Source organism: Microcoleus sp. PH2017_09_SFU_O_A (genome assembly GCF_020738625.1).
Classification (GTDB): Bacteria; Cyanobacteriota; Cyanobacteriia; order Cyanobacteriales; family Microcoleaceae; genus Microcoleus.
Window position 1 is genome coordinate 1 of record NZ_JAEQCF010000005.1, and the last position, 56,511, is coordinate 56,511.

Sequence of the window (56,511 nt, forward strand, 5' to 3'; positions counted from 1 at the left end):
ATGGGATTTTGCTAGATAGATTTCTTAAAGGTACGTTGTTGCGCTTGAGCGCTCTTTGCTATAAATAGTAGTTCCGAATTAATTGTATGGGATTTTGCTTGAAATGCTTACAAGCGTAAAGAGTATTTCTGAATTTTGCCTGGTTACTTATGAAAGAGCGCTGAAGCGCAACTACGTACCTTAAGAGCGCTGAAGCGCAACTACGTACCTTAAGAGCGCTGAAGCGCAACTACGTACCTTAAGAGCGCTGAAGCGCAACTACGTACCTGTAGCTTTACTTCTTCTTATTTAACGCCTGCTTGCCAAACCCAAGACAAAGCAATCGATCGCCCTCAGCGACATTTGGGTCATTCTGTAAATAATCCCCCAACCACTCGCAACTCCGAGCAATAATATTATTTAGCTCCAAATTCTCCACAGGTAACAGAATTACAGTCCGATCCCTGCTAGCAAAACCCAGAGTTTTGCTGTCAGAACTAAAAGTAACGCTCAACACCCGATCGCTCGATTCCAAAGTCTTCGATAGCAGCGCCTTCTTGCCGTCAAAATTCCACAGCTTAACAGTATTTCCCGCACTCGCTGCCGCAATCAATTTGCCGTCTGCGCTGAAACTCACGCTTTCCACAGTATCGCTGTGGTTCAGTTTTTCAGTTAAATTAGCTGTCTTACCATCAAAAGCCCACAAGTAAACTTTTTTGTCAGCACAACCAGCAGCAATAGTCTTACCATCTGGACTGAAACTGACATTTCTTACACTGTCTGCGTGATCGAGAGATTTCAGCATCTTCGCCGATGTACCGTTAAATTGCCAGAGGTAAACTCTCTTTTCTCCAGCCATTTCAGCATCATTTTGTGTTTCACTTGCTTTATTCTCAGCAGCGGTAGCAGTAGCAATTGTTTTGCCGTCAGGGCTGAAACTAACGCTAATTACTGGATTGCTGTGATCGAGTTTTGCAAGCATTGTTGCTTTAGTACCGTTCCAGCGCCAGAGATACAATTTGCGATCGGCACTGGCGGCGGCAATTATCTTGCCATCTGGACTAAAACTCACGCTTCTCACAAGGCCACTATGACGCAGGGTATCTAACAGTTTCCCGTTTAAACTCCAGACTTTCACGGTTTTGTCATCGCTGGCAGAAGCCACAGTTTTATTGTCTGGCGAAAAGCTCGTCCAGGTAACAGAATCCTTGTGGTCTGTTAAGGTTTTGATTAAACTCCCATCAGGGCGCCAAAGTCTTACCGTATTATCGCCACTAGCAGATGCAATTGTTTTGCCGTCCCCACTAAAACTGACTTTATAAACCCAATCTCCATGCCCGGATAAAATCTTATTCAACGGAGTGCTGTTTGGTTGCCAAAGTTTCACCATCTTGTCCTTGCTGGCGGAAGCAATCGTGCCGTCGCTGCTGAAAGTTACGGCCCTCACGTCGTCTTGATGTCCTCGAAAAGTGTTGAGCAAATTGCCGCTGCGACTCCAAATTTTTACGGTATCGTCGGCGCTGCCTGTAACTATCTTTTCGCCGTCGCGACTGAAACTCGCGCTGACAACTCCGTCGTTGTGTCCTTTGAGAGTTTTGATTTCCTCACCCTTTCGATTCCAAATTTTGGCTGTGGTGTCGGCACTGGCTGAGACGATTTGTTGGCTGTCGGGACTGAACTTCACGCTGTAAACAATGTCAGAATGTTTGGTTAATGTTTTGGGATTAATTTGAAATTTCTGGGTTTTACCTTTGCGATTCCAAAGTTTGATAGTTTTGTCAACACTTGCGGTCGCAATTGTTTTGCCGTCGGGGCTGAAACTGACGCCGAGCACCCAGTCTTTGTGTTTGGTTAAGGTTTGCAGCAATTTTTTTGTTTCCAGGTTCCAGATTTTGACGGTGTTGTCGTGACTCCCGGAAGCTAGGGTTTTGCCGTCGGGGCTGAAACTGACGCTGGTAACAATTTTGGTGTGGCCGGATAAAGTTACGATCGCACTTTTGTCGTTATCCACTTGCCAAATTTTAATTGTGCGATCGGCGCCACCAGTTGCGATCGTTTTCCCATCCGGGCTAAAACTAACACTCGTCACGCTATCGCCGTGCTTGAAAGTCTTTAATAACTTACCTTCTTTGCTCCACAATTTAACCGTTTTGTCAGCACTTGCCGAAGCAACTGAATTGCCATCTGGACTCACACTCACATCCAAAACAAACTTGCTGTGCTGCTCAAAACGGTTGCGTTCTTGCACCCCCGAAACTGCTTGTCTGAGCCTCTCAGCAATCTTATTTTTAGTATCCACAGGCAGCGCCGTACTTTTCAGAGAATCGCGACCGATTTTGATACTATTTTCCAACACTCCTAATTGATTTTTTTCATTAGAAAGCACCAAAGCCTCCGATGCGGAATTTAGGGCATCAGTCCGACTTGTTTCTGCTTCTTGCCGCGCGCTTTCTGCTAATTTTGCTTGCTCGAATCCTATCCAAGAAACACCTCCGAGTACCAGCACTCCTAGAATCGCCGCCCGCAATTGCCATCTCCGAGTTTGATAAAGTTGAGCTTCCGCTTGGTGCTGTTTGTCTCTAGCTAAGCGCTGGTTGTCTCTAGCTTCCGACAGCAAAGCATCTCGCTCTCTGTCTTTACGAATTTGTTCAATTTCATCTCGGTTAATTTGGTTTTGCTTGCGTAGTTCCTCAAATTCTGCTTTTTTATCTAATTCCTGCTGCTGGCGGATGAAGCTAACTAGATAGTCGTGAACGAGCTGATAAAGCTCTGCCGGCAGTTCAGTCCACCGAAAAACTAAACCGGATTTGACTAACAGTTCTAAGACTAAATCTAATTTATCAGTGGCTGCAAATATCGCTAGATCGGAGGCTAATTCGGCGCGGGTTTTCAGGGGTCGAATCTCATCTTCATCTGTGAGAAAATACAATATTCGGCGAGCAGCCCCTTCATTTTCTGGCCCGCAATCTTTGATGACTTCTTCGAGAAATCTTTCGACTAATTTTTGTTGGGGACTGTTGCCCAGTTCCTGATATTGAGTTAAAGTTCTAATGTCCTCTTGTTGGAGTTGAGCGCCCACAAGTTGCAGTTCGATCGGGCGGACTTCTCCCAATTCTCCAGCTAAATCTTTGACTAATTCTTCGATCAGCTCCGGTTCTAAGTAAAACTGCGATCGTTCAGTTAAAGTGCGAATTACCGCTCGCGCATCGCCCTGGGAAAAATTACCCAAATAAAACAGAATATCTTTGCTGAGAACGTCCGCCAAAATATCATTGTTGATAAATTTTGTTGGGTTTTTGGGTCGGGAAAATTCCAGCAAATAGTGCAGGTAATCTTCCCGCAAAGACAGGACGACTTTTAAATACTTGATTGTCAAGCATTCCCGCAAAAAATCAAAGAATATCTGTCTTTCCGCAGGCTCTTTCCACACGAAAAAGAATTCTTCAAATTGGTCAAATATCAGAACAGTTACTAGATGTTCTGAGTTTGTTTGCAACTCTTTGATGATTTTCTCATATTCGATCGCCTGTTTTTCGACAATTACTTCTACAGGCTGTGACTGCTCAATCCGATCCTGATTTACTCCAACCGAGCCGCCGTTAAATTCCTGCCGCAGATTGCCGTTGGCTGCGCCTGCTGCGCTCAAATCTCCCGAAGCCGATCCCGGTACTGCATCGAAAATGTCGCGATCGAATATTTCAGCTTTCCCGGCAGATAACTGTCTGGTCAATTCCCGCGGCCAGTTGTTGTAAACTTGCAGCACTACAGGCAAAACAGTCCGCATTTCGATCTTTTTTTGCTTGAGAGCCGGCACTAATCCCCCGGTGACAATTGAACTTTTGCCAACTCCAGACTGACCGTAAATTACTGTCAGTTTGTCCGGGGTATTGTTCATCCTATATATCAAGCGATTGAGGTCTGCTTCTCTACCGGAAGCGGTAATTTCGTCAGCAATAGTAGGAGCGGCGGCAACTGTTTCGGCGGGATTAATCGCTTCTCTGTGTGGCTGCAATTTTCCGGCTCCAATAAAAGCTCGGAAGCGATACGTATGTTCTACCGCTCGATAATCTTGCTTAAGCTGAAATGCTTTGAGATATTCTCCCCGCTGAAAATAGAATCCTCGCAGCATTTCTAAAACCCGCAAATACAGTTGCGGGTTGTAGCAAGGTTCGGTTTGCGATCGAGCTAGCTCTAAATGTGCGATCGCCTCCTCAATCTCGCCCAACTCGCTCTGAGCCTCTGCTAAAATTAACAGATATAAGCCTAGATGCTGCGATGTTAGAGGCGTTGCGTGTCCCGTCGCTTCAAATTTTGAGTTGAGAGCTTGTAGGGCGACTAAAGCCCATTCTTTCGCCCCTTGCCAATTCTTTTGCTCTAAGGCTACTCTAGCCAAAAAGCCGTAATCTTGAGCCAAATTAACTGTTGAGTTTTCCATATTTTCATGTAACCTCCGAGCTTTGATAGCTAAATTCCAGAGTGCATCCCAATCTTCTAAATGCTGCAATACTTCGCCGAGTTGATTGATGAATATACCGACGGCATCCGGCTGTCCCGCACGTTCTATAACATCAATACATTGCTGAAAATAATTTTTAGCTTCCGTCCAGTAAGGACGGTTGCCACTGCGGTGTTTTTCTGCTTGAAAACGGTAGCAAAGACCGATGTGAAATACTAGAATTCCCTCTAATACTGGTGCAGGGTGAACGGTAAATAATAAATCGCTAAATTCTGTTTTTGGGCCGATAAATGCTACTTGATACTTCCAAAAACTGAGACTTTTTTGATACAATTCAAGAGCTGCATGGATGCGATGACCAGCATATTCGTCTCGACCGCGAATAAATTGCAAGCTTGCTTCAATAGCTGGTTCTAACCTGATGTTGCAAGTTTGCAAGTCTTGTCTCGCCGACTCTAATTCAGCTAAAGAATTGGCTCCGAGAATGGCAGAGTTACTTAAACGCCATTTGCCGCTTTCTAAAATCTTAGCAAAAATGCGATCGCAACTTTTGCCCAAAAAATCCACCAACTCGTCTGGGCCCAGCACAAATTCAACACTTGTCGTCCAAGTCTCGATATCTGTGACTAACCGAATCAGTTTTTTTAAGATTTTGTCTGTCACCCACAGCACCACTGGGAAGGGAAAATTATTGCGAAATTCTTCCCTGACGTAGTTGGTAGATGTCAGTACGCGATCGATCGCACTTACCGATTCCAATCCAAACACCATTAAAGCTTGAGGCTGGCTGCCTTCAAGTTCGGTTTCTATCGTCGTGTACAGAGTTTTAACAGATTTCGGGAGGACAATTTCTCGAATCTCGACACCAGACTGCTGCCGCAATTGCCGTACAGTTTGTTCTCGCATCGCACTGTAATTGCACCGCACCAAAATCAGCGAAAATTGCCCCTGAGACATTGAAAGAGTCCGGGAGAGAGTTTGCAGCGCACTTTTATTTTGCTCTGCTGCGGTGTCTTGGTGGCAGTGCGAATTAACCATAATATTTGAAAATCCTGATAGATATAGATGCTTTCAGTTGACAGTTGATAGTTGACAGTTGACAGTTGACAGTTGACAGTTGACTGTTGATACCAATTTAATGTGAAGTTGCATATATCTCGATCCCCCTAAATCCCCCTTAAGAAGGGGGACTTTGAGGATATTTCTTGTCCCCCCCCCTTATTAAGGGGGGTTAGGGGGGATCGGATTCGGGAGTAGCCTCTAACATCACAATTATTCAGAGTTCTATTCTCTCTCTGTGTCCTCTGTGTTCTCTGCGGTTAAATCATTCCTATGCAACGGTCAACGATATAATAAATATAGCCTTTCTCAAAAAGATGAGGTATGCCTGACAGCTTATATAACCAATTAAACTCTTAGGGCTAAAGCCCAACAACGTACCTTGTTTTTAGCTGCCCGTACCTCAGCTCTGAAACTGTCCGATTATATTAGCCGATCGCCCTTAAAACATACCCGAAGAAATACATACTCTGTTATTATCATAATCTCAGGAAAATCAACCGGATTTTACTGATTTTTTTTACCCTCGGTGGCTCACATTCTCCCGAGCAAAAAAGTCGTGAAGCGTAGCTATCCCGTAGGGAATCGCCAAAAATCCCACAAATCTGATGCAGTTATTCGCAAACGGCTGAAATCTTGCATTCCCTGCTTTGCTGGCCCCTCGCCGCACTGAGATAAACTACGGGCGGCGGTTCCTCAATGACAACTTGCACATTTTCGATCGCATTTTCGATCAGAATTTTATCAATCTCCATATCTAAATTAGTAGCTGAAAAATCAGGTCGATCCCAATCTTCGCTTTCTTCAATGAGGATTGTTGTGGTTGGTGCCGCCATCTCTAAATCAAGCTCATCACCTAAATTAGAAACTTGCTTGTTTGGCTCGATTTTCTGACCGGTATCAGTAGCTAAAACTTGAGTGTTATTGGCAATTAGTACGATCGGCAGTGCTACCATTGCACTTATCGTTTGTCGCGCCGTGCTTTTCCTCATAATCTCCTCCTAGTATCAACTAAATTTTGGTGCTGCTATAAATTTAAACATCGGCCGCTACTTGACTGCGCTGCTATTATTTAATCGTCGCTTATTTTCGAGAAAATATACCCCGATCTGTGACACTTCGGGGCAAGTTTGCCTGACGGAGGGTATCCGGCTAACTCTTCCCGTTTCTATTGATTACTTGAAAACTCTTAAACAATCAGGTTTTCCTGTAAGTAATTTTGGAAAGGAGGGTAAATAGGTACGTAGTTGGGCTTTAGCCCTCTTGGGACATATAGCCTTTCTCTAAAAGGTTCGCGGAGCAATTTTGTGAGAAAAAGCTTGACATCGTAAGGGTTGCAGCATACATCGGCATACCTCATCTTTCGCTCGAAAGGCTATATATCTAAAGAGGGCTGAAGCCCAACTACGTACCTTGATTGATTGGACAGAATTCTCGTTACCAGGAAGAGTCTGGTAATGCAGAGTGGCGAGGAAGAGCCACCAGCAAAATCGAGACGGTTGCTACTTAGTCAAACCGTGTTCGAGAGCGTAGCGAACCAACTCAGTACGGCTGTTAGTACCAGTTTTGCTAAACAAACGGCTGACGTACTTTTCCACATTCCGCACGCTAGTTTCCAAGCGGCGGGCAATTTCCTTATTCATCAAACCTTGAGCAACCAAATCCAAAACACTTTGCTCTCGCGGAGTCAAATCAATTTTAACCGACGAACTACTTTGGACGATCGCACTCCGCCCGCTTAGCAAAGACTCAATTCTCGCCATTTGGCTGGCCAAAGCAGCAATATCAGGACTTTCAGCATTGCCACCCGTCTCCTTAGCCGCCGCGCGGCGGGCGAGCAAATTCGTGACAATTGCCACTAACTCGTCGGGATCGAAGGGTTTAGAAAGATAAGCATCGCAGCCTGCTTGATAGCCTTGAATGCGATCGCCCGTCATCCCCTTAGCCGTCAAAAACACCACCGGCAAAGCCTTATAGCGAGGATCTTCCCGCACTTGCTTGAGAAACTGATAGCCGTCCACCTGCGGCATCATAATATCTGAAATCACCAAATCCGGATTCATCTGCTGCAAGAGTTCCCAGCCATCCCGAGCATTACTGGCAACCTCAACCGAAAAATCGCTATCTTCCAAATAAGCTTGTACTGCTTCCCGCAAGCCCGGTTCATCATCTACCAATAATAGTCTTGCTGACATATCCCTTACCCTTACGTTTTACCACTATTATCTTTTAATTTAGCCGAATTCAACTATTTTTTCACTCCATCTATAGAAGCAACTCCAAAAATTGCGATTAAACTCAAAAGTTTTGAGTTGGGTTTCGATCCAACAGACAAGATTACAAAAATAGTTAGGACTGGCTTTCCGGCCCATCCCACAACAATCATTTTTTCTGGGGCGATTCTCCAGATCGTCGTCCCACAAAAATGATTGTTGTGGGACGATGCTCAGATCGTCGCCCGAAAAATTGATCAAAAAGACTTTTACCAGAAAGAATTGGTTGAAAGCCCGATCGGGAGGAATTAAAATCAGACTATTGATTATTCCAATCCTCGGACTTAAAGGTAGAGGTCGTTCTTCAACTGTCAACTGTCAACTGTTGAAAATCTTGTCTATTCTTAAAGCCTTCCCAATTAAACTTTTGATCGATCGGTCAAAATTTCATAACCGGTATCCGTCACCAACACAGTATGCTCGAACTGAGCAGACATAGCATTGTCAACCGTTACAGCAGTCCACTTGTCAGCAAGCGTCCGAGTGTACTTAGAACCTGCATTCAAAATCGGTTCGATCGCCAATGTCATACCCGATCGCAATTTCACGTTAGGCATTTCGCGGGTGCGGAAATTGAAAACCGACGGTTCCTCGTGCAAATTGCGCCCGACACCGTGGCCTGTAAACTCCTCAACAATGCTAAAACCGTTGCTTTTGACATGATCTTCGATCGCACCAGCGAGATCGAGCAAATAAGCACCAGCCTTGACTTGTTCGATACCTTTATAGAGAGCTTCTTCTGCAACTCTAATTAATTTTGCCGATTCCGGTGTCACTTCCACAACTGCGATCGTGATGCAAGAATCGCCGTGAAAACCTTGATAATATGCTCCCGTATCTACTTTGAGAACATCTCCGGATCGAATTACTTTTTTAGGGCTGGGGATGCCGTGAACAACTTCGTTATTAATGCTAGAACAAATTGAACCAGTAAAACCGTGATAACCTTTAAAACTCGGAGTTGCACCCATTTCACGGATGCGTCTTTCGGCATAAACATCCAAATCAGCAGTAGTCATTCCCGGTTTTACAAGTTGAGAAATTTCTTTCAGAACCGTGGCGACAATTTTCGCTGCTTGCCGCATTATTTCGATTTCGCGTTCAGACTTAATTTCAATGCCTCGACGCTGTTTTGTGACTTGGGGTTCTTTAGTTGGGCCAGAAAGCAGACTGCTAAAAATATTCATGTATTGAATGTCAGGTAATTTTGTGATTTGAGGGCGGGTATAGCAGTGGACAGTTGACAGTGGACAGTTGACAGTTGCACAGTCAGGAAATCAAACCGTTGATGCTATGGGTTAGGAGGCTCTATTCATGAGGTTATTTATGTCCTCATCGCTGGGGCGATTGCTATAAAAGCAAAAAACGGCAAATATTGGGTTTTTTGGGGAAAAACGGGTTTGTTGTTCCGAGCTGTCGATCGCTTGTCCTTTAGCTAGCTTAATATTTTTCTGGGTAATCTGCACGGGAGAGGGGGAGAGGGGGAGAGGGGGAGAGGGGGGACAGGGGGGACAGGGGGAGAATGGGAACAATCCTCTTTTTTCCTTCTTCCCTCTTCCTTCTGACTAATGACAACTGACTAATGACTTCTTATTTATTTCCAGTTTTGCCACGAACTATTGAAGATAGAAGTACCCGGAAATGCGATCGGATTCTTATTTTGCTGCAACCGCAACTGCAACGCCTCCAAATTTGGCTCGCGGGAGGGCAATTCGTCCACCAATTCATAGGGTAAAATCCCCTTTTCTAGGGAAAAAGCAGCCGTAACTCCCGCAGCAGCCCCAGCAGACCATTCAAAGGAATGCACTCGATAAGCAGCCGCTGCCGTGTGGCTGACAGCAATACTTTTACCCGCCACTAACATATTGTCAATCTTCTGAGGAATCATTGCCCGCAGGGGAATTTGGAACGGATAAGCCGATCCTTGACCTTTGCGAGTGCCTTCGCGTTCGGTGTTTCCCGGTGCTTCTGGCGGGCTGTTGGTCATGCAGGGGTGAAAGTCGATCGCATAATGACCGATACCTACACTATCAGGATAAATCGTGGCGCGCGATCGCGATTTTGTCTCCTCAACAGACTGAATTCCCACAGCCAAAGCCGGCGCATTCAAGCCTCCCAAAGCCAGCCACAAATTGCGATACTCTTGTTCCGACAAATTCTGGCGGTAAAAATCCGTCTTAAAATCATTGCGAGACATATCAACTTCCCACACCGTAAAACCTTGAGGTTGAGTAAAAGTCGGCCGCCCAATAATCCGCCGCCCCTCCCGCATATAAGGATACTTAGAAAGTCCGTGAACCGTCCCCATGGGCGAATCCAAGCCGCTCAAAAAGCGATTGTTAGGATAAGGCTTTTTCACTCCATTACCTAATTGCGAGTCAGTGGTTCCTGCTACCAGCCAGTAGAAATATCCTTTCGCATTCTCTTCACCGCGGCGCAAAGTTTCCGCGCGCAAACCGCCCATCCAGCCACCCGGTTGCAGTTGACCGTTTGCTGCCAATTGCGATCGAGAATAAATTAAATTATCCTCGGCAGAACCGGGACGGTAATCATTCCCCCACGTCCAGTTTTGCATGGAAATATCCCCAGGATAAATCGGGAATTGCTTCGGGTCGGCAGGGCGCGGCTCATCCGGTCTCATGCTCCTAATTTGGCGGTAGCTAAAAACTAGCGGAAAACTAGCTAATCTCGCTAATTCATAACTGTAGTAAGGAGCGTATTGTTGATAGAAAGACGGCTGTTGGTGCTGCTGCGGTTCCTTCGTTGCCTCCATGGCAAAAGTGTAGGTAAAACCTTGGGTGCAGTAAGTGTCGCCGTTGGGGCTGGCGGAGGAAGGTTCCAGAGGAGAACGCGGGTCAATTCCCAGGCGGTAGGGAACATCGGCAAGTCCGATTAATTCGCCTGTTTCAGTCGCATCTACCACGAACCAATCTGCACCTCTCGGTTGGGATTTTGACTGGTTTGGTGGTTTGGAAGTAAACCGAATAATAGTTTTGTTAAATCGCGCCGAGTTTTCGTAGCGATAGGCATCTTCGATGGTTTGAGACAGAGTTTCGGTGTTGATTGGCGGGGTGTTGGCGGCTGGTTTGTGTTGAATGCCGATCGCACTTTTAATCTGTTGGCCCCCAACCGCATTCCCCGCCGAGGCCGGAGTAACTGCTAGTTCTTTAATCACCGTATTGGGAAACCATTTCAGCTTCCCTTTGCCTTTTTCTGCGGCATCTTGCAAAATGTCAGATAGAATTTTGTGGCCGTTGTAGGGCATAAAACAGGAATAGCTAACCCAACAGCCGCCGGGATTTAGTCTCCCGTAATGTTCCTTGATGCGCTGCCGCAGTTCTAGGTAGCCGCGCGGGTAAAATAAGAGCGATCGCTGAGTGTCTCTTTCATCTAGTGCGGAGGTTCCCTGGGAGGAAATTTGACCGCCCAGCCAGTCAGTAATTTCGGTGATGCAAACGGTGCGCCCCGCCAGCAAACCTTCGTAGGCGGTAGCAGCACCTGCTAGCCCGCCACCGGCTACGAGAATGTCGCAAGTTTCCTCTTTGTCGGGATTGCGAGGAAGCGCAGCCAAGGCTGGGGTAATAGCCGAGAGGGAGGTAATCAGGCTGAGGGTGAAGGTGACGAGCGATCGACCTTTGAGCGAAGAAAATAGATACCGTCGCAGTTTAATCGGAGATTGTGGAATCAATTTAGACATAAGTGAACAACACTCATCGCATCCAAATGTTTATTTTGCAGTATACTGGTATTTCGCCGTGTTGTCAGGGCAAACTTTTTTATACAAGAGGCATAAATACCATCAACAACTATATAAAAGCAGGATAAACCTTATGCTTAAAATCGTCAAATTTTTTAGATCTTTGATTCCTTTTGAGAGTTTAACAATTACGACAAGTTTAACTTTTTCGGAAGTTTTGCACAGGTTGGACGAAGTTGTCACTCCTCCCAAACTTTTTAGAGTAACTCTACCCTTCGGCCCGCCACCTGCAAAACCTTACGAAGGAACAATTTCTGGCAATACCTTCAAAATCAGTCGCATCATCACGGGCCGCAATTCATTTTTGCCAATTATCGAAGGAGATATCCATTCTCAACCGTTTGGTTGTTCCATCAAAATTAGGCTGACTTTACATAAAATAGTCCTAGCATTTATGATTCTTTGGCTGTGGACAACGGGCAGTATTGGAATGTTTGCTTTATTTGCTTGGTTAGTAGAACCCTCTGTGGGCCCAATATTTTTACCGATATTAGGAATGTTTATTTTTGCATGGCTTTTGTGTTTGATTCCTTTTAAAATAGAAGCAAAATCAGCTATAAAATTTATGTCAATTCTCTTAACATAAAGTAACTTGTTGCGGGATTTTGTGAGCTATAAGGCAATACCGTTTACTGATATAGCGCCCTGGGGGTAAAATCCGATGAGAAATAGATACGGAGATTGCTTCGTTCCTCTCTTCGGACTATCTTAAGTAAACCGTATTGAGCTATAAGGCGTGCATCTGGTTGTTGAAGCCTGAAGAAGCATGACCGCATATAAGTTATTAGTTATAATTTTATATTTACTGCGGTCATGCTTCGCCCCTACGGATATATTTGCTAAAACCAGATGCACCCGTTATAAGATTTAAAATAATCCGCGTCAATCGCCGTTCATCTGCGGTTAAAAATTCCAAACTTATGCGTCAAAACGAACTCAAACAAAAAATCAAACAAGGCGAAACAGTCCTCGGCTTATTTATGAACTGCGCCTATCCCGCATTCATGGAAATCTGCGGTCATGCTGGATTTGATTTCGCCGTCATCGACATGGAACACGGCCCCCTGCACCCGCTAGCGGCTGAAGATTTGTGCCGCGCCGCCGACTGCGTCGGAATTGCACCCATCGTCCGCGTCCGCAAAAACGACGGCCCACAAATTCAACGAGCTCTCGACATCGGCAGCGCAGGGGTTCAAATACCTCAAATTGAAAGCAAAATCGATGCCGAAATCGCTGTCAAAAGCGCTAAATACAGTCCTCTGGGCGCGCGCGGCCTTTCTTTCGCTACGCGGGCGGGACGTTATACTGCTGCGGGCGTTGATATCACGGACAAACTCAATGAAGAATCCTTGGTGGTGATTCACATCGAAGGTAAAGGTGGCATCGAGAACCTGGCAGAAATTGTGACAGTCCCTCATATTGATGTGATTTTTTTGGGGCCTTACGATCTGTCACAGTCGATCGGCATTCCGGGCCAAGTTCGCGATCGGCGAGTCATCGACATGATGCAGGAAGCAGTGCAAACCATCCGCAAAGCAGGTAAAGCGGCGGGTACTTTTGCCGACAACCCCGAAATCGCCAAGCAGTGGATTGATGCTGGCGTTCAGTACGTTGCAGTTGGGGTCGATGTTGCCGTCTTCCTGCGGGCTTGTCAGTCGCTAGTCAAAGCAGTGCGGAATTAAGTTGCTAAGTAAATCCACTTAATTAAATGTGAAATAGCGATCGCTAAAAAGCTTGCTGTGTATGTCTTTTTACCTCTTCCCTCTTCCTTCTTCCCTCTTCCCTCTTCCCTCTTCCTTCTTCCTTCTTTACGATATCTTTGCAAATTTTGTAGTATTTTTTACGACTCATTCAAAAAACCTGAGCTAGAGTAGAAGTATAAACCTTCTTAAGGCAAAACTTAGGAGGGGAGCAAGGCTTAAAGGAGAATAATCCATGAAAACCGTATTAGAATCCATTCATTTGGACTATGCTTTCATGTTTACTTTTAAGAAGGTAAACTCGATTAAGCTAGAAGGTTTCAAGCCATTTTTTAACGATATGCCTGTAGATCCTTATATTAAAGGCAAGTATCGTTCGAGAAGATTGTCGCGGTTTGTCGTGAACGGGAATGAGTTAGTTAAGTTACCTCACGGCTATTTGTTTCAAAGCAAAGAGTACAATCCGGTGGTGGGCGACATCCGGCGGGAATTTGCTGAATTGGACGATCGGCTAATTGCGCTCGATAACTTCAAACAACTGATTTTTGCTTTCTTCGATTCATGCAAAATTCACCCGGAAGCTGAAATCGGAGTGCATCAAATCAGGACGAGTTGTTCGCCGAAAAATTTCGGCAACCCCGCACCGGAAGGCATTCACCAAGACGGTACTGATTTTATCGCGATTTTCTCGGTCGATCGCACTAATATTGTGGGCGGGGAAACGCATTTGTATTTGGCGAAGAAAGAGAAGCCTGTTTTTAATAAAATTCTGCATCCGGGAGAATTGCTGTTAGTTAACGATCACGAGTTTTTTCACTTTACTACGCCGATTAAACCGGAAGTGGAAGGAGTCGGAACTAGGGATGTCTTTGTGATCACTTCTCCGAGTTTGCTTACTGATTGAGGATGAGGTATGTTGTTGCGCTTTAGCGCTAAAGCGCAACTATAGCGGTTCTCAGAAAGGTGAGGTACGTTGTTGGGCTTCAGCCCTCTTAGCGGGACTGGTTACATAACGTATCAGTCATACCTCACTTTTTGAAAAAGGCTATACCTTTGGAGCGCTGAAGCGCAACTACGTACCTTTGGAGCGCTGAAGCGCAACTACGTACCTTTGGAGCGCTGAAGCGCAACTACGTACCTTTGGAGCGAGCGCTGAAGCGCAACTACGTACCTAAGAGCGCTGAAGCGCAACTACGTACCTAAGAGCGCTGAAGCGCAACTACGTACCTTTGGAGCGCTGAAGCGCAACTACGTACCTTTAGATAGGTTTAGGAGTTATCGAAATTTGCGTTCAGACTCTAGAATTGGAACATCATTAATGCTGGCTTCACGTCTTCGCATTAACCCATTTTCGGCAAATTCCCACTGTTCGTTTCCATAGGCGCGATACCAGTAGCCTGAATCATCGTGCCATTCATACTCGAAGCGGACAGAAATCCGATTATCTGTAAAACTCCACAGTTCTTTCTTTAAACGGTAATCTAATTCTTTTGCCCATTTTCGTGTTAAAAAAGCTTTGATTTGTTCCCGTCCGCTGAAGAATTCCGCGCGGTTTCTCCACTCAGAATCTTCTGTATAAGCTAGGGCTACTCGTTCGGGATCGCGGGTATTCCAGGCATCTTCGGCAGCTTGAACTTTGGCTTTTGCTGTTTCTAGCGTAAAGGGCGGTAGAGGTGGTTTGGTTTCCATAAGCTTTGTGGTTTGTGACTGGAAGGAAGTCCGCTAGACTTACGATTTGTGCGAAATAATTGGGATTGCCCTAGTATAGAACTCGAATTGCGATCGTTCCCAATCCCAAATCTAAAATCGTACTAAGTTCCTACTTTTAATTTCTGCATAGTTTTCTGAAATCTCCTCAGCAGAAATGCTAGAAACAGCCATTGAGCAAGAATTCCCAATCCCACAAAAGGTATTGCTGTTGGTTTGTAGAACTGCCAAAACCCATAGCCGAATAGCGTCCAAAGTGCGGCGGTTGCAGGAATGCGATCGGGGATGAGTTCCCAATATAGGAGCATTCCGGGAGCAAGGAGCAACCAAATGCTGAATCCACAGCTCGCCCATCCCATTGGATTGCGAACTTTCGTCGCACAAACTTGTTGCACGAAGGTGGCGGATATTAAGATCGTATTTGTCGTACACAGAACTAAAAGACCTGTTTCTACAAGTTTTTTAGTGCCGATACCTATCCAAAATAGCCAAGGTACTAACAGCGCACTTGCTACGATTAGATGGATAATAACAGCCACTAACAGAGGGCTTCGATCCGACCAAATTAAGCTTTGCCAGCCGGGAGAATCATAGCGTACCCACTCTAATAAAGCTTGGCGTTGAGGGCAGATAGCAAGCATTAAAACCAGCAGCAGCATAACGGTCAAAACGTACATCGAGATAGCTGCCAAGGTGGCGTTCTGCTCATCCACCACGCTTGTGGGTAGGAAAAAGCCTAGAGCGAGAACTTCTACACCAGCTAAAATGGCATAACTTTGCCGTTTGCCGATCGCAGTCGATCGAGGTTTGTTGAAATTCCGCAACAATATTCGCCACAGCAAAAACGCAGTAGTGCCTAACACCACTAAACTAAAAGTATGAGACACCACACCTATGTTGTTAATCGGGAGCAAAAACCACGAAACAACAGGATGTGGGTATCCGAATATTTCTGAATTCGCCAACAGCGGCCGCCATGTGATGGCGGTGTTCCAGCTCATGTACAATGGGGCGATCGCGCAACAGGCGATCGCCCCAACTCCAAAGGCTGTTGCCTGTGGTGGGTTCCCTGTTCTCTGTGTTTCACTTACCAGCCCGCAGAGCATCACTACGCTGTAGCATATAGCGCATCCAAGTGCGAGCATCAGATAGACGCTGGCAATCAGGGGCAGCGAAATCCCCGCTTGCAAGCCGGCCAAGCAGTGCAGGGGAACCATCAGCCCTAGGAAAATATACAGCAGTACGGGAACGCCCAGCATTTTACCCAGCAGAATCTGCCACGCCGGACACGGACTCAGCCGAATAAAATTCAGAGTTCCCCGTTTCTGTTCCTGTCCGATGTCGTTGACTATCCAATAACTTCCGAGGGTAAATGTTACATAGGGCAGCATCCAAGTGATGATTTGCCACAAGTCCAGCCAGCCGTCTGAAAAGAGGCGGGAATTTGGCGAGGCAATCAGCAGTAAAATAATTTGGAAGATGACCGAAAATGAGACCGCTGCAATGACTGTGTGGGGTTTGAGTCTACCGCGAAGTTCCCGCAGCAGTTGCGGGTTCCAGTTACCTAAACGATCGATCAAAACTGAGTTTGTCATCGGGGAATAGATAGATAGGATTGTTGGCTGTTTCTGTTCGCTTTGCTGTCTGTTCCTCAGTCCCGGTAAAACCAATTCAAATTTTTTCGGTACTGGAAGCGGGCGATCGCACGCTCAGTATAACTCCGAGGCCATCAGATTCGATCTCAATCCTCAGCATCCGGATCGATGCCCATTGCTCGCAGTCGATCGGCTAACTGGGCGGCTTTTCGCTCCGCTTGTTCGGCTTTTCGCTCTGCTTGCTCGGCTTTTCGCTCTGCTTGCTCGACTCTAGCCCGCTCAATTTCAACTTGTTCGGAGCCAATTAACAGCAAATTACCCTGGGAATCCCACCACCGCAGCCAAAGCATTTCTTGATTTTGATAACTTCCCTGCCAAAGTCCCAATTCTACATCTAATACAGGAATGGGATAGTGACCGCGTTCGTTTGGCTCGATCCTGCGATAGACAAAATCTATCAGGTGATAGACTTCTAAATTGCCCGTTTTAATTTCATAAATGCCGTAGTAAGGAATGCGGATAATTCTTTCGTAAACCCAAAACTTACCCGGTTTAGTTGTAGTACCGTCAGCGGCTACAGCTAGCGGAGTGCGATCGCGCTCTTCATCTCCATTCCCGCTAGCAAACTCTAAAGCAATGAACGGAGCCATGTGTTCCCGCCAAAGTACATAAGAACGGCGATAACCGTCGATTGTTGGCGGTACGTTGGGCACATAAAACCAATCCGGTGCTTCTGCGCCTCGCTCTGGCGGGTCAGTTTCTCGCCAGTAAATGCCGCAATCTTGCCCGATCGCATATTGTCCGTCTGGATGCAGCCGCTCTACCACCGACGCGATCGAATCTGTCAGAATGATACTCTGCGGATGCTCCTGAAAATTCTTCACAAATGTACCGTCTTCCTCTGGCAGTTGGGTATGATCGGGGAATGCAGGAGGCAAACCTGTAGCAGTTATTGTCTCGTTCATCGTCGTTTCCCGTGCATTTATTGTCAATTGTAATCCGAAATTTTAGAGTCATCTAATTTGACAATTCAGCTAATATTAGCAACCGCCAGCTATTGTCATGGTAAAATTGCACGCTGCACACCCTACAGACAGATTATGTGCATCAAGGACTATTTTTCCTTCTTCCCTCTTCCTTCGAGCAACAGTCAACAGTCAACAGTCAACAGCCAACTCAGTTAATATCAAATAAAGCAAGCCAACCACAGCGGAAGCATCAACAGCAAACCGACAGAAGTGAGGGCGATACTGCTAGCTAACAAATCGCGATCGAGTTCATATATTTCTGCTAAAATCAGCACCGAAAGAGCCGTGGGCGTTCCCGACATCAACACCAAAACCAACCTCGGATCGCCGCTCAATCCGAAAAAACTAGCACCCAATCCGATCAGCACCGGCACAATTACCACTTTTAACAGCGACGGGATTAACGCTAGTTCAAAACTTTGCCATGTTTTAATAGCTCTCAGCCGGATACCAACCAACACCAAAGCACTAGCAATTACCCCTAAAACTGCCGTCTGCAATCCCGATTCTACAGTCTCAGGCAGGGGGACACTTCTGGTAAAAAAACCAATGATAAATGCCCACAGGGCGGGAACTGTTAGCACGTCCCGAAGCTGAATCCACCAGTGATTTTTTCCATCGGAATGCCCGAAATAGCTAGCAAGAAATACACCAAATCCGTAGCTTCCCATCACGTTGTTGGTGACGCTGTACAAGACGGCCCAGTTGTTGTTATCGCTGCTGATGATCGCGGGGGTGATTGCTAATCCGACAAAGCCGGTATTCCCTAACATCGCAGCTAGGATAAAACTGCCTTGGCTCGATCGCGTCAGGGAATTTATATTTAATAGAAATAAATTAACTACAGAATGTTTGCCGTCAAAATATGGCTTTTTGACGTGGCGGGTGCTCAGCCGCCGTAATAATACCCAAGTCAACCAAGCTAAACTCGTACTGACAAATAATACGAATATGGCGATCGCCGGTGTGAATCCGACAGCACCGGAAAAATCGCTCTGACGGGCTAAAACTGCAATTTGCAGGGGTATCCCAATCCAGAACAGAAAGCGGCTCAGCAGCTTAGGAAAATCAACTGGGATGTACCGAAATACCAGCAGTCCCAACCCAGTCCAGATCACTAGAGGCGTATAAGCGTGAAATAATGTCTCAATCATAAAAACTTAACTTGACAATTTGAAATGCCTCTATTGACTAATAGTAAGGCTAAAACCAGTTTGAAAAATGCGATTTGTCGTTAGCGGAACTTGCAGCTATGGGATCGCAGGATGCAGGCTGTTTCACCCTCCCGCCGGGGAACTGCGCCCCCGCAATTTCCCGCCCAAATTCCCGCAGCCAGGAGGACACAATTTTGAGAGTATCAGACATCAACGATTGCAGCATTGTACTTTCAGATACACTTTCACCAGATTTGTTTGAATTTTACAAAAGTGCGATCGTCTTAGAAGGCTCTGCTAACGAGTTATCTGGCATTTTCCGAAATTATATGCTGTGTTTTCCGGCAGTTGCGATCGCACCTCAATACAGCGAGACTAAATCTGCTGATAAGTCAACCAAAAACGCATATTAAGCGCCAACACGACGGAGGGTATCGATCAAAATTTTAGACGAAAGTTCAAACTCCCAAATTGCATCTGTGGAGTCAATCTAAAATCTAAAATCTAAAATCTAAAATCGACTAACTTGCCCTCATCAATTCAATTTCAAAGAATTAACAGGCACCTCATCCCAAGAAGTAACTGTTCGCAATGTAGCAACCCAGCCCTGCTGTTTTTGCTCTGCCGTCAAATTCTGCTCAAAAGATTCGTGGCATTGCTTGGCTTGAGTCTCATCGCCACAAGCAATGCAAGCATAAAGAATACCCGACGGATCGATTTGCTCGTTTACCCAAATAATCACGATCTACTCTCTCAGTCAAAATCTACTGTCACTTAAATTTTCCTATATTTTTGCCAATTATTTACTAGGATTTACCCAACCCAAAATTGACCCACGAGGTGCCCAGAAACCGGGTTTTTCGGGAAAAGACGGGTTACAGACGGCAGATTCAGCAAAAAGCCCGGTTTCTGAGAGTCGTTTTTGAGAGTCGTAGTGCGATCGCCAACTGATAAAATCACTTCGAGGCCAAACTCGCCAAAGACTCCCCCGCCACCCGGCAAATCCGCCAGTCGGGCATCACATCAGCACCTATACCCTTGTAAAATCCGATCGCCAATTCATTCCAATCAAGCACACTCCACTCCAAGCGCCCGCAGCCCCTTTCCACCGTCAACCGCGCCAAATAAACAATCAAAGACTTGCCAATTCCCCGCCCGCGAAACTCAGGGAGCACAAACAAATCCTCCAAATAAATCCCCGGCTGAGTCAAAAAAGTAGAATAATTGTAAAAAAATAGCGCCCAGCCGACAATCCGATCTTCGCATTCTGCTAGAATCGCTTCAGCAAAAGGGCGATCGGCAAACAAATGATTTTCCAAATCTACCGCATTACCTGTTACCGCATCAGATAACTTTTCGTACTCAGCTAAAGCCTTAATCAAATCAAACAGCACCGGCACATCGGCGCGGGTAGCTGGACGCAAAATCACCTCATCAGACATAAATCAATCAGTAGTAAGCGACAATCAACAATTTAAAATACCACATCAAGATATTTTTAATTCTACTCGTTACCAGGCTCCTGCCTAGTAACGCAGATCTGGAGGCTCTGCCTCCTTTTTTCCCAGCCGAGGCAGAGCCTCTGAATATCTGTTCCAAGGCTCTGCCTTGGGGGAGGATCTCAGTTTTGCATTTAATAGTGCGAGCGGGGGCGATCGCGTATTATACGATACGCGAGCGGGGGCGATCGCGTATTATACGATACGCGAGCGGGGGCGATCGCGTATTATACGATACGCGAGCGGGGACGCTCGCACTATAAGAAAAAAATGCTTTTTACAAAAATAAGATGCTCCCCTGCCTTGGAACCAGTTAAACCAATTAAACCCGCCTCCGCGGGTTTTGTTTGTATAGACGCGAATTTCATTCGCCGTCCAATATTTAAGACTTTTCACAATGCAAACTCAATGTTTTGAAGCTTATTTCAACCAGCCCTTCAATCGTTCCGTCACTTGAGGGCGGCGCAGCTTTCGCATTGCCTTATTTTGAATTTGACGGACTCGTTCGCGGGACAGATTGAACAAACTACTGACTTCTTCTAAAGTGTAAGGTTCGCCAGTTATCAAACCGTAACGCATAGCAACAATCTCTTTTTCCCGCTCAGTCAAAATATTATCCAACACCTCCAAAATATCTTGGCGCATCATCATCTCATTCATCTGAGCTTCGGGAGATTGCGTTGCATTATCTTCAATAACATCCAAAAGTTCCGAACTTTCTTCCGTGCCGATGCGGTGGTTGAGAGATAAAGATTGGCGGCGCACTTGCTGGAGGTAACGAAGCTGTTCGGAAGTAACTTCCATTTCTTTAGCAAGTTCAAGTTCAGTGGGATTGCGTTGAAGAGAACGCCTCAAATCCCGATAAACTCTTTTGAGTTTATTTAACTGTTCGACAATGTGAACCGGCAACCGAATTGTCCGCCCTTGATTGGCAATTGTGCGGGTAATTCCTTGGCGAATCCACCAATAGGCATAGGTAGAAAATTTATAACCCTTCTCAGGATCGAACTTTTCGGCGGCTCGGTTCAAACCCAAAGATCCTTCCTGAATTAAATCAAGAAAAGGCACGCCCCGGTTGAGATAGCGTTTGGCAATCGAAACCACCAAGCGCAAATTAGAGCTGATCATTTTCCGTTTCGCCGACTGACACTGGTAGCGGATCTGTTGCAGTTGAGTTTCGCTCACCCCCAAAGCCGTGGCTAGTTCAGCTTTTGTGGGCACTCTGTCCAATTCCTGCTTTAAACGCTCTTCTAGTTCCTGAAGGGCTACCAATTCTTGAACGCGGCGCGCCAACTCTACCTCTTCGGTGGCAGTCAGTAGGGGATAGCGAGCCATTTCTTTGAACAAAGCTCCCACGGGATCGTCGGCAGACCAACTGTTGTATGCTGACGATCTACTTACCGTCGGACGATCGATCTCGGTGTCCTCATCCTCTGCGATTTCGAGTGAGGCTTCGGATGCCACCGCAAAACTGCCTAAGTCAGATTTTGCCATATTTGCTTGGTGTCCGTGGGATGATTTGAAAAGTATCCCTTCACTGTAACGAATTTAATCAGAAATTTCCGAAATCCATATAGAAGTTGCTGACTAATATCTGATTGCGCTAATTTTATACATTTTTATTGAGTTCGAGCCAGTAAAGGAGCAGCCTGCAATAACTCCTGAGTATAAGGGTGCTGCGGATTAGTAAAAATATCCCTAGTTTTCCCGATTTCCACAATTTTTCCCGAATTCATTACCGCAATGCGATCGCAAAAAAATCTCGCCACCCACAAATCGTGGGTAATAAACAGATAAGTCAAATTAAATTCCTGCTTCAACTCCAACATCAGCTCTAATACTTGAGTCTGTACGCTAGCATCCAGCATACTCACAGGTTCGTCGCAAATAATCAGTTGCGGCCGAGTAATCAAAGCTCTGGCGATGGAAACCCGCTGCTGTTGTCCCCCCGACAGTTCCCCCGGATAGCGGCGAAAGAAATCCTCCCCAGGAGTCAAACCCACCCGCTCTAACATTTGGATTACTTGTTTTTTAGCTTCCTCTCCATTAGCTAATTTGTGAATCAACAAAGGATCGGCAATACTTTGCCCGACAGTCATCATTGGATTCAAGCAAGCGTGAGGATCTTGAAATACCATTTGCATTTGGCGGCGGTGTTTCCTGACAGCATCGCGGCTCAAGGCAGTGATATCTATGCCTTGAAATTCCACTTTCCCACCTGTCGGGGGAATCAGTCGCAAAATTGTGCGCGATAACGTACTTTTGCCGCAGCCGGACTCCCCTACAAGCCCGAGGATTTCTCCCCGCTCCAGCTCTAAACTAACGCCGTCTACGGCTTTAATTACCTGGCGGTTCCTCGAAAATAACTGGTCTAATAAATTGCTTTCTAAACTGTAGTGCTGCTGTAAATTCGTCACAGTCAACAGAGGTGAATTTGTTAAGTTTGTAGTGAGGACTTCAGTCCTTCTTTCCTCCGATGTTAACCCTTTACCCGAATCAGCTTGAATGTGCAAAGCTGCTTTCAGGAGCGATCGAGTATATTCGTGTTGCGGCCGTTCAAAAACATCCAGCACTGGCCCCGTTTCCACGACTTTGCCGCCGTACATCACCGCAATGCGATCGCAATACTCAGCCACCATCGCCAAATCGTGAGAAATCAATAAAATCGCCGTTCCTCTTGAAGCGCAAAGTCGGGTTAACTCCTGCAAAATCTGAGCAGCGACAGTTACATCCAAACTCGTCGTCGGTTCATCCGCCACAATTAATTTAGGATCGAGCAAAAGAGCCAAAGCAATTGCCACTCTTTGGCGCATTCCACCGCTAAATTCGTGGGGAAATTGCGACCAGCGAGACGCCGGAATTTTCACAGCATCCAAAATCTCGATCGCCCGTTTCTTAGCTTCCTTGCGATTCAAATTCGGTCTGTGAGCCTGCAAAGTCTCAATGCAGTGTTCCCCAACAGTCATCAAAGGATCGAGACGAGTCATCGGATCTTGAAAAATCAATGCCACAGCTTCGCCCCGAAAGCGTCTGAGCCGCGAAGCATTCATCTCAAACACCGACTCTCCACCAAAACCAACCCGCCCCTCAACCAAAGTCGAATCCGGCAGCAACCGCATCGCCGCCCTACCCAAAGTTGACTTACCGCACCCAGACTCCCCAACTAATCCCAGTTTTTCCCCCGGTTCCAACGCCAGGGAAACCCCATCAACGGCCCAACCGGATTGGCCCCGCCGCTGAGGATAAGCTACTCGCAGATTTTCAACCGAAAATAGAGAAGAGTCATTAGTCATTAGTCCTTAGTCCTTAGTCCTTAGTTATTGGTTATTGGTTATTGGTTATTGGTTATTGGTTATTGGTTATTGGTTATTGGTTATTGGTTGTTAATTATTAGTTGTTAGTTATTAGTTGTTAGTTATTGGTTATTGGTCATATCATGTCCCGTCATATAATCCTAAATCGTTCGTAGTGAGGACGGCGAGTCATCAATCGGGGTGACGGGATAAATTTCATCCTTACTACAAACAATTTTATTAATGACAATCGACCAGACATGATAGCAGTTAATTATTAGTTGTCAGTTAGTTGTCAGTTGTTAGTCAGTATTTGATAACTAATGACCACAGCCAACTGCCAACTGCCAACTGCCAACTGCCAACTGCCAACTGCCAACTGCCAACTGCCAACTGCCAACTGCCAACTGCCAACTGCCAACTGCCAACTGCCAACTGCCAACTGCCAACTGCCAACTGCCAACTGCCAACTGCCAACTGCCAACTGCCAACTGCCAACTGCCAACTGCCAACTGCCAACTGACTAAATTTCCTTTCGTTTCAACTCAGCTCTCCGCAATATGTAAGTAGCCGCACAATCAGCATGGGGATGGTCTGCTAAAACTTCCGCTAGTTCCAACACATATCCGGCGATATCCGGGCCCAGCTTCTCAGTCAGCACCTGACGTTCCCGAGCAGCGAGTTCTTGCACGCGGGCCTTAGCTTGCCAGTTGGGAGAAAACATCTTGTCAATCTCGGTGTGGAATCCCAGACTTTCGAGAATATCCCACTCGCCGTTATCGCACCAAATTCCTCCGCACAGCATACAGCGCTCTATGTAAAAGGGCACTCTGCTAAACGGAACCTTTGCCCGCGACAGATAGTGACCGTCTTCGGGACACAGTGCTGCTTTGCTGTCGTAGGGAGACGGCGTGAATTCTATGCCGAGAGTGCCAGTCGGCTGAGGCTTCTCGGATTTGTTGTACCAGAGGCTGTGTTCTTTCTGCCAAGCTTCGTATTCTTTGCCCGGAATCCAGATACCGTAACAGTTGGGACACCACTGCACCGACATACTGCCGGCTAAGGTGCCACCGTCTAAGTTGGGATGCTTGCATTTTGGACATTCCACCGCTTTATTTCTCCTTGCCTTATCTATATTCCCTGTTAATTCAGATACATTTAACCCGGTAAATCTAGGAATCCACCCAAATCTACTGTGTATGGCATAATCTGGAAAGCTTGCAGCTTACCAGACATGGAGGTATCCCTCAAAGCTTTCAACAGAATATTGAAAGCGCCGTTTAAATCCCTGTCCAGAGTGTGTCCGCATTCGGGACATTTAAACGTTTTTAAGCCGCCCAACTTGCTATGGATATGACCGCATTTTGAACAAGTCTTACTGGTGTACTCTTCTGTCACGTCTACTACAACACAACCGTACTTGGATGCTTGATGCTTCAACGTTTGTTTAAAACGATAATGACTCAAAGTCACCATCGCTCTAGCTGTCTTCGTGGCAAGTTTTCGCTTACCCTTTTTTACCATTTGCTGCGTTTCAAATGTTGGCAAGAAAATTAACTTATACTTGCTAACTAGGTAATTAGCCGCCTTATTGTGCAATTCCGAAACTAAGTTCTTAATCTTAACACGAATCCTTGCTGCTACTTTTCTCAATCGATACCGCAGCCGCTTAAACTGACTACCTTTGCTTTTTCCGAGCCGAGACATTAACTTGTCTAAATGTCTGGCTAACCGATAAATGCGACCGATATCACTTTTGCCTAATTTCAGTATATTATGACCGTCAAATCCTGTCATAAATGTTCTGATTCCCGGGTCTAAGGCAATCGCTAATTCGGATTGAGTCGGAGGCGGTGCAACAGTGTCAACCGCATAGCAGATAAACCATTGATCGTTGATAATACTAAGGGTTGGTTCGTGTTGCATTACCTCCACTATTGCTTCAGACGCTTTAAAAGACAAGCCTTTGGTTTCGCGCGGATAGAATGTGTTTGATTTCCAGTTCGCTGTTTGAAACCTAATAGTTTGAGTTGGTTCTTGACAACTTCTAAACTTGGCTGTACCTTGGGATTTACAAGCTGCTTTGTGTGCTTCGCAGGCTTGAAATACTGCTAGTTGACGCGGGTTGTATGGCTGTTGAGACACCCATTCAGGTGCTGAATCCATGATGCGTTTACGCAATTCATATTTACCGATTTTTTCATTTTTGAGAATGGCAATTGCTTGATTGTAACACCATCTGCTTGCGGCTATCCATGTCCGCCATTTCTGAGCTAGTTTTGTTTCCGGGTAGACTCTGATCTTTTTGGATAGTAGATTTGTCTTGACGCTGGGAGTAGAGTCCGCAATCGTCAGCCTGGATGATTCATAGGATATCTTCAACCATTTCTGGTTGGGGAGATAAGTCTGTTCGGCACAGAACCAGGAGTTAGCAATTTTGCTGTTGACAGATCCACTTGATAATATGGATCTGTCAACTCCTGGGCGCGAGTAGATCAAAGCGATCGACGACCACAACTGTCTCGATATCTCCTGACATGACTTGTCCCAAAAAGGCAAGAATTTCTTTGCGTGTGAAGTTGAGTCCGTATCCAATGTATTGGAATTCGTCATACACGGTGGTTTTTTATTGATTACATACTATCAATGTCTACCGCTATCTTCAAGGAATTTACAAGAAATCGTTTACTATACGAAAACAGTTATTAATTTTGCATCTCGACGGGCCCGGGCGCACCAGAATTTTTTTGGAGCACCGCGCCGCAGTAGCCAATTAGCGTGTTAAGTCGCTCCGCCGTCGCAGTTTGCCTTGCGGATGCTGTTGCTGGCTGCTTCGCTACTTGCAAAAACGTGACATCTGTTCCCAATAACCGCAGTTGCTTGTGAATTTCCGTCAAATATGACTGTTCTGGGGGGGGTTCTGAGGCGTCTAACTCAGTGCTGGGGACTCTCATAATTTGGTTTCCGAAAAATTGTTGCACTTTTTTGTATTCGATCGCCAGCGCTGCCCGATCGACCTTATCCTGTGTAACAGTTCTTTGTAGCTGTTCGAGTGCTTGCTGTAATTCTTCGTAGCAATGGCGGCGGTCTTCGGACAATATCATGATTTTGTGAACAAATTTATATTTATAATCAAAGTAGATTCTTGCTTAAGGTTGGCTCAGATGAAGGAAAGCCGTGCCTTTTTGCAGCAATTCCCTGTTTTTTGAGAAAATTTCATCACTGGGGGCGTGACTCGATCGCTCTGGCTTCTGCTTTGAGTTTAGCGTTGCCTGTAAATGCCGATCGCCCGCTCCACCAAAAACAGGTACAGTGTCCTAATGCTCGCTAGAGTGGATATCTTCAAATTTTAGACCCTAGTTCCAGATTCATCTGTCGAGTCAAATCTCAAATCTCAAATCTCAAATCGACTGACCTCCACTGCTACCGCCAAAATATCCCCATTTTACCCGATCGATCGACCGCAGTGGCGGCAGTGGAGTCACTATATTTTCCTACCTGCGAGGGGGGGCGACTCGCAATTAGATAGGTATAGTTAACAGAAAAATTGACTATTTTTTTGAATTGCAAATTGTGGCATTCAATTAGTTTAGTATAACTAAACACATAATTTCGGCAATTCAACCGAAAACTGGCATTTAACCATTTGTATTTCTAATTTTTAAAGGTGTACCCCATGAACGCAAACACTCTGACTCCCTCGAATGCGATCGATCCTTGCATAGTTCCCGACTGGCTGCAAGAATGTCTGAATGCTCGATCGCAACCTGACGAAGCCCCAAATCCGAATTGTACGACGGACAACGGCTTAATTTGTCGGGCCTTTGAATTTGCCCGCGACTTGCACGAAGGACAGTACCGCAAATCGGGAGAACCTTATATTTGCCATCCCGTAGCTGTAGCTGGAATACTCCGATATATGGGCGGAAACAGCGCTATGATTGCTGCTGGTTTCCTCCATGACATTGTGGAAGATACAGATATTACTCTCGAAGAAATAGAACAGCGGTTTGGGGCAGAAGTGCGACAGTTAGTCGAAGGAGTCACCAAGCTTTCTAAGTTTAATTTTTCCAGCAAAACAGAGCGCCTTGCCGAAAATTTCCGCCGAATGTTCCTAGCAATGGCTAAAGATATTCGCGTGATTGTCGTCAAACTCGCAGATAGGCTGCACAATATGAGGACTTTGGAGCATTTGTCCGAAGAAAAGCAGCGCACCATTGCCCTAGAAACCCGAGAGATTTTTGCTCCCCTGGCGAACCGTTTGGGTATCGGGCGCTTTAAGTGGGAATTGGAAGATTTAGCCTTTAAATACCTGGAACCGGAAGCTTACCGCGAAATTCAGGACTTGGTGGCGGTGAAGCGGGGCGATCGAGAAACCCAACTTGCAGAAGTCACAGATTGTTTGCGAGAAAGGCTTGACAATTTAGGCATTAAATGCTATGAAGTCAGCGGCCGTCCCAAACATTTGTACGGGATTTATGGGAAGATGCAGCGCAGGCAAAAAGGCTTTAACCAAGTGTACGATATTGCTGCGGTGCGGATCATAGTAGAAAGCAATGATGACTGTTATCGCGCATTGGCGATCGTCCACGATTCATTCCGCCCGATTCCCGGCCGCTTCAAAGACTATATTGGTTTACCAAAAGCCAACCGCTATCAATCGTTGCACACCGGAGTCATCGGCACCAGCGGCCGCCCCATCGAAGTACAAATTCGCACCGTAGCAATGCACCACATTGCCGAATACGGCATAGCAGCCCACTGGAAATACAAAGAAACCGGCGGTTCCAATACCACAGTAACCGGCGACGACGAAAAATTTACCTGGCTGCGACAACTGCTAGAATGGCAAACCGATCTCAAAGACGATCGCGAATATTTACAAAGCATTAAAGACAACTTATTCGACGAAGATATCTACGTTTTCACTCCTAACGGAGACGTAATTGCTCTCAATAGCGGGTCAACACCCGTAGATTTTGCTTACCGCATTCACACAGAAATAGGCAATCGCTGCACCGGCGCCAGAGTCAACGGGCGGATGGTGACACTAGACAAGGTTTTAAAGAACGGTGATATTGTAGAAATCTTGAATCAAAAAAACGGCCATCCCAGCTCCGATTGGCTGAATTTTGTCAAGACAAACGGAGCAAAAAACCGAATTCGCCAGTGGTTAAAGCGATCGCACCGAGATGAAAATCTCGCTCGCGGGCGGGAATTGCTGGAAAAAGAATTAGGTAAAAACGGCTTAGAATCCTTGCTGAAATCTGAACCCATGCAATCAGTAGCTCAGCGCTGCAACTACCACAGCGTCGAAGATTTAATCGCAGGTTTGGGCTACGGCGAAGTCACCCTAAATCTCGTAGTCAACCGACTGCGAGATTTAGTCAAAGTGCAGCAAAAAATAGAAGCTGCACCCGCAGGAATCCAGGAATCGCCAGTACAAATACCTGCATCAGCCGCACCCAAACCCGTACCGAGTTCATCTCCGAGCAAATCGCCGATCGCAGGTGTAGAAGGATTGCTGTATCATTTAGCCGGCTGTTGCTGTCCGATTCCCGGCGAATCAATTATTGGAGTAGTGACTCGCCTTCGCGGAATTTCGATTCACCGCCAAGGATGTTCAAATGTTGAGAATGTACCGGGAGATAGATTAGTTCCTGTGAGTTGGAATTCCACCAACCGCAATGAATCTCGCCCCAATACTTATCCGGTGAACATTCAAGTAGAAGCCCTCGATCGAGTGGGAGTTCTCAACGATGTATTATCGCATTTGAAAGACAACAAAGTCAACGTCCGCAGCGCCCAAGTCAAAACATATCCAGGATTGCCGGCATTAATTGATTTGTGCATGGATATCCAGGATAAAGAACAGTTCGAGCGGACTTGTATGCAGATTAAAAATATGAGCGATATTTTGAATTTGCGCAGGCTGAGCGAAGCTGAGTGAAGGAACTTAAGAAAGACGGGGGTTGAAACCAGGTTTGGAAAGAAGAAAGACGGCGGTTGAAACCGCGGAGTTTACGGGCACACAAACAAAGTCCGCCTCCGCGGACTGAAGAAGATCACATAATTTTAACCGTTCCTTCTTCAACCTGCGAAGGCAGGTTTTGTCTGTATAGACGCGAATTCTATTCGCCCGGTCTTCTGAAGAAGATCACATAATTTTAACCGTTCGTTCTTCAACCTGCGGAGGCAGGTTTTGCTTGTATAGACGCGAATTCTATTCGCCCGGTCTTCTTCGAGACGCACCCGATTGTAGGTTTGTAGTGAGGACTTTAGTCCGCAAAAAGAAGGACTAAAGTTCTCACTACAAACCTATAGTTGATATTTTGCTCGACATGATATCCAACCATTTTTTGCATAATTCGTGCCTTTATTTCGCCGGAGTTGCAGGCTTGGACTCACCCAATTTTTGCTGCAAAAACTGCCGCGCTAATTGTGCGGCATCCTGCTGTTTCCCATCAACTTGATAGTTGAGTTGGCGCATATCTTCCTCGGAGATTTTGCCGCCCAACTCTGCGAGCACTGGACGCAATTCGGGATATTTTTCCAAAATTTGCGATCGCACAACCGGCACAGCTTCATAGGGCGGGAAATAGTTCTTATCATCTTTGAGCACTACCAAACCCAAACTTTGAATCAAACCATCGGTTGTGCCTCCAGCAATCACATCTACTTCTTTTTGTTGCAGTGCTTGATAAAGCAATCCTAACAGCAACTCCTTCGGTTCTTCCGCAAATCTAATCCCGTAAGTTTTAGCCAATCCGGGAAATCCATCTTCTCTATCTTTGAATTCCGGCCCGAAACCAGCGCGCAATTTTGGTGCAGCTTTACCCAATTGCGAGAGATTTTGCAAGTTAAGTTTTTTGGCATCGTCTCCCCGCACAATAATCGCAAAACCGTTATTAAATCCCAGGGGTTCAGTCCATTCGGCTTTAAACTGTTTGGGATATTCTTGTTTGAGGTAGGCGAGGACTTTTTTGGGGTCAGAAATCGGCTTTTGTTTGAGAATGTTGGTAAAACCTGTACCCGTATATTCGACGTACAAGTCAATTTTTCCTGCTGTTAGGGATTGATGGCAAAGCGAGCCTCCGAGGTTGAGTTCGCGTTCTACTTTAATATCTGTTTTGGCTTCGATGTGCTGTGCTAAAATTTCTGCAAGGATGACTTGTTCGCTAAAGTCTTTTGAGCAAATAACAACTTGTTTTTGAGAACTCGAATTGCAGCTTGTAACTGCGAACAAGCAAAGCAATGATAAACAGGAAGATAAAAAATTGATTTTTGATATTTTCATTTTTTTATTGTAACATTTATGTAGATAGATACAGGAGAAAATATGCTATTGAGTGTCAGGGATACGATCCGGGAGCAGCGACAATTTTTTGCTACTGGGAAAACTAAAGATGTGGATTTTCGGATCGAACAACTCAAAAATCTCAAAAGTGCGATCGTCTCCAATCAATCACGGATTGTGGATGCTGTCAAGGCTGATTTGAACAGGCCGGAGTATGAGGCTTATTTTGAAATTGCTGCGCTCGCAGAAGTTAATTATGCCATCAAAAACGTTGAATCGTGGGCCAAGCCCAAAAAAGTGCCAACACCGATCGATCAATTCCCCGCCTCAGCCCGGATTTACCCGGAACCTTTGGGCGTCGTTTTAATCATCGGGCCTTGGAATTACCCGTTTCAGCTCATGATATCACCTTTAGTCGGGGCGATCGCCGCCGGCAACTGCGCCATCCTCAAACCCTCAGAAATCGCCTCGCACACGTCGAAAGTTGTCGCGGATATGATTCTCACAGCCTTCGATCCCGCCTACATCGCAGCCATCGAAGGAGGAGTTGAAATCAGCCAACAATTATTAGCCGAAAAATTCGACCACATCTTCTTTACCGGAGGCACAAAAATCGGTAAAGTAGTCATGGAAGCCGCCGCCAAACACCTCACACCTGTCACATTAGAATTGGGTGGCAAAAGTCCTTGCATTGTAGACTCAGACATTCAAGTTGAATATACTGCAAGACGCATTGCGTGGGGCAAATTTATCAATGCCGGTCAAACTTGTATTGCTCCAGATTACCTGTTAGTTGACAAAAAAGTTAAACCCGCTTTGATGCAAGCAATTAAAACATCAATTCACGAATTTTACGGCGAAGATCCGCAGAAAAGTCCCGACTATTCCCGAATTATCAATCAGCATCATTTAGGACGTTTGGCAGAGTTTATCAAAGATGGTGAAATTGTCGCGGGCGGTCAAACTAACGTCGAAGACAAATATATTGCGCCGACGGTAATTGACAAGGTTTCCTGGGATTCGCCGGTGATGCAGGATGAGATTTTTGGCCCGATTTTGCCCGTTTTGGAGTATGAAGAGTTCTCAGAGGCGATCGCCCAAATCAACGCCCACCCCAAACCGCTAGCTTTGTATTTGTTCTCAAAGGATAAGGAGAAACAAGAACGAGTTTTGCGCGAAACTTCTTCCGGCGGAGTTTGCATCAACGACACGGTGATGCAAGTCGGAGTTACAACTTTACCTTTTGGCGGAGTTGGCGACAGCGGTATTGGTAGCTATCATGGGAAAGCCAGTTTTGATACTTTTTCACATCAAAAAAGCGTGCTGCAAAAGTCATTTTTACTTGACTTTAAATGGCGGTACGCTCCCTATCTAGGCAAGTTGGATTTGATTAAGAAAATTATCGGTTGAGCGAACGACTACTTGTTTCAATATCATCGGGGCGTGATTTCACCAACATCTACAATACAAATAAGATCGCGGTGTTATTCCGCCCAGATTATCCATAATCTGACAATATATAGCCTTTCTCAAAAAGATGAGGTATGACTGATAGCTTATATAACCAGTTCCACTAAGAGGGCTGAAGCCCAACAACGTACCTCATATGAGAGCTAGATCCGCTATAACTTGATAAACCAACAATATGAACGAGAATTTACCAGAAATATTAGCTGAACTGCGCCACTACTTTAATGATTTGTACGGCGACAGACTTGTACAGTTAATTCTCTACGGTTCCCAAGCCAGAGGAGATGCGAAACCAGATTCTGATATTGATATTTTGGTTGTATTGGACGAACCTGTGAGTGCTGGCAAAGAAATCGCTCGCACGAGTGAATTTGTTGCTGCTTTGTGCTTAGATCGTACTGTAGTAATTTCTAGTGCTTTCGCCTCCGCAGCACGTTTTCAGCAAGAGAAAAGTCCTTTCTTTCTAAATGTTCGCAGAGAAGGAGTATTGATTTGATACCAGAACAAATTGCTCTTTTAACCAAAGCCGTTGAAAGCTTACGAGCAGCTAAGTTGTTAGCTGGATCGAATAGGTTTGTAGTGCGGACTTTAGTCCGCAGAATTTGATGCGGACTAAAGTCCTCACTACAAACCTTTTGAATTTAACGAAATTAGATGCTGGGAAATCAGCCACCTGCTTAATATTGCTTGAGTTAAAATAAAGTCAGTTATTCCCCTAAATTCTTATGTTTCCTAAATATCCCGTGCCTCAAACAGAACCGCCCCGATCGCCAAAAGAAACACTTCCCACGATGTACGATCTACCTAGCGAAAATCCGGAGGAACCTGGTTTGCCTGATGAATTTCACGGCTTGCAACCGCAGTTGCTGAGCTACACTTTCCGCCCTTCCACCTATTCAGCTTCCCAAATATTTACCGGGAGCGACATGAATCTTTATTATGACGTGCGTCACCCGCTTTGGTACAAGCGCCCGGATTGGTTTGGAGTTGTGGGAGTTTCCCGATTGTATGATGAAGTTGATATGCGGCTGAGTTATGTCATTTGGCAAGAGGGTGTGAATCCTTTTGTGATTGTAGAATTGCTCTCGCCGGGAACAGAAAAAGAAGATTTGGGAGAAAATGAGGGGGAAAATATACCGTCTGCGCCTGAACAAATAGCAGGAAATGGTAATATTAACCACGAACCGAGTTCGGAAAAGCCGCTCAGAAAATGGGAGGTTTACGAGCAGGTTTTGCGAATTCCTTATTATGTTGTTTTCAGTCGCTACACCAATCGATTGAGGGCTTTTAAATTGGATGGCGCTCGCTATGAAGAATTGGAACTGTCTGACTCGCGCCTGTGGATGCCTGAGATTGATTTAGGCTTGGGTTTGTGGCACGGGGATTATCTGGGAGTCGATCGACTGTGGTTGCGCTGGTACGATAGTGAAGGCAATTGGATTCCGACTCCCGAGGAGCGAGCCGAGCAGGCACAAGAGCGTGCCGATGAGGCACAAGAGCGCGCCGATGAGGCACAGGAGCGTGCAGAGATTGCCGAAACTCGCTTACAATCTTTGATCGAAAGGCTGCGGGAATCTGGCATCGATCCCGATCAATTTTTGAACGGTTAATACTGAATTGGGCGGAAAAAGAGAGTGCGATCGCTCTTTGATGAATTATCCGAAAAAACGGGCGATCGAACATTTATTTACATCAGGCTGACGCACAACGATCGTGCTATAATTAAAATTGGTAAGTGTTCGATAGCGAGCCAGAGACAATGAGTAAAACTGTAGAAGTAACTGTAGTCAAGAAACCAAAGCAATTAAAAGACTATTTTGATTTTTGGGCGGCTGATGATATTCGCATTAAAGAGACCCGCATTGGGATCGAGGATATTCTCGATGAATACATTTATGGTAAGAAATCACCAGAAGTCATAGCAGAGCTGTTTCCCACAGTAACTTTAGAGCAAATTTACGCTACAATTTTTTACTATCTACAAAATCCAGAAATTGTAGAAAAGTATGTAGAAGATTGGTTAGAGTACACTCTAAAAGCACAGGCAGAACACGATAAAAATCCTCCGCCTGTTGTCTTACGGCTTCGGAAGTTAAAAGCAGAAGGCGATGCGAATCGGGCAGCAGCACAATAAATGGCAATTCAGTACCTTATAGATGAAAATATGCCGTCCTTGTATCGCGAACAGCTATTGCGTCATCTACCAAATTTAATTATCCACACGGTTGGCGATTCAGGTGTGCCACCTAGAGGTACACTAGATCCAGAAATTATAGTTTGGTGTGAAAAAAATGGTTTTTTACTCATTACTAAGAACCGCCGCTCAATGCCATTTCACTTGGCAGATCATTTAAGCACAGGTCATCATTTACCAGGAATTTTGGTACTTCGCCGTCAAGCAGATGTTGGTCAAGTGATTGCTGATTTAGTATTAATTGCAGAAGCGGCTGATGATGATGAATATCTAGATCGCATTAGTTATGTACCTTTAGCTTAATCCTAATAGAATACCCAGAAAACTATCATCGAACTAAAAAGCAATTTATGCCCACCCTATTGCAAGAAAAATGTGCCGCCTGCCTCCCAAACTCTCCCCGCGTCACAGCTTACGAAATTGTCCAACTCAAACCTCAAATTCCCGACTGGAATTTGATTGAAAAAAATGGTATTCCCCAGTTAGAGCGCACTTACAAGTTCCCGGATTTCAAAAGTGCGATCGCCTTTACTAACAGTGTAGGCGAAGCAGCAGAAACTGAAGGGCATCACCCCGCACTGTTAACCGAATGGGGAAAAGTTACCGTTACTTGGTGGACTCACTCGATTTCGGGACTGCACCGCAATGATTTTATTATGGCCGCGAGAACAGATGCGATCGCACATCAATTCTCAACCTAAAATCAGATCTATCGGCTAATGATAGTTTCAGATGTCGGAGCGCCGAATACGGGTGAATGTTGTTGATTCGTATTCAACAATTCCAGATTCAGGCGGTAGCCGACATTCCGCACAGTTTGAATTAGACTCGGCTGTCGCGGGTCGATTTCGATTTTTTTCCGCAGAGAGAGTACGTGAGTGTCGATCGTGCGCGGGTTGTCAATCGCATCCGGCCACGCCCGACGCAGCAAATCGGAGCGCGACAAAGGCACTCCTCCAGCTTGAGCCAGCACGTACAGCAGGCTGAATTCCTGGGGAGTAAGCTCGATGTGTTCCTCATGCAGCCTGACTCGGCGCTGTACCAAGTCAATTTTTAGCCGCCCGCACTCCAGCATCGCGGGCGGTACCATCGTGCGGTTGCGGCGCATCAGGGCTTCCACCCTAGCCATAAATTCTTGCATCCCAAACGGTTTAGTCAGGTAATCGTCGGCGCCCGACTTCAAACCCTCCACAATATCCGCTTCTGAATTTCGCGCTGATAGCATCAAAATCAGCGATTGCTGCTGCTGTTGGAGCCAGCGGCAAAATTCCAAACCGTCCCCATCAGGCAATTGGGCATCAAGAATCACTAGGGTTGGCTGGCGGCTGAAAAATATTTCCCTAGCATGACTGATATCCGCTGATTGGTGCACCCAGTGACCGACTTGCTGTAAATGCCAGCCCAAGAGCGATCGCAGGTGCGGATTTCCTTCAACAATTGAAATACTTGCAGATCCCACAACGGCGAGCTTCCCTTATCACTAATGGGTACCAGGTTAACAGAGCTTTTGTCAAGGTTTTGTAACCATGGCTACTCAAGCATAAGCTGCGTTTAAAGCGACGAACAAACTTCTAGTATCAATTTTAAAGATTTGGTCAAATTGCGATCGTCAGACCTGAGAAAGGTTAAATCATTCTGGCGGTGAGCTTACAATGAAAATAATATAGCTTACAGCCGATCGAGCCTATGACCTAGCCACCTGCTTTGACCGAACCCCCCGACAGGGTATCCACTCCCAGGAAGTTGACAAATCGCGTAACTGAAACTAAAATGCGTGCAACCGTTCGCTCGGTAGCCGGAACACTCACTCAGTTCGATCGCCAAATTCAGCAACATCCCGATTCTATTAAACGCACGGTGAATTATTTAGGTGCGCGCCAAAGAGTCGAGCCACTGCATAGCAGCAAGTGAAATTTTTTATGGAGGGTAGCCTGTTGAGCAGGGTAAAAGCTTTTATTTAGCAATCGCCTCTCTTCTGAGCTTGCTCAGTATGAATCCGGGCAGTTCCTAAATCCCGCCGTCATTATACACCACAAAGGATTTCAAACTCAGACCATGCTACAAGATACCCAAACAATCCGGCACTACCAAAAACTCACCGACGCTCTCGTCGAAATGTGGAATAGAGGTTATCGTTTCGATGACCTGCGGCTTTACTTAGATGGCTACCTCGCAGCCCTGCGACATTGTAACAGCCTGGAACCCTATCTGATTCACAGATTAGAGGAAGAAGCAGCGCGTTACATTCACGATACTTCCAATTTTGAAATGCCACAGACACAAACGCAAGCTGAATCAGACTATTATTAAACACCAAATTTGGTTTAATAAACCCGCTGATTATTTGGGCATCGGGCATCGGCAAAAGAGGGAATCGGGAATCGGGAATTGGTTATTTGTGATTTCCTGCTTTTTCCTTCTTCCTTCTTGCTTCTGCTATAAATGAACCTAATTCAACGTAAAACCCGGTTGCTATTAGATCCCCGGCTTCTTGAAGAAGTCGGGGCTATGTTTGTTCTGTCTGATTTTAAACAGTGGGCAATTGACAATTGTCCGCTAGCGGGTTTAACTTCCCCACTTCAGGAATGTGGCGTGGGGGAGTGGAGTTTAAATCCCCATAAAAAAACCTCACGCTTCACACTTTACTGTCAACTGTCAACTGTCAACTGTCAACTGTCAACTGTCAATTGTTTAAGAAGCCAAAGCGACTTCTACAACTTCTTGCAATTCGCCCTTTTGATACATCTCGATCAGAATATCCGAGCCGCCAAGAAACTCGCCATTGATATAAACTTGGGGAATTGTCGGCCAGTTGGAATACTCTTTAACGCCTTGACGAATTTCTTGGTCTGCCAAAACATCAACTGTTTCGTAAGGCACTCCCATCGTATTGAGAATTTGCACCACAGTATTAGAGAAACCGCACTGTGGCATTAACTTATTGCCCTTCATGAACACCATGATTTTGTTTTGCTTAACCAATTCGTCAATTCTTTCATGTGCTGTACTCATGGTATCTCCTAATATTGTTTGAAAATTTTTAAACGTTGACAGTAGTTTCTGATGAGGCAGAAACCGGGTTTTTAACGAAAATTTCTCGTTACCAGAAAGAATTGGTTGAAAGCCCCAAGTCTTTGAGGGAGAAATTAAAATCAGACTATTGATTACTCCAATCCTCGGACTTAAGGGTAGAGGTCGCTATCAAACTGTCAACTGTCAACTGTCAACTGTCAACTGTCAACTGTTGAAAGCCATAGATTCCGGTGCAAAAGCCGATTTCTTTGGTTAGCAACTGTTTCTCAAGCGACTATTGACACAAGCACAAACTTGCGATAATTGCGACTAAAAAACTAAGCAACTTCACTTTTGGCTGCCCATTCTGCCGGAGTTAAGGTTTCCAACGCCAAAGCGTGGATAGCTTCACTAGCCATTGCCTGTTTGAGAGCTCCGTAAACCAGTTGGTGTTGCTGTACTCGGGTTTTCCCTTCAAAGGCAGCAGAGACTACTCTCACCTGGTAGTGATCGCCGCCTCTCAAATCCTCAACTTTTAGCTTAGCGTCTGGTAATCCAGTCTGAATCATTTCTGCTACTTGAGACGGTGTAACCATTGGTATTTGTGATAAAGGGCTGTATTGAGTATTTTAGTGGAACTATTTGTTAGACGATCGCGGTTGAGTTGCAGCAGGCCGGGGATAGGGGGCATCCACAAAGCCCAATTCCAGTAATTGCTGGTAAGCTTTTTTACCCAAGTCGCGAGTTGGCTGTTGCGATCGAATAATCTGAATCAGTAGGGGAACAGCCAGTTCCGGCTTATTTTGTGCGCGGTGTACCAACGCCAGCCGGTAGGTAGCTTCGTCGCGCATTTGGGCTGTTTCCACAGCTTTGGTGCGGTTGCTGTCGGCCAAGCGGATGTCAATTCCGGCAAAACTGCTGCCCAGTTGCTGGTAGAAGTTGGAGAGTTGATTGAAAATTTGGCGGGATTCTTGAAGTTTTTGAGCCGCCAGCGTGTAATTTTGACTGGAAATAGCACCACTGGCTTCTGTCATCAAACGCTGACCTCCGGCAATGCTCAGTACGCTGCTGTCTGGGGTGACAGGGCGGAGGTTGTTGGGGTCTGTGGGGTCGTCGGCGGGTTCGACTTGCGGTTGGTTATCTGGCCGAGAAGGTTGTTGTGCTTGGGCTTGGAGCGGTTGCAACAGGGTCAAAACTGCGATCGCCCCGATCGTCATCCGGGCGGTGAAGCGAAGCCAGCAAACAGTTGCAGAGTATACCATGAAATTACTTTGCGCCTCGGCGCTTTAAAAAGATATTTAGCTTGAGCCGATCTTACCATTGGCGATCGCAACCGGCTAAGTGTAAACCAAATTTGTTCAAATGTCAAAGGGTGCGATCGATTTTGGATTAAACAAAGGAAATCGCGGGGGATTGGACATATCCCGGCGATTTAGTCCCGGAGGCAGAAACCGGGTTTTTTTACCTAAATACTGCATTTGAGGCTTTAAAATTGGTGAAAAACCCGGTTTCTTTGGTTTTGATGCGTAAGTTTCGATCTAATTTAACAATAAAATGAACCATGAATATCACAATCGAGAAAACAGTCTACGGTCAACTGCTGGCGAAATCGCAGCCTAAGCCCATCCTGAACGAAGAAGATAACGATCTTGCCCTCGCAGAAGTCGATTTTCTGATGTCTAAGGAAGAATTAACACTAGAAGAAGAAACTTTACTGAGTCTCTGGGGAATCTTGATCGAAGAATACGAATCAAAATATTACCCAGATCCAGAAGTGACTCCCCGGGATGTTCTATTGCATTTCATGGAAATTCGCGAACTCAAACAAGCTGATTTAGTCGGCGTGATTGGTTCCAAAGGAGTAGTCTCTGAGGTGGTTAATGGGAAACGGGCGATTAGCAAGGCGCAAGCTAAGGCGCTGGGAGATTTTTTTAACGTTAATCCTAGCGTATTTATTTGATGGTAGTTGTTCGATCTTTGTCGATCGGCCTTTTTTGGGCGGGCTAGAAGCCCAACCCCTACTCCCCACCAGAAGATTCAGTCTTTGTGGAACAGGCATCTTGCCTGTTTTTCAGAGATATAGTAAATACTGGATCAAAACTGAACAGGGGCATTTCTAATGACACAACCGATCGCACTTTCCGCAAATACCTTACAAAATTATCAAGGTATCGGAGTTCCCGAAGCAAGTCTGGCAGTGATTTTGCAGCGCGGCGGCGATGAGTTGTTGCTGTCAAAAGTTCCAAACCGCTTTACAGTCCGTCCGTCAGCGACAGCATCGACATCAAATAATTGGGCTGCAACAAATCAGGCAAAACTTAACCGTCGCGTCGGCCAAAGTAATCTGGAAGAATATCTAGTGGCGCCGGAAAACCTAGATGCAGCAATGCAAGCCGCCCGCGCCAGCGATGCTGTAGTTTTTGCTAGCCATGTCTATTGTCCCGCAAACAATCCGAGCACATTCTTTTATTTAACCGATCGCATTACTATTCAATTTGGCGAACAAGTAAACGAAGAATCGCGAAAGTCGATCGCCAATGCAGCAAATTTAACAATAATCCGGCCAGTCGAAGGCATTCCCAATACCTTCGTCTGCGAAGTCACCAAACAAGCAACCGAAAACCCGATTAAAATTGCCAACCGCTTGACAAGATATCCAGAAGTTTTGGTGGCGGAACCCAATATTATCCTAGAAACTCAGCAACATTATACACCCCGCGATCCGCTTTATCCCAAACAGTGGTATCTCAATAACAAAGGCGGTGACGGAGTTGTCAGCGGCGCTCAAATTTATGCAGAACCAGCTTGGGATATGACTCGCGGCGTGCGATCGATCGTAATTGCGATCGCCGATGATTCAGTCGATCTGACGCACCCCGATTTTCAAGGCCAAGGCAAAATCGTCTCGCCCATCGATTTCAAAGACGGCGACACTTCCCCGATGCCGGTTGCTGAATCGGACAACCACGGGACAAGTTGCGCCGGTGTCGCCGCTGCGGAAGAAAACGGTAAAGGTACTGTCGGCGTCGCCCCCGGATGCGCCGTGATGCCGATCCGTACCACGGGTTTTCTCGATGACGAGTCGATCGAAAAAATCTTCAATTGGGCGATCGACAAAGGCGCCGCCGTCATCTCTTGCAGTTGGGGGCCTGGGGCAGTTTACTATCCGCTTTCCCTACGCCAAAGCGCCGCTATCACCAAAGCAGCAACCCAAGGGCGGGGCGGCAGAGGCTGCGTGATTCTGTTTGCTGCGGGGAATGCCAACCGCCCCGTTAACGGGACTGTGGACGAGAAAGGCTGGCCAAATAACGTTGTGGGCGGCAAAACTAATTGGCTAGCAGGATTTGCCGTACACCCCGATGTAATTGCGGTGTCTGCTTCCACTTCCCTCAACAAAAAAGCAGCCTACAGCAATTGGGGCACCAGCATCTCGGTTTGCGCGCCCAGCAACAACGCACCGCCTGGAACCTGGCTACCAGAAACCGGATTTATTGCGACTGCGCCGGAGGTGTCGGAGTATTTGCCAGGTTTGGGGGTGTTTACTGCCGATCGCGTCGGGGTTGCCGGCTACGACTCGGGGGACTACACCGATAGCTTTGGCGGCACTTCTAGCGCCACTCCAGTAGTCGCTGGAGTGGCAGGTTTAGTGCTATCTGCTAACCCCCGTTTGACGGCGCGGGAAGTGCGGGGAATTCTCGAACAAACTGCTGACAAAATTGTCGATGTTGATGCCGATCCGCAGTTGGGGAATCGCCTGGGAAATTACGATGCTAATACTCGCCGCAGCGATTGGTTCGGTTACGGGAAAGTGAATGCTTTAAAAGCTGTGCAAGCTGCGGTGAGAAAGGCTGGCGGCAATCCAAATATCGGCGGTTCCAGGTTCAGCGATATTTCTGGACATTGGGCAGAAAAGTTTATTGAAGCTTTGGCTGCGGCGAATATAATTAGCGGTTTTCCTGATGGTTCTTTCGGGCCTGACAACAGTTTAAATCGCGCTCAATATGCGGCGCTTTTGGTGAGTGCATTTAGTCCGATTCCGAAGGCGGCGGCTACCAATTTTATTGATGTTTCGGCGAGTTTTTGGGCGAGAAGTGCGATCGATCGGGCGAATCGGGCGGGGTTTTTGTCCGGGTTTCCGGGGTTGAAGTTTGGCCCGAATCAGAATTTGACGAAGACAGAGGCGATCGTATCTTTGGTTAACGGTTTACAACTTAAGGGTGGCAATCCCGATATTTTGAAAGTTTACAGCGATCGCAATCAAATTCCTAATTTTGCTTTAAGCGCCGCAGCCACAGCAACAGCTTTGAAGATTGTAGTAAACTATCCGGCGCGCGATCGGCTTTCTGGGCAGCGAGACATCACCCGGGCTGAGATTTCGGCTTTGATTTACCAGACATTGGTAGCAATTAATCGCGCCAAGGCGATCGACTCTCCCTACATTGTCTAGCCACTCCCGAACCGCTGTTGGGCATACCGAATTATTCTGGTCATCTTCAGGCGGTTCGCGAGTAATATCGCCGTTCGTAGTGCGGACTTCAGTCCGCAGCATATTGCGGACTGAAGTCCGCACTACGAACAGTTTTTTGTTATGGTAATCGACCCCACATGATATTAAGATATATCCACAAAAAAGACGGTCGAATAATTCTATTGTGTCCGATCTGCGATCGATTAATCGCAGTAAAGTGTCGCCAGTCAGATACACTAATGGCGATCGCCCTCAAAACCATTTGATGCTATGTGGCACAAAATTGCAGCACACATCTCCCAAGCAACCGGAGACACATTTTCAATAGACAACCGCCGTTCAGTCAGCGGTGGCTGCATCAACCAAGGCTATGCTATCAACAGCAGTACCCGCACTTATTTCGCCAAAATCAATCAAGCTTCCCAAGTCGCCATGTTTGAAACTGAGGCGCTGGGTTTGCAGCAAATGGCCCAAACTCAGACTATTCGCCTTCCTCAACCGATTTGCTGGGGAACTGAGGGCAATTCTGCTTATATTGTATTGGAATGGCTGGATTTGCGAAGTGGCGGGAGCGAGATAGCCTGGGCCCAAATGGGACGCAAACTGGCTCAAATGCACAAATACACCCCCCCCAGCCCCCCCTTGCTAAGGGGGGGAGAAAAGGCGAATTCATCCTTGCTAACGGGGGGAGAAAAGGCGAATTCATCCTTGCTAAGGGGATGTTTTGGTTGGGATAGGAATAATGCGATCGGCTCAACTCCTCAAATTAATAACTGGACTGCTGATTGGGCAGAATTTTGGACAGAACATCGGATTGGTTATCAGTTACAGTTGGCTAGGCGTCGTGGTGGAAATTTCAGTCGAGGGGAAACTTTGCTAGCAGCTATTCCCAAGTTATTGGAGGGTTACAAACCTCAACCTTCCTTAGTTCATGGGGATTTGTGGGGAGGAAATGCCTCGGTAACTGCTGCGGGGGAACCAGTAATTTTTGACCCCGCGACTTATTGGGGCGACAGAGAAGTCGATATTGCGATGACGGAACTTTTCGGCGGTTTTTCCCCAGCATTTTATCGAGGTTATAATGAAGTTTGGTTGCTGGATTCAGGCTATGAAAAGCGCAAAACGCTTTACAACTTATATCATATTTTGAATCACTTTAATTTGTTTGGCGGGAGTTACGAGTCGCAGGCAAATCAAATAATTAATAAAATTTTGGGTTAAGATTTCAATATTAATTGGATTAGAGGGAATCACAAATGAAGTTTTGGCACTGTTGTACCAAACTGGGATTTATAGTTTTGTTTTTGAGCAGCATCGGGGCTGAGAATGCTTTAGCTGCTTTACCGTTACAGGTGGGAATTTATCACGGCGGCGGTTCTCGATACATTCAGATTGCTCAAACAGAAAAGAGAATCTGCTTCAAAGGCTTTTCTTCTAACGGAGTTACTGTGGCTTCCGTTACGGCGGATACTAACCGCAAAGATTTTTACAAAATCAACGGATTTGACGGTACGTTTCTGTCGCAACAAGATACAGATACTGTCTTATTAGGCCCGGTAAATCAGTTGATTAAGTATGTGGCAGATTATGGTTTTGCTAGAGATTTAGATGATGATTTGCAGGAGTGTCTTAGTTCCCAGAAGCCATTCTTTAAACAAAAATCAGGGGGCAGAGGTTCTCGCTAAAATTATTAATTGCTGTGGCTGTCATCACGAGTTACAGGCAAGTCAAATGATTAATAGAATTTTGGGTTAAACTATTAATGAGTTTTTCTATGATAAGCTGTTCTACATTTAAATTGTGGATTAAAAATCAATAAAGATATTGTGGAATGGGCTTCTAGCCCGTTCCGAGCATCCTATTTAAATGCTGCCCCAGCTTAGAAGCGCTCTAATATTGAAATTGACTCAATTCAATATCGGGACACGACATTGCCGTGTCCCTACCAGTCAAGTTACTTACTTTTGTTTAGCCGCCGCTTTCTTCTTCGCTTCCTTCTCGGATTTCTTGGCAGCTTTCTCAGCTTCAAGTTTGGCGAACTTGGCTAGTTCTTTCTCTTCAGTTATTTTGTCCAGATAGTAATGGTAATCTCCCAGATAAGTCCGAAACTCGCCGTCTCGAACTTCTACTATTTTGTTAGCGACTTGAGAGATAAAATAGCGATCGTGCGAAACGATAATTACAGTGCCGTCGTAATTCTTAATCGCCTCTTCCATCATCTCCTTCGCGGGAATGTCGAGGTGATTTGTCGGTTCGTCCAAAATTAGCAAGTTCACAGGTTCCAGCAGCATTTTTGCCAAAGCCAGACGGGCTTTTTCTCCACCACTTAAAGCGCCAACGTGTTTGAATACTGTTTCACCGTTAAACAAGAACCGCCCCAACAAAGTCCGAACTTCTTCATTTTTCCAGTCGGGTACTTCGTCGTGAATGGTTTGCATCACGCTTTTATTCAAATCTAAGGCTTCTGCTTGATTCTGTTCAAAGTAACCGGGGATGACGTTGTGGCCTCCCATTTTTACCGTACCTTCGGTGGGCGTTTCTAAACCCATGATCAGGCGCAGCAATGTAGATTTTCCGGCACCGTTGGGGCCGAGAAAGGCTATGCGATCGCCTCTTTCAATTAATAAGTCTGCTCCCAAAAATAGGATTTTCTCGCCGTAGGTGTGTACTAAGTTTTCAATTATGGCTACTTCGCGGCCGCTGCGGGGTGCGGGGGGAAACCGGAAATGCAAGGTTTTTAAGCCGCCGGTGGGGGCTTCGATGCGTTCGATTTTGTCTAACTGTTTCTCGCGACTTTTGGCTTGGGTACTGCGTGTGGCGCTGGCGCGGAATTTTTCAACGAATGCTTGCTGTTTTTCTAGTTCTTTTTGCTGGCTTTCGTAGGCGCTGAGTTGGGCTTCGCGCGCTTCTGCTTTTTGCAGGAGGTAGGATGAGTAGTTGCCGAGGTAGGTGCTGGAAACGCCACGTTCGGTTTCGACTATTTGGGTGCAGAGTCGATCGAGAAATTCGCGGTCATGGGATACGATTACCATTGGGGTTGTCAGCCCTTTGAGGTAAACTTCCAGCCATTCGATCGTTTCTAAGTCGAGGTGGTTGGTAGGTTCGTCTAACAGCAGGATATCGGGTTTTTGGAGGAGAATTTTGCCTAAACTCATCCGCATTTGCCAGCCGCCGCTGAAAGCGCTGACTAGCCGATCGCCATCTTCTTGCTCAAATCCGATTTCTGGTAAAATTTTCTCGATTTGGGCTTCTAAACCGTAGCCGTTTAAGCCTTCAAATTGCCGTTGTAGCCGATCCATTTTGTGGATCATGTTGTCGAGATTTTCTGGGGTGGCGGCTTCGAGCTCTCGGTGCACCTCCATTAGGGATTCGTGGACTTCGTTGGCTTCGCTGAATGCGCGCCAAAATTCTTCCTTGACGGTGCGGGTGGGGTCGATTTCAAATTCTTGGGAGAGGTAGGCGATGTGGAGGCTGGCGGGGCGAATGACTTCGCCTGAGGTGGGTTCCATTTCGCCGGCGATGATTTTGAGTTGGGTGGATTTGCCGGCACCGTTGACGCCTACTAAGCCGATGCGATCGCCCGGTTTGACTTCCCAGGTGACATCTTTGAGTACGACGCCTGTGGGGTAAATTTTACTGATGTGTTCGAGTCGCAGCATTGTTGTGGGGACTGGGGAAGGGGAGGTTTAGCGGCGGATGGGATGCCGGCGCTGAGGTCGAGTTAATCTTAACAAATTTTAATTAAATTTAGTCATTGGCAAGATTTGGGTTTGGGCGGGCGATCGGATTTTGGATTTTAGATTTTAGATTTTGGATTTTATAGCCCTGGGCGCGCGGGTAGCGAGAAACCGGGTTTTTTAGGAAAATACTTGTCACAAAGCCCCAGATTCTCGAAAAACCCGGTTTCTTTGGTGTATGAGTGCGATCGCATTTGGGGAAGTTGAGGAAACAGGGCTACCGTGCTGTTTCAGATTGAATTTCTCGAATTATGGTTGAAACTTCTTCTTCTGAATCTAGATGTCGTGCCAAAACTTGGGCTGTTGCTTCCAGGAGGCGATCGCTAAACAATTTTGTTAAATCTTCCCGCAAACCTTGCCCAATGTAAAACTTGAGTAAAGCAGACAAAGGCATATCTCGATGCAGTGCTACTTTGTTTAGGGATTCTCAAGTATCTGTTGGGATTTCGATTGATACTGTTGTTGGGCGCGATCGGACTTTTAATGTCAGTTCTTCTTCAATGTTGTCATTTTGGGAGTAGCTGGGCATAAATATCATCCTCGGTATTATCCCAAATTGCATCTAGCGATACTCGGCTTGTCTGAAGCCAGAATTCAGACTGATCATCAGGTAGGAATTTTACCAGAATCCTTGCACCTTCAGGAATTTCTGTTGGTTCCAACAATTCAATTTTGCCTTGGCGAACGATCGCCCAAACTGTCTTTAGCATAATAGGGTGACTCCAAAATTATTCGGGTCGTATCTCAGTATATCCGATACGTTGAGGACTTGCGGAATCATGACTGATAGTTCGATCGGGCGATCGCACTGAGGGCGGGCGAGTTTTGGGTTTGTTGGGACTTGACGAAATGGCGATCGCACTTCAACAGCCTTTTTGCAAGCAATTAGAGAAGGTGGGGAAGAAGTGAGGAGAGAAGTGCGATCGTTGCCTCTATTCTAAAATTTTATGTTCATGAAAATTCGCCTAATTACTCATTTCTGAATCGGCGATCCAATTTCACCGCTCTTGATTTTTGGCTCGCGGATCATAGTTTTTGCATATTGATCTGCTTTTGACTTATTGAGGAAGGAAGCTACTTGTATAGATTCACGACCTACAGATTCTCTATACACTAGAAAAGCATCACGACAATAGGTTTGTTGGATATATTTCAAAGTAGATTCATCAGTACGATTTACAAAAACTGGATACCAAGTTTTGACACCGCCTGGAGGTTTATCTCCACATTGATCCAAAGGAGATGGGCGTTTAATTGATTGAGTCGTGCTATTGTTATTCAGTGGCTTGGAGTTTTGTGGTATGCGGCTAATGCTCCCCCAAATTTTCCCTATTAAGAGTAAAAATATAACAACTGCTAAACACTTCCATAAAAGCCTGTTAGGTTGCGATTCAGGTCGCGATTCAGGTCTAGATCCAGGTCTAGATCCAGGTCTATGAATTCTAAGCGGAGCCGATGGTCGGCTTGGATCAACAAGATACCTCCCTGCATTAGGATGCGCTCCACAATGCAAACATTTTAAATGAAAATGGTTATGACAACTACGACATTTGAAGTATTTATCGTTCTCAGGAATAGAACTCCCACAAGTATAGCAACGCTCTACCACCTAAATTTACCTCAAAATCAACCATGCTTCTCTTATTGAATCTTGGCTACTGAACACAACACGCACTAAATGATTATGTGGAATGTTTAGCTCGGTAGGGGCAAATCCGCTTCTTATTTCGGCTGTGAAGTCCTTCGGAACTAATGACTGGTTGTTGCAGGAAGGACATTTTAGTCTCTTAAATTTTCCAAGCGGTATAGGTGCTATCTCCTGAGTACAGCTACACTCATTACAAACCGCTGAATATACTATCTCTTTGTCATGCCATAGTTCTACAACATCAGCATCTATAGCAGTCGCTACTTTGTTTTTAATCTCTTCTACTTTGGTTGTTATTTCTAAATCGATAGGGAGTATTTTCAATTCTTCAAATACATGATCATGACCGGGACATTCCTCTTTTTTGTCAATTTTAATACTTTTCAAGATAGTATTTTGTTCAGAACTGTACCAGTATAATATACCAGTTCTAGACACAGATTCTGATTTTTTTTCATGCAGTAGCCTGACACATTCTTGAGTAGCGATACCTGCAATTACGGCGGCTGTTGTTATAACCATTGGAATTTTTGGTTCTTCAGATACCAATCCAATTTTTAGACAGCTATACTTTTCTGATAAACGACGGTAATCCGCCATGTACCAGCCACATTCAAGACACGATCCTAAAGGGGGAGCCATTACAAACACGTTGCCTAGAAGACTATCTATACCTGTGTCTATTAAAAGGATTTGATTCAGCCAGCAGTATCTATTCACCCACATTCGAGCTTCTAAATTATCCACAGCCAAGATGACACAGTTAAAGTTACTATATTCCAAGTTACCAATGTCATGTACGACATCACAGGTACGCCCTGAAACCTGGATGTGCGGGTTAATTTTTAAAGCGCGTTTAGCGGCTGTCTCTGCCTTGGGCTGGTCAATATCTTCTCCTTGGAACAAAACACTTCTACTCAGGTTTACCTCTTCAACCTTATCACAATCTATTATGTTGATGTTGCCGACCCCAAGTAAAGCTAAATTTTTGATTATTTCATTGCCAGTAGTACCAGCTCCTACAACTAATATTTTTGCCTCCCTGATAATCTTTTGATCCCAGCCATTAATCATTTCTTGTCTAGCAGTTCTATTCATCTCAACCTCCATCAACAGTCTGTATAATCTGAGAATATGGTACTGGTACAGTGCTTTTGTTTTGGCTATTCACAACCTCAAATAAGATACTCTGGGTATCGGGTTTGGCTACCAAGTAATAATTACCATCGTATTTTGGCAACCCTTTGACTTGATCGATGTTATGCAAGTCAGACCCCGAACAATAAAACCCCACAGGAATTAGTTCTTCTCCATTAACTTCTCTTATTGCTGTAGGTGGATTCCAGAAATCCCAAAAGCTTTTCCACTTTGGTTTTCCTACTGTATTGATTCTAATAAAAGTATAGCCAGCCATGTTAATTATAGTTCCCAAAAGAACTCCTTCTGAAAATTCAGAAACATTGGCAGCATTTAATCTATTTATTAACTTTTGAGAAGCCATGAGAATAGGTAAAGTTTTGTTGAATGTATGATGACCAGACCGTAGTCTGTCAGTTATATTCAAGACATCTTGTACAATTTCAATTTCTGTTTCTGTTATTGAGTGCTGATTATGCGGGTTCGTTATTTCTTGCAATTCATCAACATTACGTCGAACAATTGCAGAAGACTGGTCGCTCAGATTTTCCCTTTCTGGCGTCGCTGAATTCTGAATAATCTCAGGACGCTCGTCAACCACTTTTATATTACAGGCTGGTATCTTTGTTGGATTGTGATTTTGATCCCATCCAAAGAAACCAATCCAGTCCGATCCAACATCCAACCGGTTTGGGGATGTCCTCGTTGAATCAACTACTATAGCTATTTGATAAGGCTCACTATGGTAGTCCCTAAAGTTTTTTAAGTCTGTACCAGATTGGAAGACACTAAGCCCTGGATGCGAGTGATAATATCCGACAAGAATAGTGCCAGATTGTTGTCTAACAGCTTCTACTTCTTTAAAGCTTTCTGGGTGCATCGTGACATAGGTGTGTGAAGCAGTAGATATCGCTCTAATGCTTTTTTCAATGTAAGTAATATTTCTTCGGCTAGTAATATCCTGTAATGGAAATCCGACGTAATAGCCTGCTACCTCATTGGGATAGCCCTCTGCTGCGTGTGCATAAATTTCTTCTAGAACCTCTCTTTGGATTAAAATAATGGGTAAATGATTTTGATCGAAAGGGATTGCTAAACGTGTAAATTTAGCTTGGTCATGTCTTGTTACTTTTACTATTTTCATCATCTAAACCTTACTGTATTGTACGGCTAACTAGAAGTCTAACTCGGCTCATCTCAATCGATGTAACGTAACTAGATATCATCAATTTATTCAATTGCCACCAATCAAGCGCTGTCCTATTTGCCGGGCTACTAGGATTCATTTTGATCAGGCTGTCTTTATTATAAGTAAGGTATTCTAGAACTTGCCGAATCCAGTCTGCTAGCGATAAATCTGGCTGAGGGCTGTTAGCTGTTCCCCAGCAAATCCTCCCATCAGTAAAAACATGAGGGTGAAACGGAATTGGATCTTCAAATTTAATATTTGGAATAGCGGTAAAAGGATATCCAGGTGGAACTTCTACCAAAATATTGAATCCTGTTCCCGTGCCTGCTCTAGCTCCATCTGGGTTAGCGGTTAGACTCTTAATGCCATTGATCACTACCTTAAATCTCCGGTAATCAAGGCTCATACGTTCTATCTCTAACCTTACAGGAAGTACATTATCTCCATCTAAAACTCTTTTAAAAAGAAGGAGATTCTCCAATTCATTCTTAAATCTTGCCTCGCTCACAATAGCATCTCCTTATTGACTTCATATTGACATAAAATCACAAAAAACTACCCTCCAGTACCCGGCTGATACAATGTCAACTTATCACCCTCGTTGACAGCTTTATACACATCACCTGTAATCGCAGTTTCGTTTACTCCCTGCAAGAGGTATCTACCTTCTTTAGGTAAACCTAGTGGTTCGGTTACAAGAGCAATCAGATTATCGGCACTATCACCTGGATATACTACTACCTCTGTTGAGGCTGTACCTCCACCCTTAACTACTGTTATCTTCTTCATTAGTTTATCTCTTAGTTGCTTAGTGATTAAGTTGACTATTTTCTGAATAAATCGCCAATATGATTAACAGTCAGGTAAAGACTGCAATTCATCGAACAAGGCATCCAAGTATTCACTAGAATCTGCCTGTTCCACTCCCCGTATACCCGGAGCTATTTCCTCGAAAATATGCTTATTCTCAATCTTAGTTTGAACGTACCATTGACCATTCTTTGTATAAAAGTGATCGTGCATAATTCCAGGATAATCTCGCTCAAGACCTCGCTTGTCATCAGAGTCTAAAATGTTTTTTTCTCCCCTGATGATTGCAACTTTATAATATCGACCGTTTTGTCTGTGATATTTTGGTCCAGTATATGCCATGACAATTTCTTTAGTTACTATTGCTAATGGAAATGTGTAAACATAATTAATAGTAAAGCTTCATCTTTAGCTTGACCAGTGATAAAAAGTGATAAAAAGTGATAAAAAGTGATGACTTTCCCCAAATTCCCCTAAAATCTCCTCTCAGGTAGATGCCCCTAGAGTTAAAATCTTCTAAATCACCCCTCTCACAACCCAACTTCCTTGGCCTACGACAACACCTGCAAATATCTAGCAGAAAAATTCCCCGCCGCCTTCGTGAGCTGGCTACTACCAATAGACGAACCCACCGACATTCAGGTACTCAAAACCGAACTAATTCAAGAACCCATCCGAGCCGATTCTCTCGTTTTCCTGCAAACGGATAACCAAATCCTACATCTAGAATTTGAAACCCGACCCTACTCCGACCCGCCGATCGCCTTCAGGATGCTAGACTACTACGTCAGGCTCAAACGGCAATACTCCTGTTCCATCAATCAAGTAGTAATCTTTTTGCAGCAAACAGCCTCAGAACAGGTTTTTGTATCCGAGTACACAGACGCGAACACCCGACACGGCTATCGAGTGATCCGCCTGTGGGAACAAGACCCCGCTTTACTGCTGTCCGTCCCCGGCTTACTCCCATTGGCGACACTATCCCAAACCAACTCGCCGCGAACTTTGTTAGAGCAAATCGCTACTCAGATTGCTACAATACAAGAACCTACCCAACAAGCGGATTTACTCGCTTGTACCCAAGTGCTCGCAGGTTTGAGATTTGAAAAAGACTTAATCAGACAACTATTTAGGAAGGAAACTATGCGCGGTTCTGTGATTTACCAAGAGATTCGCGAAGACGGCCTCCTTGAAGGAAGACAACTAGGCCTCCTTGAAGGAAGGAAAGATGAGGCGCTGGCGTTTCTCACTCGCCTGTTGATTCGACGGATTGGTCCGATCGCACCTGAAACAACCGAGCAAATTCAGACTTTATCCGTAGAAGAATTAGAGGATTTAGGAGAGGCGCTGCTGGATTTTTCAGAAGCCTCAGATTTAACCAATTGGTTGAATGAACATCAGCCTTAATTGCTCAAACATCGCCGCCTATTTTCAAAACTTCACCAGATATATACTTTAAGGAAACTTAAGCCATGACCGTTGATGAAGCAATCGCGATCGCAGAAACAGTCCTTGATGGCGAAGGCTTAAACGACGTGCAAGAGCTCATCTTCAGACAATGCTGGGAAGGCCGATGTTCCTATGAGGAAATTTCTCAACTCTCTCAATATAATGATGAATACATCAAAGCGCTGGCGGCTAAACTCTGGAAACAACTCTCAGAGGCTTTTGATGAAAAAGTAAAAAAAAGTAATTTACGCTCTGTTTTTAAGCGATACTTGCGACGACATCAAGTGACATTACATCGAACTCAAGTAATTGGAGTTAACCTCAGCGGTGCTAATTTAACCGGAGCCAGAATATCATTCGCCAACTTAAGTGAATCTGATTCATCAACAGATTTACAGGGTGCAACTATATCTGATTATAATACAGTATCAGATGAAACTATCAAGCCTGAAAACGCGCATAACCAGGGAATCTTGTCAAGCATAAAAGAACGGATTTATCACTGGAACGATCTGCGCTTTCGCTGCGAAGAACAAGTAAAAATAGCCGAAGCGCTCGATCGCACAAACACCCTCTTTTTCCCCAACTCCAAAGCCCGCCTCACCACACCCGCAGGTAGACAAAACCAAGAACCAGATTTCCTCATATTCCACCAAGGCAAATGGGGAATTCTGGAAATATGGCATCCCGACACACAAAAAGATGAAACGCGCGATCGCCTGTTTGCATCTCACGGTATCAGCATGATCCACTACTGCGACGCCAACAGATGTACAGAAGAACCCGATCGCATTGTCCAAGAGTTTTTAGACATATTGAGTCAGAGATAGGGCGAGTGTTTTTTTCGTAAGGGCGATCGTATAGGGGCCCAGAAACCGGGTTTTTTACGAAAAGACGCGTTGTCACCGACAGATTAGGTAAAAACCCGGTTTCTTTGTCGGAGTGCGTCAGTCCATAAGGGCGATCGAACACATCTTATGAGAGCCTTAAACTTCTTCATCAAGATTAGACAAAATATCTTCCAAATCCCTAGCACCATGCAAAACACGGAGAACCTCCACCCGATCGTCTTGAATCCGGTAAAAAATTAGATAATCTTGAAAATCCTTAATTCGCCACTGACGAATCTCCCCCATCCGAGAAGAGACCGGCGTTGCTGAGTTATAGTATGAATAGGAGGAATAATTTATGCAATGTCCAGAATGTAAATCAACCCATATCCGTAAAAACGGCAAGAAAAAAGGAAAACAAAACCACATTTGTGTGCAATGCGGTCGTCAATTCATCAATGAGTATGAGCCCCAACGAGGTTATAGCGAAGACATCAAACGTGATTGCCTAAAAATGTATGTCAATGGTATGGGTTTACGGGCGATAGAACGAGTTAAGGGAGTTCATCATACCACGGTAATGAATTGGGTAAAACAAGTCGGGAAACTGTTACCAGATGTTTATGACCCTGAAGTCATTCCAGAAGTTGGTGAGCTTGATGAATTACAAACTTATGTAAAAAAAAAGACAGACAAGATCTGGCTGTGGACAGCGGTTGACCACTTTAAACCAGGGATTTTAGGATGGGTATTAGGGGATCATAGCGCTAAGACATTTGAACCATTATGGGACAAAGTAAGTGAATGGAAATGCTACTTTTATGTAACTGATGGATGGTCTGTATATCCCAGGTTTATTCCTGATGGAGATCAGATTGTTAGTAAGACTTATATGACACGAGTCGAAGGGGAAAATACAAGGCTAAGACATTCCGCCAGCTAGGCTACATCGCAAAACTCTTTGTTATTCTAAATGTGAGGAAATGCTCAAGCATTCTATTAAGTTATTAATACATTACTTAAAATTTGATGATATTCCCATTCCTGGGGCATTCATATCTTGATTCAGCAACGCCGAGACCAATCCCACGACTTTTCCCATTCCCGGTATTGTCGCTAATTGGGTAAAAGTGGCTTCGGCTAACTCCAGAAATCGCTCGGCAGTACGAGCATTTCCATTGACCAGAATATAGTTTGCCTGTTGTCTGAGATCCTGCGTGGCACGATTTTTGACAATTAATCGATCGCTCATACTGGTTGTGAATCGCCACCCAAAACCGATGCCCGCAAATTCTGCCAGTACGCAGCCGTCACTGGTTCTCCATCAGAGTCTAAACCCTCTTGCAGTAAACCTTCGAGTTTGGCTTGTGCCTGTTTTCGCTGGCGATCTTGCTGCACCAAATCTAGAAAATATTCTACCGCACTGGCATAAGCCCCTGTCTGAATTTGAGCGTCAATATAGATTTGCAGCTCTTCTGGTATGGCAAGAATAACGTTCATCTAAACACAACTCCTAGTTTACAGATAAATTTGCCTCATATTCATTCTCCAGCAGCCTCAGCCGACGCAGCGAATCTATCCGCTACAGCTTTGCCAATTAGCGCCACCTGACTTAGAGGCAAAAACTGAATTTTTTTGACAATATCGTTAATTTCTGGTGGTTGCGAGACTGGATTGCCATCCAAAAAGCTGAGAAACTCTTCCAGAGTATAGCCTGCTCTGGCAGCGAGCTTACCCAAGTTTTCAGTATCGGGAACCGTATCGCCCCTTTCCCAAAGCTGAACAGCGGTAGCAGAAACGCCCAAAAGCTTGCCAAACGCTCGTTGACTCATTGTTCCACGAGCAGTTTTGATGATTTCACTAAGTTTTTGTCTATTTTGGATGTTCACAACTGAAAAGCTATGCGATCGTACCTACCAGTCTACTTACAAACTGATACATCAACTATATTTCCCAGAAGACTCAGCAGCAGCAGCGAGCCTATCCATCACGGCTCTACCAATCACCGCCAACTCACTAATCGGCATACACTGAATTTTCTTCAGCAGCTCATTGGTATTGACCGGTTCCTGCACCGGCTTACCTTCGAGATGAGCCATAAGCTCTTCCATCGTAAAGCCTGCTCTTGTAGCAATCTGAGTCAAATTTTTCGTATCTGGAAGTACCTGCCCCTTTTCCCAATACAAGACAGAAGCAGCAGAAACTCCCAACAGCTTGCCAAAAGAAGTCAGGCTCATCGAGCCCCGCGCTAACTTAACAACCTCACTCAGTTTTTTCTTAGCTTCTGCGTCCACGGTATCAGCCACGAGATAACCACAATTCCTAGTTTACTTGTGTACCAACAAATTTGTCTGTCTTGCTTGACAGGAGAAGATTTAACAGATAGTATTTTAAGTAGATTGAAAGCTTTAATTTTAATTAAAACAGATTTGGGAGAAATACAAATGACCAAGAGACGCAATCTAAAAACTCACAAGCCCAGCCGCACCCGTCAAAGCCTTACAGCCTCCGGTTGGCTAAAACCTCAGTGCTGGCAAATCTCCAAAATAGAAGCAGCCGAAGCTCTGAGAATGCCCGTCAACCGCATAGTCAAAGTCTACCCCAAACAACATCAAGTAATAGTCGTTTACCTGAACAAGAAAGGACAAAAATGCAGTTCCTTTTTCAGCTACCGACTATTTGCCAGATGGCAGCAAGAGACGATCGCAGCAATTGCCAGTTGTCGAAACCAGCAAACTCTCGCACCCCTAGAAATCATCGTACAGTATGACCTAGAACATTTCAAGTATCCCGTCGCGATCGGCGATGCAATTTGGGAAGCCCTACTCAACCACATCCGTCAAGTCATCAGGGAACAAAGGCTCAGCAAACAATGCGCCTAAGTTCCCCATCAACCAATTAATTAGAAGTAGAAGCAGCCAACTCGACCAAACGTTCCTGCTGATCCTGAGAAATACAAGTCTGAATAATCTCCTCAATATCCCCTTCCAAAACACTATTGAGCGAAAAATTCTCCCCCAAACGGTGGTCGGTAGCCCGGTTATCCTTATAGTTGTACGTGCGAATTTTTTCCGATCGCGAACCAGTACCAACCTGAGCCAAACGCCGCGACTTCACCTCATCCTGCTGCTCCCGCAACTTCATATCATAGAGCTTAGCCCGCAAAATCTGCATCGCCCGCTCCTTATTCTGCAACTGACTGCGCTCCTCAGTACAGAAAATCCGAATCCCCGTCGGCTTGTGAAACAAATCCGCAGCAGTTTCAACCTTGTTCACGTTTTGGCCGCCAGCACCGCCCGATCGAGCCGTACTCATCTCAATATCCTTCGGATCGATATGAATCTCCACCTCATCCACCTCCGGCATCACCGCCACCGTCGCCGTCGAAGTATGCACCCGGCCACCAGCTTCAGTCACCGGCACTCGCTGCACCCGGTGCACTCCAGCCTCAAACTTCAGCTTGCTATAAACGCTATCCCCCGTGATTTCCAGAATCACCTCTTTAAAACCACCCATGTCCGCCAGTGACTCGCTCACCAACTTCACCTGCCAGCCTTCAGTTTGAGCGTAGCGCGAATACAGCCGCAGCAAATCACCCGCCCAAATACTAGCCTCATCTCCGCCAGTACCCGCCCGAATTTCCAGCATAATATTCTTGTCATCGTTCGGATCGCGCGGTAGCAGCAACACCTTCAAACGACTTTCCAAACTCTCCAGCTTCGACTCAAGTTCCTCAACTTCCATCCCGGCCATAAGCTGCATTTCTCGAT

The 56,511-nt window shown here is 45.5% G+C and carries 62 protein-coding genes (1 of these 62 only partly in view); 23 read left to right on the forward strand and 39 right to left on the reverse strand.

All coding sequences use genetic code 11. From position 1 onward, the window contains the following. Positions 1–274: 274 nt before the first annotated feature. The 5 genes from JGK16_RS02590 to JGK16_RS02610 form a co-directional block, all read right to left on the reverse strand. Positions 275–5,473, reverse strand: coding sequence for a hypothetical protein (locus JGK16_RS02590; RefSeq protein ID WP_293189623.1), 5,199 nt, complete (start codon positions 5,471–5,473; stop codon positions 275–277). A 635-nt stretch (positions 5,474–6,108) separates the two neighbouring features. Next, positions 6,109–6,486, reverse strand: a complete 378-nt coding sequence (locus tag JGK16_RS02595; protein WP_293175861.1) for a hypothetical protein — start codon at positions 6,484–6,486, stop codon at positions 6,109–6,111. Positions 6,487–6,996: 510 nt separating this feature from the next. Next, complete coding sequence (locus tag JGK16_RS02600) at positions 6,997–7,689, reverse strand: response regulator transcription factor (protein WP_293155027.1); 693 nt, start codon at positions 7,687–7,689, stop codon at positions 6,997–6,999. A gap of 437 nt (positions 7,690–8,126) precedes the next feature. Beyond that, positions 8,127–8,954: a type I methionyl aminopeptidase gene (gene map, locus JGK16_RS02605; protein WP_293175863.1), complete on the reverse strand. Its 828-nt coding sequence runs from the start codon at positions 8,952–8,954 to the stop codon at positions 8,127–8,129. A gap of 407 nt (positions 8,955–9,361) precedes the next feature. After that, on the reverse strand, positions 9,362–11,464 hold the full coding sequence (locus JGK16_RS02610) for an FAD-dependent oxidoreductase (protein WP_293175865.1): 2,103 nt from the start codon (positions 11,462–11,464) through the stop codon (positions 9,362–9,364). 133 nt (positions 11,465–11,597) lie between these two features. On the opposite strand from JGK16_RS02610, the gene JGK16_RS02615 reads away from it, so the two are divergent. After that, positions 11,598–12,110 carry a hypothetical protein gene (locus tag JGK16_RS02615; protein WP_293175867.1) on the forward strand — a complete coding sequence of 171 codons (513 nt, stop codon included), beginning with the start codon at positions 11,598–11,600 and terminating at the stop codon, positions 12,108–12,110. Positions 12,111–12,444: 334 nt separating this feature from the next. Beyond that, positions 12,445–13,206, forward strand: coding sequence for an aldolase/citrate lyase family protein (locus tag JGK16_RS02620; RefSeq protein ID WP_293175869.1), 762 nt, complete (start codon positions 12,445–12,447; stop codon positions 13,204–13,206). Here the strand turns inward: JGK16_RS02620 and JGK16_RS02625 are convergent. After that, positions 13,203–13,349 (reverse strand): hypothetical protein, encoded by a 147-nt coding sequence (locus JGK16_RS02625; protein WP_293202728.1) that lies wholly within the window; start codon positions 13,347–13,349, stop codon positions 13,203–13,205. The two genes, JGK16_RS02620 and JGK16_RS02625, sit on opposite strands and share 4 nt — an antisense overlap. A gap of 110 nt (positions 13,350–13,459) precedes the next feature. Here JGK16_RS02625 and JGK16_RS02630 point away from each other — a divergent pair, with 110 nt between their 5' ends. Beyond that, complete coding sequence (locus JGK16_RS02630; RefSeq protein ID WP_293155048.1) at positions 13,460–14,128, forward strand: 2OG-Fe dioxygenase family protein; 669 nt, start codon at positions 13,460–13,462, stop codon at positions 14,126–14,128. Between the two features lie 371 nt (positions 14,129–14,499). Here JGK16_RS02630 and JGK16_RS02635 read toward each other — a convergent pair whose 3' ends face one another. The 4 genes from JGK16_RS02635 to JGK16_RS02650 all read right to left on the reverse strand — a co-directional run bounded on the left by JGK16_RS02635 (position 14,500) and on the right by JGK16_RS02650 (position 18,708). Then, positions 14,500–14,913: a nuclear transport factor 2 family protein gene (locus JGK16_RS02635; RefSeq protein WP_293175875.1), complete on the reverse strand. Its 414-nt coding sequence runs from the start codon at positions 14,911–14,913 to the stop codon at positions 14,500–14,502. Between the two features lie 122 nt (positions 14,914–15,035). Further along, positions 15,036–16,526 (reverse strand): hypothetical protein, encoded by a 1,491-nt coding sequence (locus JGK16_RS02640; RefSeq protein WP_293175876.1) that lies wholly within the window; start codon positions 16,524–16,526, stop codon positions 15,036–15,038. A gap of 146 nt (positions 16,527–16,672) precedes the next feature. After that, positions 16,673–17,491, reverse strand: a complete 819-nt coding sequence (locus tag JGK16_RS02645; RefSeq protein WP_293189621.1) for a Uma2 family endonuclease — start codon at positions 17,489–17,491, stop codon at positions 16,673–16,675. 221 nt (positions 17,492–17,712) lie between these two features. Further along, positions 17,713–18,708, reverse strand: a complete 996-nt coding sequence (locus JGK16_RS02650) for an AEC family transporter (RefSeq protein ID WP_293175880.1) — start codon at positions 18,706–18,708, stop codon at positions 17,713–17,715. Positions 18,709–18,806: 98 nt separating this feature from the next. On the opposite strand from JGK16_RS02650, the gene JGK16_RS02655 reads away from it, so the two are divergent. After that, positions 18,807–19,121, forward strand: coding sequence for a hypothetical protein (locus JGK16_RS02655; protein ID WP_293175882.1), 315 nt, complete (start codon positions 18,807–18,809; stop codon positions 19,119–19,121). 122 nt (positions 19,122–19,243) lie between these two features. Here the strand turns inward: JGK16_RS02655 and JGK16_RS02660 are convergent, their stop codons facing one another. The 8 genes from JGK16_RS02660 to patD all read right to left on the reverse strand — a co-directional run bounded on the left by JGK16_RS02660 (position 19,244) and on the right by patD (position 26,604). Continuing rightward, the gene (locus JGK16_RS02660) at positions 19,244–19,450 is read right to left on the reverse strand and encodes a glycogen debranching protein (RefSeq protein ID WP_293175884.1); all 207 of its coding nucleotides are present in this window, start codon (positions 19,448–19,450) and stop codon (positions 19,244–19,246) included. Positions 19,451–19,664: 214 nt separating this feature from the next. After that, the gene (locus JGK16_RS02665) at positions 19,665–20,150 is read right to left on the reverse strand and encodes a GNAT family N-acetyltransferase (protein ID WP_293189619.1); all 486 of its coding nucleotides are present in this window, start codon (positions 20,148–20,150) and stop codon (positions 19,665–19,667) included. Between the two features lie 477 nt (positions 20,151–20,627). Further along, positions 20,628–21,701, reverse strand: a complete 1,074-nt coding sequence (locus tag JGK16_RS02670) for an RNA polymerase sigma factor, RpoD/SigA family (protein WP_293175888.1) — start codon at positions 21,699–21,701, stop codon at positions 20,628–20,630. A gap of 125 nt (positions 21,702–21,826) precedes the next feature. After that, positions 21,827–23,500 (reverse strand): ABC transporter ATP-binding protein, encoded by a 1,674-nt coding sequence (locus JGK16_RS02675; protein ID WP_293189617.1) that lies wholly within the window; start codon positions 23,498–23,500, stop codon positions 21,827–21,829. A 306-nt stretch (positions 23,501–23,806) separates the two neighbouring features. Next, complete coding sequence (locus tag JGK16_RS02680; RefSeq protein WP_293202730.1) at positions 23,807–24,019, reverse strand: hypothetical protein; 213 nt, start codon at positions 24,017–24,019, stop codon at positions 23,807–23,809. A gap of 4 nt (positions 24,020–24,023) precedes the next feature. Beyond that, the gene (locus tag JGK16_RS02685) at positions 24,024–24,608 is read right to left on the reverse strand and encodes a zf-TFIIB domain-containing protein (RefSeq protein WP_293175894.1); all 585 of its coding nucleotides are present in this window, start codon (positions 24,606–24,608) and stop codon (positions 24,024–24,026) included. A gap of 50 nt (positions 24,609–24,658) precedes the next feature. Next, on the reverse strand, positions 24,659–26,113 hold the full coding sequence (locus tag JGK16_RS02690; RefSeq protein ID WP_293189613.1) for a transposase: 1,455 nt from the start codon (positions 26,111–26,113) through the stop codon (positions 24,659–24,661). Positions 26,114–26,205: 92 nt separating this feature from the next. Next, a complete protein-coding gene (gene patD, locus JGK16_RS02695) occupies positions 26,206–26,604 on the reverse strand; it encodes a heterocyst frequency control protein PatD (RefSeq protein ID WP_293189611.1) in 399 nt (132 codons plus the stop codon). Positions 26,605–26,705: 101 nt separating this feature from the next. On the opposite strand from patD, the gene JGK16_RS02700 reads away from it, so the two are divergent. Both JGK16_RS02700 and JGK16_RS02705 read left to right on the forward strand, forming a co-directional pair. After that, positions 26,706–26,831 (forward strand): hypothetical protein, encoded by a 126-nt coding sequence (locus JGK16_RS02700; RefSeq protein WP_293175899.1) that lies wholly within the window; start codon positions 26,706–26,708, stop codon positions 26,829–26,831. A gap of 345 nt (positions 26,832–27,176) precedes the next feature. After that, the gene (locus JGK16_RS02705) at positions 27,177–29,450 is read left to right on the forward strand and encodes a bifunctional (p)ppGpp synthetase/guanosine-3',5'-bis(diphosphate) 3'-pyrophosphohydrolase (RefSeq protein WP_293189609.1); all 2,274 of its coding nucleotides are present in this window, start codon (positions 27,177–27,179) and stop codon (positions 29,448–29,450) included. A gap of 426 nt (positions 29,451–29,876) precedes the next feature. Here the strand turns inward: JGK16_RS02705 and JGK16_RS02710 are convergent, their stop codons facing one another. Beyond that, the gene (locus tag JGK16_RS02710; protein ID WP_293175903.1) at positions 29,877–30,797 is read right to left on the reverse strand and encodes a glycine betaine ABC transporter substrate-binding protein; all 921 of its coding nucleotides are present in this window, start codon (positions 30,795–30,797) and stop codon (positions 29,877–29,879) included. 42 nt (positions 30,798–30,839) lie between these two features. Between JGK16_RS02710 and JGK16_RS02715 the strand changes: the two genes are divergently transcribed. The 6 genes from JGK16_RS02715 to JGK16_RS02740 all read left to right on the forward strand — a co-directional run bounded on the left by JGK16_RS02715 (position 30,840) and on the right by JGK16_RS02740 (position 35,162). After that, positions 30,840–32,207, forward strand: coding sequence for an aldehyde dehydrogenase (locus JGK16_RS02715; RefSeq protein ID WP_293175905.1), 1,368 nt, complete (start codon positions 30,840–30,842; stop codon positions 32,205–32,207). A 235-nt stretch (positions 32,208–32,442) separates the two neighbouring features. Continuing rightward, positions 32,443–32,763 (forward strand): nucleotidyltransferase domain-containing protein, encoded by a 321-nt coding sequence (locus JGK16_RS02720; protein WP_293189605.1) that lies wholly within the window; start codon positions 32,443–32,445, stop codon positions 32,761–32,763. A gap of 229 nt (positions 32,764–32,992) precedes the next feature. Further along, complete coding sequence (locus JGK16_RS02725; RefSeq protein ID WP_293175909.1) at positions 32,993–33,877, forward strand: Uma2 family endonuclease; 885 nt, start codon at positions 32,993–32,995, stop codon at positions 33,875–33,877. Positions 33,878–34,026: 149 nt separating this feature from the next. Beyond that, entirely contained in the window at positions 34,027–34,401 is a 375-nt protein-coding gene (locus JGK16_RS02730; protein ID WP_293175912.1) for a DUF433 domain-containing protein, read from the forward strand. Further along, positions 34,402–34,764, forward strand: a complete 363-nt coding sequence (locus JGK16_RS02735; protein ID WP_293175914.1) for a DUF5615 family PIN-like protein — start codon at positions 34,402–34,404, stop codon at positions 34,762–34,764. A gap of 47 nt (positions 34,765–34,811) precedes the next feature. Continuing rightward, positions 34,812–35,162, forward strand: a complete 351-nt coding sequence (locus tag JGK16_RS02740) for a 4a-hydroxytetrahydrobiopterin dehydratase (RefSeq protein WP_293175916.1) — start codon at positions 34,812–34,814, stop codon at positions 35,160–35,162. A gap of 8 nt (positions 35,163–35,170) precedes the next feature. Here JGK16_RS02740 and JGK16_RS02745 read toward each other — a convergent pair whose 3' ends face one another. Next, positions 35,171–35,920, reverse strand: a complete 750-nt coding sequence (locus tag JGK16_RS02745) for a response regulator transcription factor (protein ID WP_293175918.1) — start codon at positions 35,918–35,920, stop codon at positions 35,171–35,173. A gap of 311 nt (positions 35,921–36,231) precedes the next feature. Between JGK16_RS02745 and JGK16_RS02750 the strand changes: the two genes are divergently transcribed. After that, a complete protein-coding gene (locus tag JGK16_RS02750) occupies positions 36,232–36,372 on the forward strand; it encodes a hypothetical protein (protein ID WP_293175920.1) in 141 nt (46 codons plus the stop codon). Between the two features lie 144 nt (positions 36,373–36,516). After that, on the forward strand, positions 36,517–36,771 hold the full coding sequence (locus JGK16_RS02755) for a DUF6761 family protein (RefSeq protein ID WP_293175922.1): 255 nt from the start codon (positions 36,517–36,519) through the stop codon (positions 36,769–36,771). Positions 36,772–37,152: 381 nt separating this feature from the next. Here the strand turns inward: JGK16_RS02755 and grxD are convergent, their stop codons facing one another. Continuing rightward, complete coding sequence (gene grxD, locus JGK16_RS02760) at positions 37,153–37,473, reverse strand: Grx4 family monothiol glutaredoxin (protein WP_293175924.1); 321 nt, start codon at positions 37,471–37,473, stop codon at positions 37,153–37,155. 148 nt (positions 37,474–37,621) lie between these two features. On the opposite strand from grxD, the gene JGK16_RS02765 reads away from it, so the two are divergent. Continuing rightward, on the forward strand, positions 37,622–37,750 hold the full coding sequence (locus JGK16_RS02765) for a hypothetical protein (RefSeq protein ID WP_293202733.1): 129 nt from the start codon (positions 37,622–37,624) through the stop codon (positions 37,748–37,750). Positions 37,751–37,811: 61 nt separating this feature from the next. Here JGK16_RS02765 and JGK16_RS02770 read toward each other — a convergent pair whose 3' ends face one another. Both JGK16_RS02770 and JGK16_RS02775 read right to left on the reverse strand, forming a co-directional pair. Beyond that, positions 37,812–38,069 carry a BolA family protein gene (locus tag JGK16_RS02770; protein ID WP_293175926.1) on the reverse strand — a complete coding sequence of 86 codons (258 nt, stop codon included), beginning with the start codon at positions 38,067–38,069 and terminating at the stop codon, positions 37,812–37,814. A gap of 42 nt (positions 38,070–38,111) precedes the next feature. Then, on the reverse strand, positions 38,112–38,735 hold the full coding sequence (locus JGK16_RS02775; protein WP_293175928.1) for a hypothetical protein: 624 nt from the start codon (positions 38,733–38,735) through the stop codon (positions 38,112–38,114). A 299-nt stretch (positions 38,736–39,034) separates the two neighbouring features. Between JGK16_RS02775 and JGK16_RS02780 the strand changes: the two genes are divergently transcribed. The 4 genes from JGK16_RS02780 to JGK16_RS02795 all read left to right on the forward strand — a co-directional run bounded on the left by JGK16_RS02780 (position 39,035) and on the right by JGK16_RS02795 (position 43,626). After that, on the forward strand, positions 39,035–39,433 hold the full coding sequence (locus JGK16_RS02780) for a transcriptional regulator (protein ID WP_293175930.1): 399 nt from the start codon (positions 39,035–39,037) through the stop codon (positions 39,431–39,433). A gap of 159 nt (positions 39,434–39,592) precedes the next feature. Further along, on the forward strand, positions 39,593–41,920 hold the full coding sequence (locus tag JGK16_RS02785; RefSeq protein WP_293189603.1) for a S8 family serine peptidase: 2,328 nt from the start codon (positions 39,593–39,595) through the stop codon (positions 41,918–41,920). 291 nt (positions 41,921–42,211) lie between these two features. After that, the gene (locus JGK16_RS02790; RefSeq protein WP_293175934.1) at positions 42,212–43,162 is read left to right on the forward strand and encodes a fructosamine kinase family protein; all 951 of its coding nucleotides are present in this window, start codon (positions 42,212–42,214) and stop codon (positions 43,160–43,162) included. Positions 43,163–43,197: 35 nt separating this feature from the next. Continuing rightward, complete coding sequence (locus JGK16_RS02795) at positions 43,198–43,626, forward strand: hypothetical protein (RefSeq protein ID WP_293175936.1); 429 nt, start codon at positions 43,198–43,200, stop codon at positions 43,624–43,626. A gap of 273 nt (positions 43,627–43,899) precedes the next feature. Here the strand turns inward: JGK16_RS02795 and JGK16_RS02800 are convergent, their stop codons facing one another. The 10 genes from JGK16_RS02800 to JGK16_RS02845 all read right to left on the reverse strand — a co-directional run bounded on the left by JGK16_RS02800 (position 43,900) and on the right by JGK16_RS02845 (position 50,804). Next, positions 43,900–45,600 (reverse strand): ABC-F family ATP-binding cassette domain-containing protein, encoded by a 1,701-nt coding sequence (locus JGK16_RS02800; RefSeq protein WP_293175938.1) that lies wholly within the window; start codon positions 45,598–45,600, stop codon positions 43,900–43,902. Between the two features lie 295 nt (positions 45,601–45,895). Next, the gene (locus tag JGK16_RS02805; RefSeq protein WP_293189602.1) at positions 45,896–46,066 is read right to left on the reverse strand and encodes a hypothetical protein; all 171 of its coding nucleotides are present in this window, start codon (positions 46,064–46,066) and stop codon (positions 45,896–45,898) included. 118 nt (positions 46,067–46,184) lie between these two features. Next, entirely contained in the window at positions 46,185–46,388 is a 204-nt protein-coding gene (locus JGK16_RS02810; RefSeq protein WP_293189601.1) for a hypothetical protein, read from the reverse strand. After that, positions 46,382–46,540 carry a hypothetical protein gene (locus JGK16_RS02815; RefSeq protein WP_293189600.1) on the reverse strand — a complete coding sequence of 53 codons (159 nt, stop codon included), beginning with the start codon at positions 46,538–46,540 and terminating at the stop codon, positions 46,382–46,384. The genes JGK16_RS02810 and JGK16_RS02815 overlap by 7 nt, the downstream gene beginning before the upstream one ends. A gap of 111 nt (positions 46,541–46,651) precedes the next feature. Further along, positions 46,652–46,915, reverse strand: a complete 264-nt coding sequence (locus JGK16_RS02820; RefSeq protein ID WP_293202736.1) for a hypothetical protein — start codon at positions 46,913–46,915, stop codon at positions 46,652–46,654. Between the two features lie 378 nt (positions 46,916–47,293). After that, the gene (locus tag JGK16_RS02825; protein ID WP_293189599.1) at positions 47,294–48,424 is read right to left on the reverse strand and encodes a ThiF family adenylyltransferase; all 1,131 of its coding nucleotides are present in this window, start codon (positions 48,422–48,424) and stop codon (positions 47,294–47,296) included. 1 nt (position 48,425) lies between these two features. Continuing rightward, positions 48,426–49,610, reverse strand: a complete 1,185-nt coding sequence (locus tag JGK16_RS02830; protein ID WP_293189598.1) for a Mov34/MPN/PAD-1 family protein — start codon at positions 49,608–49,610, stop codon at positions 48,426–48,428. Between the two features lie 7 nt (positions 49,611–49,617). Further along, the gene (locus tag JGK16_RS02835) at positions 49,618–50,160 is read right to left on the reverse strand and encodes a ubiquitin-conjugating enzyme E2 (protein WP_293189597.1); all 543 of its coding nucleotides are present in this window, start codon (positions 50,158–50,160) and stop codon (positions 49,618–49,620) included. Positions 50,161–50,207: 47 nt separating this feature from the next. Then, positions 50,208–50,441 (reverse strand): hypothetical protein, encoded by a 234-nt coding sequence (locus JGK16_RS02840; protein WP_293189596.1) that lies wholly within the window; start codon positions 50,439–50,441, stop codon positions 50,208–50,210. Between the two features lie 63 nt (positions 50,442–50,504). Continuing rightward, positions 50,505–50,804 (reverse strand): hypothetical protein, encoded by a 300-nt coding sequence (locus JGK16_RS02845; protein WP_293189594.1) that lies wholly within the window; start codon positions 50,802–50,804, stop codon positions 50,505–50,507. A 204-nt stretch (positions 50,805–51,008) separates the two neighbouring features. Between JGK16_RS02845 and JGK16_RS02850 the strand changes: the two genes are divergently transcribed. Both JGK16_RS02850 and JGK16_RS02855 read left to right on the forward strand, forming a co-directional pair. Further along, complete coding sequence (locus JGK16_RS02850) at positions 51,009–51,869, forward strand: Rpn family recombination-promoting nuclease/putative transposase (RefSeq protein ID WP_293189592.1); 861 nt, start codon at positions 51,009–51,011, stop codon at positions 51,867–51,869. 65 nt (positions 51,870–51,934) lie between these two features. Then, the gene (locus JGK16_RS02855; RefSeq protein WP_293189590.1) at positions 51,935–52,741 is read left to right on the forward strand and encodes a pentapeptide repeat-containing protein; all 807 of its coding nucleotides are present in this window, start codon (positions 51,935–51,937) and stop codon (positions 52,739–52,741) included. 156 nt (positions 52,742–52,897) lie between these two features. Here the strand turns inward: JGK16_RS02855 and JGK16_RS02860 are convergent, their stop codons facing one another. Beyond that, positions 52,898–53,047 (reverse strand): type II toxin-antitoxin system RelE/ParE family toxin, encoded by a 150-nt coding sequence (locus tag JGK16_RS02860; protein ID WP_293189588.1) that lies wholly within the window; start codon positions 53,045–53,047, stop codon positions 52,898–52,900. 52 nt (positions 53,048–53,099) lie between these two features. On the opposite strand from JGK16_RS02860, the gene JGK16_RS02865 reads away from it, so the two are divergent. Then, positions 53,100–53,805 (forward strand): IS1 family transposase gene (locus tag JGK16_RS02865; RefSeq protein WP_293189586.1). Its coding sequence is split into 2 segments (ribosomal slippage): positions 53,100–53,678 and positions 53,680–53,805, totalling 705 coding nucleotides; the frame shifts between segments, so codons are not numbered across the junction. Here the strand turns inward: JGK16_RS02865 and JGK16_RS02870 are convergent. From JGK16_RS02870 to JGK16_RS02885, 4 genes are all read right to left on the reverse strand, one after another. Further along, positions 53,757–53,993 carry a type II toxin-antitoxin system RelE/ParE family toxin gene (locus JGK16_RS02870; protein WP_293189584.1) on the reverse strand — a complete coding sequence of 79 codons (237 nt, stop codon included), beginning with the start codon at positions 53,991–53,993 and terminating at the stop codon, positions 53,757–53,759. The genes JGK16_RS02865 and JGK16_RS02870 overlap by 49 nt on opposite strands. Beyond that, positions 53,990–54,241, reverse strand: coding sequence for a hypothetical protein (locus tag JGK16_RS02875; protein WP_293189582.1), 252 nt, complete (start codon positions 54,239–54,241; stop codon positions 53,990–53,992). The genes JGK16_RS02870 and JGK16_RS02875 overlap by 4 nt, the downstream gene beginning before the upstream one ends. Before the next feature lie 41 nt (positions 54,242–54,282). Further along, entirely contained in the window at positions 54,283–54,573 is a 291-nt protein-coding gene (locus JGK16_RS02880; protein WP_293175961.1) for a helix-turn-helix transcriptional regulator, read from the reverse strand. A gap of 108 nt (positions 54,574–54,681) precedes the next feature. Beyond that, entirely contained in the window at positions 54,682–55,047 is a 366-nt protein-coding gene (locus tag JGK16_RS02885) for a transcriptional regulator (RefSeq protein ID WP_293175963.1), read from the reverse strand. Positions 55,048–55,074: 27 nt separating this feature from the next. Between JGK16_RS02885 and JGK16_RS02890 the strand changes: the two genes are divergently transcribed. Beyond that, the gene (locus tag JGK16_RS02890; protein ID WP_293202739.1) at positions 55,075–55,623 is read left to right on the forward strand and encodes a hypothetical protein; all 549 of its coding nucleotides are present in this window, start codon (positions 55,075–55,077) and stop codon (positions 55,621–55,623) included. Between the two features lie 16 nt (positions 55,624–55,639). Here JGK16_RS02890 and prfA read toward each other — a convergent pair whose 3' ends face one another. Beyond that, positions 55,640–56,511, reverse strand: the 3' portion of a protein-coding gene (gene prfA, locus JGK16_RS02895; protein WP_293175967.1) for a peptide chain release factor 1. Its footprint extends 226 nt past the window's final position; 872 of the gene's 1,098 nt are visible here — the last part of the coding sequence; its start codon lies off the right edge, out of view; its stop codon occupies positions 55,640–55,642.

Excerpts from the sequence above, each read along its gene's own strand:
- JGK16_RS02730 (WP_293175912.1), top strand. The coding sequence starts at position 34,027 with ATGAGTAAAACTGTAGAAGTAACTGTAGTCAAGAAACCAAAGCAATTA.
- JGK16_RS02705 (WP_293189609.1), top strand. The coding sequence starts at position 27,177 with ATGAACGCAAACACTCTGACTCCCTCGAATGCGATCGATCCTTGCATA.
- JGK16_RS02740 (WP_293175916.1), top strand. The coding sequence starts at position 34,812 with ATGCCCACCCTATTGCAAGAAAAATGTGCCGCCTGCCTCCCAAACTCT.
- JGK16_RS02720 (WP_293189605.1), top strand. The coding sequence starts at position 32,443 with ATGAACGAGAATTTACCAGAAATATTAGCTGAACTGCGCCACTACTTT.
- JGK16_RS02750 (WP_293175920.1), top strand. The coding sequence starts at position 36,232 with ATGCGTGCAACCGTTCGCTCGGTAGCCGGAACACTCACTCAGTTCGAT.
- JGK16_RS02800 (WP_293175938.1), bottom strand. The coding sequence starts at position 45,600 with ATGCTGCGACTCGAACACATCAGTAAAATTTACCCCACAGGCGTCGTA.
- JGK16_RS02635 (WP_293175875.1), bottom strand. The coding sequence starts at position 14,913 with ATGGAAACCAAACCACCTCTACCGCCCTTTACGCTAGAAACAGCAAAA.
- JGK16_RS02690 (WP_293189613.1), bottom strand. The coding sequence starts at position 26,113 with ATGACGAATTCCAATACATTGGATACGGACTCAACTTCACACGCAAAG.
- JGK16_RS02785 (WP_293189603.1), top strand. The coding sequence starts at position 39,593 with ATGACACAACCGATCGCACTTTCCGCAAATACCTTACAAAATTATCAA.
- JGK16_RS02610 (WP_293175865.1), bottom strand. The coding sequence starts at position 11,464 with ATGTCTAAATTGATTCCACAATCTCCGATTAAACTGCGACGGTATCTA.
- JGK16_RS02670 (WP_293175888.1), bottom strand. The coding sequence starts at position 21,701 with ATGGCAAAATCTGACTTAGGCAGTTTTGCGGTGGCATCCGAAGCCTCA.
- JGK16_RS02620 (WP_293175869.1), top strand. The coding sequence starts at position 12,445 with ATGCGTCAAAACGAACTCAAACAAAAAATCAAACAAGGCGAAACAGTC.
- JGK16_RS02790 (WP_293175934.1), top strand. The coding sequence starts at position 42,212 with ATGTGGCACAAAATTGCAGCACACATCTCCCAAGCAACCGGAGACACA.
- JGK16_RS02655 (WP_293175882.1), top strand. The coding sequence starts at position 18,807 with ATGGGATCGCAGGATGCAGGCTGTTTCACCCTCCCGCCGGGGAACTGC.
- JGK16_RS02615 (WP_293175867.1), top strand. The coding sequence starts at position 11,598 with ATGCTTAAAATCGTCAAATTTTTTAGATCTTTGATTCCTTTTGAGAGT.
- JGK16_RS02755 (WP_293175922.1), top strand. The coding sequence starts at position 36,517 with ATGCTACAAGATACCCAAACAATCCGGCACTACCAAAAACTCACCGAC.
- JGK16_RS02595 (WP_293175861.1), bottom strand. The coding sequence starts at position 6,486 with ATGAGGAAAAGCACGGCGCGACAAACGATAAGTGCAATGGTAGCACTG.
- map (WP_293175863.1), bottom strand. The coding sequence starts at position 8,954 with ATGAATATTTTTAGCAGTCTGCTTTCTGGCCCAACTAAAGAACCCCAA.
- JGK16_RS02775 (WP_293175928.1), bottom strand. The coding sequence starts at position 38,735 with ATGGTATACTCTGCAACTGTTTGCTGGCTTCGCTTCACCGCCCGGATG.
- JGK16_RS02840 (WP_293189596.1), bottom strand. The coding sequence starts at position 50,441 with ATGAAGAAGATAACAGTAGTTAAGGGTGGAGGTACAGCCTCAACAGAG.
- JGK16_RS02600 (WP_293155027.1), bottom strand. The coding sequence starts at position 7,689 with ATGTCAGCAAGACTATTATTGGTAGATGATGAACCGGGCTTGCGGGAA.
- JGK16_RS02870 (WP_293189584.1), bottom strand. The coding sequence starts at position 53,993 with ATGAGCGATCGATTAATTGTCAAAAATCGTGCCACGCAGGATCTCAGA.
- JGK16_RS02875 (WP_293189582.1), bottom strand. The coding sequence starts at position 54,241 with ATGAACGTTATTCTTGCCATACCAGAAGAGCTGCAAATCTATATTGAC.
- patD (WP_293189611.1), bottom strand. The coding sequence starts at position 26,604 with ATGATATTGTCCGAAGACCGCCGCCATTGCTACGAAGAATTACAGCAA.
- JGK16_RS02735 (WP_293175914.1), top strand. The coding sequence starts at position 34,402 with ATGGCAATTCAGTACCTTATAGATGAAAATATGCCGTCCTTGTATCGC.
- JGK16_RS02675 (WP_293189617.1), bottom strand. The coding sequence starts at position 23,500 with ATGACTAATGACTCTTCTCTATTTTCGGTTGAAAATCTGCGAGTAGCT.
- JGK16_RS02855 (WP_293189590.1), top strand. The coding sequence starts at position 51,935 with ATGACCGTTGATGAAGCAATCGCGATCGCAGAAACAGTCCTTGATGGC.
- grxD (WP_293175924.1), bottom strand. The coding sequence starts at position 37,473 with ATGAGTACAGCACATGAAAGAATTGACGAATTGGTTAAGCAAAACAAA.
- JGK16_RS02825 (WP_293189599.1), bottom strand. The coding sequence starts at position 48,424 with ATGAATAGAACTGCTAGACAAGAAATGATTAATGGCTGGGATCAAAAG.
- JGK16_RS02795 (WP_293175936.1), top strand. The coding sequence starts at position 43,198 with ATGAAGTTTTGGCACTGTTGTACCAAACTGGGATTTATAGTTTTGTTT.
- JGK16_RS02640 (WP_293175876.1), bottom strand. The coding sequence starts at position 16,526 with ATGACAAACTCAGTTTTGATCGATCGTTTAGGTAACTGGAACCCGCAA.
- JGK16_RS02830 (WP_293189598.1), bottom strand. The coding sequence starts at position 49,610 with ATGATGAAAATAGTAAAAGTAACAAGACATGACCAAGCTAAATTTACA.
- JGK16_RS02880 (WP_293175961.1), bottom strand. The coding sequence starts at position 54,573 with ATGAGTCAACGAGCGTTTGGCAAGCTTTTGGGCGTTTCTGCTACCGCT.
- JGK16_RS02590 (WP_293189623.1), bottom strand. The coding sequence starts at position 5,473 with ATGGTTAATTCGCACTGCCACCAAGACACCGCAGCAGAGCAAAATAAA.
- JGK16_RS02770 (WP_293175926.1), bottom strand. The coding sequence starts at position 38,069 with ATGGTTACACCGTCTCAAGTAGCAGAAATGATTCAGACTGGATTACCA.
- JGK16_RS02780 (WP_293175930.1), top strand. The coding sequence starts at position 39,035 with ATGAATATCACAATCGAGAAAACAGTCTACGGTCAACTGCTGGCGAAA.
- JGK16_RS02715 (WP_293175905.1), top strand. The coding sequence starts at position 30,840 with ATGCTATTGAGTGTCAGGGATACGATCCGGGAGCAGCGACAATTTTTT.
- JGK16_RS02725 (WP_293175909.1), top strand. The coding sequence starts at position 32,993 with ATGTTTCCTAAATATCCCGTGCCTCAAACAGAACCGCCCCGATCGCCA.
- JGK16_RS02645 (WP_293189621.1), bottom strand. The coding sequence starts at position 17,491 with ATGAACGAGACAATAACTGCTACAGGTTTGCCTCCTGCATTCCCCGAT.
- JGK16_RS02630 (WP_293155048.1), top strand. The coding sequence starts at position 13,460 with ATGAAAACCGTATTAGAATCCATTCATTTGGACTATGCTTTCATGTTT.
- JGK16_RS02860 (WP_293189588.1), bottom strand. The coding sequence starts at position 53,047 with ATGGGGGAGATTCGTCAGTGGCGAATTAAGGATTTTCAAGATTATCTA.
- JGK16_RS02665 (WP_293189619.1), bottom strand. The coding sequence starts at position 20,150 with ATGTCTGATGAGGTGATTTTGCGTCCAGCTACCCGCGCCGATGTGCCG.
- JGK16_RS02650 (WP_293175880.1), bottom strand. The coding sequence starts at position 18,708 with ATGATTGAGACATTATTTCACGCTTATACGCCTCTAGTGATCTGGACT.
- JGK16_RS02845 (WP_293189594.1), bottom strand. The coding sequence starts at position 50,804 with ATGGCATATACTGGACCAAAATATCACAGACAAAACGGTCGATATTAT.
- JGK16_RS02710 (WP_293175903.1), bottom strand. The coding sequence starts at position 30,797 with ATGAAAATATCAAAAATCAATTTTTTATCTTCCTGTTTATCATTGCTT.
- JGK16_RS02810 (WP_293189601.1), bottom strand. The coding sequence starts at position 46,388 with ATGCTAAAGACAGTTTGGGCGATCGTTCGCCAAGGCAAAATTGAATTG.